The organism is Paenibacillus sp. HB172176 (genome assembly GCF_011947265.1).
Classification (GTDB): Bacteria; Bacillota; Bacilli; order Paenibacillales; family Paenibacillaceae; genus Pristimantibacillus.
The window spans coordinates 1-53,960 of record NZ_JAATHD010000014.1 but is presented as its reverse complement, the minus strand read 5'-3'; the positions used below and the strand labels follow the sequence as shown (position 1 = coordinate 53,960).

Here is a 53,960-nt window from a genome sequence, read left to right as displayed (position 1 = left end):
GAATGCGATCGAAGCGTTGTCGGCGCATCATATCTTCCTGCTGCCGAACAACGGCAATATTATTCTTGCGGCCGAGCAGGCAGCGGAGCTTAGCGAACGGAACGTAACCGTCATTCCTTCGCGAACCGTGCCGCAGGGGCTCGCCGCGCTGCTGGCCTTCAAGGAAGAGGATTCGGCGGAGCGGAACGCGGAGCAGATGCGCCTCGCAACCGAAGGGGTCGTCTCCGGTCAAGTGACCCGGGCGGTAAGGGATACCGCGATCGACGGCGTGGATATCCAGGAAGGCGATTATATCGGCATCAAGGAGAAGGCGATTGTCGTCTCGCAGAGCGAGCTTCTGCCAGCGTGTCAAGCATTGCTTGCCATTATGCTGGACGGCGGCGGAGATCTGCTTACGTTGCTGACTGGCGAAGAAGCAGATGCGGTCGTCACGGAGCAGTTGTCAGCCTGGATCGAAGAACAATATCCGGACCTTGAGCTTGAGGTGCATGACGGCGGGCAGCCGCTCTATCCGTATTTGTTCGCGGTGGAATAATGTTGATGGATTCAAATGGAGGGGATGACATGGGCAAGGTGCGCATTGTGACCGACAGCACATCGGATATTCCTGTCGAGGTTAGACGCCGGCTTGGCATTGAAATGATTCCTCTAAGGGTGCTGTTCGGAGAGGAAGCTTTCCTCGATGCCGTTACGATCGAGCCCGAGCAGCTGTTCGCGAAAATTCAGAGCTCGTCAACATTCCCAACAACCTCGCAGCCTTCTCCCGTGGAATTCGAGGAGGTCTATGAGCGATTGTTGTCCGAATCTCCTCATTCTCCCATTATCTCCATTCATCTGGCTTCCGTTCTCAGCGGCACTTATCAGTCTGCTCGCATTGCGAGCTCGGCTTTCGAGGAACGGGATATTACCGTGGTGAATTCCTGCTCGGCTTCCTACGGCATCGGCATGCTTGTCGTGAAGGCGGCGGAGATGGCGGAAGCCGGCAGCTCTCGAGATGAGATTTTGGCGGAAATCGATCGTTTGCGCAAGGATACCCAGGTTTTCTTCCTGGTGGATACATTGGAATTTTTGCAGAAGGGCGGCCGCATCGGCAAAGCGTCGGCGCTGATCGGTTCGATTCTGAATATTAAGCCGATCCTGTCTCTCGACAGCGACGGCACGGTATTCCCAACGGATAAGGTGCGGGGGAGCAAGAAGGCGATTGGCCGAATTACGGAGCTGCTGAAGCAGAGCTTCGGCGACGATCCCGTTCGAGTTATTCTGGCGTGGACGGACAGCCAGCCTCCGGCGATGGAGCTTGGGGAGAGGGTGAAGGCGGAGCTTAACGTGCAGGAGATCGGCTACACGACGGTGGGCTCTGTGATCGGACTTCACGCCGGGCCCGGAACCTCTGCCGTATTTGTGAATAGGGTGTGAAGCAAGGAATGTTGAAGCTGAATCAAATACCAATTAAACAGCTCAAAGGCGTGAGCGCTCAGAAGGAAGGCGAGCTTCACGCCTTTGGCGTGCATACCGTCGCGGATTTGCTCGACTACTTTCCGTACCGCTACGAGGATTACCGGGTGCGCGAGCTCTCCGAGGTGAAGAGCGGAGAGAAGGCGACGGTGCTTGGCGTCATTCGCGGCGCTCCGCTGTTGCAGCGTTACGGGAAGGGCAAATCGCGTCTGACCTGCAAGGTGGAGACGGGAGGTCTGCTCGTCACGGCCGTCTGGTTCAATCGGCATTATTTGCAGGAGCAGCTGCAGTTGAATCGCGAAATTACGCTGACCGGCAAATGGGAGCAAAGCCGTCTTCAGATTACGGTATCGCAGTCCGAGTTCCCGGATAGCGCGAAGAACGCGAAGTCGGATTCGCTACAGCCGGTCTACTCGGTCGGGGGCAGCATTACGCAAGTCTGGATCAAAAAGCAGATCTTGTCTGCCTTGACTCATTACGGCTCCATGATCGAGGAGGTTTTGCCCTTCGAGCTTCTGCAGGAGCATAAGCTTATGTCCCGTGCGGAAGCGGTCAGATGCATTCATCTGCCGGGGGACACGGGAAAGGGGCAGGAGGCTCGCCGCCGAATGGTGTATGAAGAGCTGTTTCTGTTCCAGTTGAAGCTGCAGGCTTACCGCGCGATGAATCGCAGCCGCCATGACGGCATTTCCATTCGCGTCGACAGCGAAACCATTCGCAGCTTCGCGGCGTCGCTTCCCTTCGAATTGACCGATGCGCAGAAGAAGGTCGTCAATGAAATTCTTCTCGACATGCGTCGAGACTACAGTATGAATCGCCTGCTTCAGGGCGATGTCGGCTCGGGGAAGACGGTGGTGGCCGCCATCGCGCTGTATGGAGCCGTCAAGGCGGGTTATCAGGGCGCGTTGATGGTGCCGACGGAAATACTGGCGGAGCAGCATGCGAAGTCGCTGCAGAAGCTCTTCGGCGAGTCGGGCCCGCAGGTGGGGCTGCTGACGGGGAGCTTGACGGACCGCAGGCGCAGGGATGTGCGGGCAGGACTGCAGATGGGGCTCATCGATGTGGCCGTCGGCACGCATGCGCTGATTCAAGACGATGTGCATTTCCGGGATCTCGGTCTTGTCGTGACGGACGAGCAGCATCGCTTCGGGGTGAATCAGAGGAGTATTCTAAGGCGCAAGGGACCAAGTCCCGACGTGCTCACGATGACGGCCACTCCGATTCCCCGCACGCTGGCGATTACGGCGTTCGGCGATATGGATGTGTCGACGATCAAGGAAATGCCCAAGGGACGCAAGCCGATCAAGACGTATTGGGTGAAGCACTCGGCCATGGAGCGGGTGTACGGCTTCATTCGCAGGGAGGCCGCGGAGGGGAGGCAAGCCTATGTCATTTGTCCGCTGATTGAAGAGTCGGAGAAGCTGGATGTGCAGAACGCAATCGATGTGTATGTTCAGATGCAGCAAGCCTTCCCCGATCTGGTCGTTGGTTTGCTGCACGGCAGACTGTCTGCGGGGGAGAAGGAGGAAGTGATGTCGGGGTTCGCTTCGGGCGAAGCCCAGGTGCTTGTGGCGACCACTGTCGTCGAAGTCGGCGTCGATGTGCCGAACGCCTCTCTCATCGTCATTATGGACGCGGAGCGCTTCGGCCTCTCCCAGCTTCATCAGCTTCGCGGCAGAGTGGGGCGCGGCGAGCAGCAATCCCACTGTATTCTCATTGCAGATCCGAAATCGGAGAACGGCAAGGAGCGGATGCAGGTCATGACGGAGACGAATGACGGCTTCGAGGTGGCAAGGCGGGATCTCGAACTTCGCGGTCCCGGCGATTTCTTCGGCACGAAGCAGAGCGGCGTTCCGGAATTCAAGCTGGCGGATATGGTGAGCGATTACGATGTGCTCGAGCTTGCCCGCGAGAATGCGGGGAGGCTGGTCGAACGCGAGGATTTCTGGAGCAATGAGGCTTATGCCAAATTATGCTCCATACTGCGCAAGGATCAAATTTTTCAGGGCGAGCAGCTGGATTAGGCAACTATTCACCTTCATCGGCATATAGTTTACTCATTAGACTGGATTGACGAATGGAGGTGTCTATTACGCCTGGCTATCAGAATTACGGCATTCGGCCGCAGCTTGTCGAGCGTGTGAAGCTCAAGCTGAAAAATCCTGTAGTGAAGGACCGGATACGACAACTGCTGGGGCATGTGACGAAATACGATTTGCAGGATCGGTCGAAGGTTCGCAAGCTTGTGAAGTCTGCCGCCGGCATAATGCAGGAGAATCTGACCGATGCGCAGGAGGAACAGATCGTCGCCTTCATCCTGGCGCAGAAGATCGACCCGAACAACACGTTTCATTTGCTCAAGCTGTGGGGCATGTTTCGTTAATCTTCCGTTGTGCGGCCACGTGGCTCGTGACGCCTGTATTAGCTGGTTTGCGCTTGGGTGGATTGTTCGTCTATGCAGCAGCTCACGCGCCCGTGGTCTCGTCCTGAGACGCATCGCCTGACTTGAATGCCGACCGCTTCGATGCGGTCGGCATTTTCAATGATTTGAGAAGATGAGATCGAAGCAATGCCGTCTAAAACGGTTAAACGGGAATTCCTCCCCTATATTTCGGGGGAATCGCCGATTTTAGCATTTATACTGGATTATCTCCTGCTTATTTTGCCGTTTCACGGCATAGGGGTCGATTGAGTGAGAATATGAGGGAGAAATTCCAGTATATAAGGACTTGTTGGTTGATAAGGCGTGGATATGCTGGAGAAATTCCATCATAATCGCTGGCCGGAACAGAAGGGGAAGAAGGCGGATGAGGGACGTGAGCCTCTGTTTGTGACGTATAGGAGCCATTTCCGCCGTCGGCTACCTCCGCCGTCGCTACCAAAGCCGCAATTGCTCATCTTCTGCCTGCGGCGCAATCAGCGAGGCGTCGTCATTCCTGACGTTGCCTACCGCCGCTTCCACCGGATAGGCTTCCAGCTCATGAGATGGATAGGGCGCTAACAGACGCTCCAGCCTCGCGGGATCCTGAACGCTGCGGTCGAGCCAGAGCGCTTCGTCCCGCTCATGGACAATAACCGGCATGCGATCGTGAATCGGCTTCATCAGCTCGTTGGGCGTTGTTGTCAGAATCGTGCAGCTGCTCAGCTTGTCGCCGCCGGGCGATTGCCAGGTTTCGTACAATCCGGCGAGGCTGAAGATAGAGCGGTCCTTTGCGACGACGCGCATCGGCTGCTTGCGCTTCTTGCCGTTCTGCTCTATCTCCTGCCACTCATAGAAGCCGTCCGCCGGAATAAGGCAGCGCTTGCGCTTCAGCGCGTCCTTGAAGGCCGGTTTCGCGGCGGCTGTCTCCGCACGAGCGTTAATCATGCCCGAGCCGATCTTCGGATCATCCGCCCAGGGCGGCACAAGCCCCCAGCTCAGCTCGCCCATTCTGTTCTTGCTGCCGTCGTGGACGATTGCAAGCACCATTTGGCGGGGGGCTATATTATATTTGGGCGAATAGGGAATGGTGGTTTCGTCAATGCCGTATCGCATGAGAAGCTCTTCGAGCGTAATCGTCAAGGTATATCGTCCGCACATCTTTCTTCAACCTCCCGCAGTTGCTTGAATAGGCTAATTATACCCCGAAGTATGCGGAAATGCGTAATCGTTGATAATGGTAGTAACAGTAACAAGAGAGGAGAGAAACAGGTGAAGGATTCGGGAGGCTGGCTGGGCCGGCTGCTGGCGATGCCGATTGCCGCATTCGGCTACGCGATCGGCAAATGGAAGGCAATGAGCGATTCGGAGAGGATGCTGGAGTCCGCCGAGCCGCTTGGGCTGCCGCAAGCTTCGGTGATGAAGCTTGCGCATGCCTGGTCAAAGCTTGGGGCGGAGGCGGGAGCCGCGGGAAGCTGGGATAAACCGGAGTTAAAGCCCGACGAGTCGATGCTGATTGAGCGGATTCGTCTGGAGACCGCCGAGCATAACCGCAATAATGTGACGCGGACGGAGGCCTATCGCACGCTCTATTTTCAATATCCGGAGCTGCACTGGGCGCTGCTCGCCCATATGGTCTCGCGCAACGGCGGCTGGAACATGACGGATCTGCGGGGAGAATGGCTGCCCAGGCTTTTGACCGAGAAGCAGCGCAAGGATGTGTTCCTTCTGCTGGAGCGCTCCAACGCGCTTATTTTCCAGGATGCCTACCCGCAGTTGCTGCTCTATCATTGGAGCCGGAGGCTGGACCGCAATCTCTTCCACCTGCTTCCCTCTTTTGGCGTATCCGTCTTCATGGGACCGGTCTGGCGCATGTTCTGGCATGAACGCAATTCGCCCCTTCTCACCGTTGCGCTTATCGTCAATGAACAGCATTATATCGAGCGACGCGTCGTGCGCAACGACTACTTCAAGGAGCGCGTGCTGAAGACGTTGTTCTTCGGCTTGCAATCGCTCATGCAATTGAACGGCGTGATCTTCCCTTACGGAAGCGGGAAGACGGAGGAGGAGAGGGAGCTCCGACTTTCCGGACTCATTCTTGAGAGCTTCGAGAACTTGTCCGAGCGCATTGCGTTCGGGAAGAGCCTGTATGCGATGCTTTTCGGCATTCCCCGCATCCTGGAGGGCGTTCGCAGCTTTGCGGCTGCGGTGAAGCATACCGGCTCGCGCTCCGATTATGCGCCCTTGCTGTTCCAGGCAATTCGTCATGAACCGCCCCGCCGCGTCTACAAGGAAAAGCTGCTTGGCGGCCATCTGAAGAAGGGAGCGGCGCCTATCTACAGTCCCCGGCTGCCGGACGCATGGAAGGATCATCCCGTCGATCCGCCCGAGCAGGGAGATTGGTTCACGGGCTCCGCCGAGGCTCTTTCCCATTTCCGCGAGCTTCCCCTTCCTTCTATCTTCGAGATTACGAATGAATACGGCCTCATGCTTAATAAGCTGGAGCTTGCCGTGCTTGCGGCTCAGCGCCAAGGAAAGCGGGGGCGTTGAACGCTTTCCCGACATCGCGCGATAGCCGCAGACTTGCGGCGTCGAAGCGAAGCGGATGTAATTTTTCCCATATGAAGATTTGTATAGATTACCTCTTGCGCGGGAACAATTGTTCGTATTAATATAGATTAAGAACAAACGTTCGCGGGAGTGAAGAGAGATGTCAATGGATAAATGGATTGGTCGGAAAGTCATGATCATTTACCTGGATCAGCAGCAGCATGTCAGTCAGCGCGTCATCCGTATCTTGAAGTTCGAGAATGGCATCTTGCACGCGTACGACGAATCGAAACGCTTGCCGCGCACCTTTCGAGGAGAGCGCGTGCTTGCGATGGAGCAAGTGAAGCAGCATGTGTCCTGAGCGGTCGATTCTGTTGGTCGACGGACAATCTTTCTACGCCTCGGTCGAGAAGGCGGCGCATCCGGAATTGAAGGATATGCCGGTAGCCGTGGCGGATCCGGAACGTCGAAGCGGCATTATATTGGCGGCATGCCCCCTCGCCAAAGCGCAAGGCGTGACAACGGCCAGTCGCGTGTCCGAAGCATTGGCCGCCTGCAAGGATCTTGTCATCATCAGGCCCCGAATGCAGCGTTATATCACGATATCGCTGTTAATGACTGAAATTTTCGAAGCGATTACGCCTCTCGTGGAGCCCTACAGCATTGACGAACAATTTCTGGACGTGACGGGGAGCCAATGCCTGTACGGTTCCGCCGAAGAGACGGCTCGCCACATTCAGCAACGCATTATGCTTTCGACGGGAGTTTGGAGCAGGGTCGGGATAGGCCCCACGAAGGTGCTGGCCAAAACCGCGACGGATAATTTCGCCAAACGCCATCCGGACGGCATTTACAGGCTCGACCACAGCAACATCGAGAAAGAGCTTTGGCCGATGCCCGTCCAGCAAATGTTTATGGTGGCCTCCAGGATGACGCGGCGTTTTGTCATGTGGGGTATTCACACCATTGGCGACATCGCTCGTATGGAATTGCCGGATTTCAAACGATTAATGCGGCGCATGATGGGCAAGCAGTCCGATATCCAGGCCGAATATTATTGGCAGACCGCCCGCGGCATCGATCCCAGTCCTGTTACGCCTTCCATACGAGGCGCTCTGAAATCGGTAAGCCACGGGAAGGCGCTCCGAGCGTCGCTCTATACGAAAAAAGAGGATATCGAGGTCGTGCTTCTCGAATTATGCGCGGAGGTATGCCGGCGCGCCCGCAATATCGGGATACAGGGGCGGGTCGTCGTACTCGGTTTGGGGGAGACAGACGGCTTGCACGCCCATTCCTTCGGCCGGCAATTGACGCTGCCCTATCCAACGAATCTGACTCGCGAGCTGCGAGCGGCCATTCTGCGCCTCTTTCACGAGTACTGGGGGGGCATGCCGGTCAGCTACATTACAGTTGCGCTCGCACAGCTGGCCAAGGATGATATTCAGTATCTTGATCTGTTCGAGGATCGCGCCAAAACGTATGATCTGGAACGAGCGATGGACGGGATAAAGGACCGCTTCGGCGATACGGCGATATTGCGGGCCTCGTCGCTGCTGGAAGCCGGAATTGCCCGCGAGCGAGCCGGGCAGATCGGGGGGCATTACAAATGAGCAAGCTCGACGGCAATAACCGGTGGGGAGGGAAGATGCTGATGACCGAGCATCAACAACAGTACGACAACCGGAGTCAGCCGAAGCTGACAGGACGACCGACCAGGGAAGAACTGGTGATGATTCGGGATTTCATTATTTATCCGCATGTCATTAGTATGATTCAGAGAAGTCAGGAGGACGTGAGCTCCGCGCAGCTTGCTTTAAAAGCGGTCATTATAAGATGCCTCGAGTATTTGATGCATCGGGCGTCCAATGATTATTATTCGCTGAAGCGGGAGCTCAAGTCCAGAAATATTAAAGTTATGGAAGAGGAGACGAATGACGGCATACTGTACTACCGTTACTTCTGCAGAGGGTACGACGATAAATTCGGAATTGTCAGGGAAACGCTTCGTACGGAGATTATTCAACAAATGACCCGTTATACCAATGAAATCGGACAAAAGCTAAGATAAAGCATGCAAAGGAGACGGGCATCTTGCCGGTTTGCGGAAGATGCTCTTATGCAGCGGCTAGCCATCCATGTCGGAGTAGAGCCTTAGCATCCCTATCCGCTCCTTCTGTCCGAGCGCCTTCGCGGATAAGACGGCAAGGCGTCTTATCCCCGCGTTTTCTTGAAATAGTTGTCGTTGTATACGATGCTTGGATGACTTGGATTAAAGCCTTTGGCCAGCTCGTGATGCTCAATCGCTTTGTCCCGGCGGCCGATCTTGTCGTAGCAGACGGTCAGCTGCAGATGGGGCAGCCAGGTCCATGAAGCGTTGTCCGTCGTGCCCATGTGATTGTTCGGACGCTCCAGCGTCGGGACGAGGGAGAACCAATAGATGGCCTCTTCATACCGTTTTTGATCAAGAAACGCTTTGCCCAGCTCGCAGCAGAATTCGGCGCGCGGTGTCGCATAGCTCAGCGTGCGGAGCAGAGAGAGGATCTGCTTATCCTTCTGCAGCATCCGTCCGTAGCAGTTCGCCTGCTTGATGCAGGCAGCAATCTCGTCTTCCACCCAGCCGCGGCCCGATTGGAGGAACTGCTCATATCTGTCCGCAGCCTCTTGCAGCCGGGCATGATCGCGAAGCTCGTTGGCGAAGTAATATTGATCGCGCGGCGAGAAAACTTCTCCCTTCTCCTGGCGCTTCAAATAAATATTGAGGTTGCGCGCCGTGTGCTGGCGCTCCTTGCGATGCGTTACGGAGACATCGCTGTGATGGATATTTCCGTAGACGGCCAAATATTCGTGAACGGGACCGATCCAGCGGAAGCCGCGGTCGCGGCGGACCAGGCGGTTCCGTCGCAGGCTGTACACGGGATTGCCTTCTTCGTCGAAGGAGAGATGATAGTTCATTGACACGCTGTCATAATCGAAGGGCGTGCGCGCTTTGAGCTCCCGCAGGAGAAGCTGGTCCTTCAACTCGAACACATCATCCGCGTCCAGCCACAGAATGTATTCCTTGGTCGCCTGGGCGAAGCTGTAATTGCGGGCCGCGCCGAAATCGTCAATCCATTCAAAATCATAAATCTTTGCGCCGTAAGAAGCGGCAATTTCCTTCGTCCGATCCTCGGAGCCTGTATCGACAATGATGATTTCATCCGCGATATCGGCGACGGATGAGAGGCAGCGGCCGAGGCTGTCCTCCTCGTTGCGGACAATCATGCATAAGCTGATGCTGATCATGGAACGCTCATCCCTTCATTCTTGAATCGCTCATCCCTACCATTCTATTAGGGAAACGCCTGTGGTGTGCGATGCATCTTTTGGCCTGAAGCTTTGAAGGAAGGGCGCCGGGTTCTGTACGAAGCATAAGCCGACGGCTTCTTGTCCTTGGACAAGAAGCCGTTTCGTTTGGCTCGAAAGCCGCATACACATATTCTATCGAATGTTCTTCGTCACTTCACAAGGAAGTTTGAGAGGATACAACACTATGAATATGCGAAGGAGCGAGGGTATGGCTGCTATGACGAGAGATCAGTTTTTTAACAGCATTTTGCCAATAGTCTTGACCGTAAGGAAGGAGGGATCACCGATGTTTCCTTCGGTCAGGCTCGCGCAGAGTTTGCTCGAAACAGGAGGGGAGCTGAATAGCTGGAACAATCTTGCGGGCATTAAGGTGGGCAGCGGTATTCCGAATGCCTATTGGTACGGCGATGCGATCGTAAAGGGGACATGGGAGTACGTGGGGGAGCAAAGCGTGCCGACAAGGGGGGCTTTCCGGGCGTATAAGAGTCTCTATCATTTCTACAAGGATCTGGATTTGCTGCTGAGCGCTCCGCGCTATGAACGGGTGCGCAAGGCGGGAACGCCGGAGACGCAGGCGCAGATGCTGCTTGCCTGCGGCTATGCGACCGACCCGGCTTACGCGACGAAGCTTATTGCGATCATCAATCAGTATAAGTTGAAAAAATACGATGTCATGACCAAGGCGTCGCCAGTCATTGGCAACTTCGACAAGGCGCTGCAGGTGCCGATCCTGTTCGACAGAGCGGTTATCGGAGAGGGGGATTTGGTGAATGGCACGACCTGGATTCCCGCGCGATCGATTGGCGAGAAGCTGGGGGCGCTCATTAACTGGACGGGGAGCAAGGCGACCGTCAACGGGAATGAGCTCGACACTATTCTCGTAGAATCAACGGGCTATGTAAAAGTAAGGGAATTGGCGGGCGTCTTGGGCCTTCAAGTCACGTGGGACGGCGATGCCAGGGCGGTCACCCTCGAGACTTAGCGCGAGGAGCCCGATGTCTCCCAATGCAAAAGCCCGCTCCCTTCGGCGAATGACGGAATAGAATAGAGTAAAGACATCAGGAAGGGAGTGAAGACGGTGATTGATTATGTAATCGATCATATTCCTCTGACAACCCCTCACAACCGCAGGCCCGGACATCCGCTTCACGCGACGACGCTGACGATTCATAATACGGCCAACCCCACGAGCACGGCGCGCAACGAGCGCAATTGGCTGACCAATCCATCCAATACGGCTACGGCCTCCTTCCATATTGTGATCGACGAGAAGGAAGCGATCGAATGCATTCCGCTCGGCGAGAACGCCTGGCATGCCGGCGACGGCAGCGGCGCGAGCAGCGGCAATATGACTTCGATCGGCATCGAAATTTGCGAAAGCGGCAATTACGACCGGACAGTCGAGCTTGCGGCCGAGCTTATTGCTTCCATGCTTACGGAGAGAGGCTGGGGAACCGATCGGCTTCGCAGACATTATGATTGGAGCGGCAAAAATTGTCCCCGTCTGATGAATGAAGACGGCCATTGGGACGGATGGAAGGCATTCGTCGAGAAGGTAGACGGTTATATGAAGGAGGAGGAGCCTATGCTATCGCCGGAGGATGCGAATCATATCATTTTGTTTCTGAGCGCCGCGTATATGGCAACCGAGGTTGGGGAAGCGCGCGCCGAATTCAACAGGCTGGCGAACGAGCTGCGCAAGGCGAGCGGGCAGCCGCCTCAGCCGTAAGGATAAGTGAAGCGAGGGGCATTGCCCGTTATTTTTTAACTTCTTTCAACTTCAAGGGTTGCGGGCTTTCTGGTTTCTGTACGATAATAGTGGCATAGAAGAAACTGGAAGGGGATGTGCTGCAATGGAAATCGATTGCCCTTGGTGCGGAGAACGAGTGAGGCTTCATGAAGAAATATGTCCGGCATGCAAGCTTGAGGTGCTTCCAGAGCATCTTGTGGAGATGGCGGAAGGGGAGGAAGGCCAAGCAGAGGCGGAGGCGCTGGGAGAGCTGGATAGGGAAGAAAACGAAACCAATCCGCTCTACCTCCTGGAGAAGGAATTCCAATGCGGCCAATGCGGGCATGACGAATGTCGGGTGAAGGAGGTTGCAATGACCGGCGCCGGACTTAGCAAGCTGCTCGACATTCAGCATAATCATTATTGGTTTGCAAGCTGTCTGAAATGCGGAGTCGTGAAGATCTATGATCCTGAGGTGCTGCGCAAGCGGGCGGCAGGCGGCTTCGGCACGGCGCTGGATATTTTGTTCTAGCACGCACTGACTGAATCGATGGAAGAAAGATTTCAATGATCAGCAAAGCCCCTTGTTTCCTGTGAAGTGGAAACAAGGGGCTTTGCCATGACAACCGCTTTGTCCTTGCGGCTAGAATATCGTGCGTTCATCCCGCTTCTCCTTCAAAATTTCCACGGCCTCCCGGAATCGGAGGGAGTGAATGATTTCGCGCTCGCGAAGATATTTCAGCCCATCCTGCAGATCGACGTCATCGGTCATGTCAATCAGCCATTGATAGGTGGCCCTTGCCTTCTCCTCCGCCGCAATATCCTCGTATAGATCCGCGATCGGATCGCCCTTCGCTTGAATATAGGAGGCGGTCCATGGCACGCCGGACGCATTCGAATAGAAGAGTGCGCTGTCGTGAGCGACATAGTGGGCTCCGAGACCGGCTGCCTTCATCTGCTCGGGAGTGGCGTCCTTCGTCAGCTTATAGACCATCGTGGCGATCATCTCGAGATGCGCGAACTCGTTGGTACATTATAGTTATAAATGATGAAATTTTCAATGTTATCAAGGCTTTGTGTGAACCTTCGGATAAAGAATAAGTTCGAATTTATCAATAGCGCCACTCCATCGTCCACCTTTTGGCTTCGTATACACGATTGAATCTATAATCGATCGAAGTAATGCATTCTTCTGTGCTGGATCATCTGTTTGGTGATATACAGATAAGACATGTTCGACCTGAGGGATGGTTTTTATTTTGGCTGTATTTCTCTTCTTCTCCAGTTCAATCGATTGATGCGCTTGATCGATAGATACCGTTAATTCGTTGAGTTGCTTGTTGATATGCTGAGAGCGTTGCATGAATACCTCAACAGTGTATACTTTCTGTTCGAGAAGATCATGCAGATTACTCTTCTGGGCCTCGTATTCCTTCTGTTTCTTCTCTAAAGCCTTGAGCGCTTCCTGGAGGGCTTTTAATCGTAGTTGATCCTGAGCCTTAATCTCCGGTTGATTCTCCTCCCATTCAGCCTTGTACGCGACGAGCCATTGCTTCAAGGAAGCAATAAGCTTATCTTCAACAGTCGTGAAGTAGGATCCGACATTCTTACAATCCTGGCGAGGACACATCAGACTATCTGGTGTCTTCTTATGCGGTCTTAATACAATGGCACCGCCGCACATGCCGCATCTTATAATACCGGCAAGCGGATTGGATATCTTTCCAACAGGAGCTGGGACATGGCTATTGGAAAGCAAAATATCTTGGGCTTTATTGAATACCTCTTCCGTAATAATTGCCGGGTGAAGTCCTTGAGCTTCAATCCATTGTTCTCGCGGCATTCTGGGACGGCTCTTGCTGTCTCTACGCTTCACTAGAGGGCGTGACTTCCAACGAACCTTTCCGATATAAACTGAATTTCGGAGAATGCCGTTAATTGTCGCAACTATCCATCTAGAGTTTTTCATAGTTGGGACTTTTAATTCTTCATTCAAGTATCTTGCAATCAATGCCGTTCCTTTACGCTGTTCGGGGTTTGGATCTGTATACATAGAAAAAATTAATTGGACGATAGGAGCTTGCACGGGATCCGGCTCCAGTGAGTACCCCTTGCCAGGCAACTTCACTCTCTTATATCCGTAGGGAGGGACGTTGCCCATATACTTGCCATCCTTGACCGCATCGGTGCGTCCGCCTTGCATTCTTCTTGTAATGGTCTTGAATTCTCTCCGACTCATAAATAGACCGAATTCGAAATATTCTTCATCATTCTGATCATTCGGGTTATACGTTCTCATGGGAGTTATGATGAGCGTATTGGAATACTTAAAGGCCTGAGCTACAATTCCTTGATCCATTGTGTCCCCACGTGCAAGCCGTTCAACTTCTACAACCAAAACTCCTGTCCACTGTTGGTCTTCTACATCACTTAAAATTTGAATCATTTCCGGACGTTCAGAGATACGCTCTCCCGAAACTGGCCGTTCTCTGTAGATCTTGGTAATGTTTATGTTCAATCGTTTCGCCAAATCGAACAGTATTCGTTCATGTCGAGCATAGGTTTCTTCTTCACCGCGGTCTTCAGCTTCGAGATCCGATCGTGATTTACGTAGGTATGCACAATATTCTCCATTAGGAAGCAGCATTTCTGAACTCCTTTCATTGAAAAACGCAGCTTGAAGATCAGTTAATAGTAGTAATTATGCCATAATTAGAGATATGCCAACAACATGAGGAGCTATGTACGATGAAACATTTACCTACGATACATACCGAATCCCAGGAGCCATTTTGGCTCCCAACGGACGAAATTCTGTATATTAATGTAAATGGAAGGATAATAGAATTCTTTACTTTTAACGGAACATATCGAAATCCGAGAACAATGACTGAGTTGCATTCATTGATTTGGTCCGAGGGATTCGAATTTGCAGACCGTAAATCGACCTTGACCAATCTTCAAAATGTTACAAATTTCGACAAAAAAACAAGAACGGCAAGTTTTGTTCATGAATCAGGAAAAACGATGAAGGTAGAGGTCTCGAGAAGATTATCAAAGATATTCAGATCAAAATAAGAGCCATTGATGATACATAAACGGTCACTTGCTGTTGTCAAATTTCGACAAAAGTAAGTCGAATGGTGTGATACCATAGGGTGGAATTCAATGGAAGATCAGGTCTAAAGGAGGGCATATTGTGATCGTGCTTGCTAAAGAAATAAATAATTCTAAAACGTTAATCGTTCACATAGGTTGCTCTCACCGCAATACGCTGGTATTGATTAAAGATGAAGCCATAGAAAATATTGACTATACTCCAAATGTGAATTCATTTTATCAGGCTGCCTCAATTATAATGGCAAAAATCGAATCTCGGAAGTCTTCACTTTTTTGAGAAGTTCATCAAGGAAGTGTGACCCGAACAAATACTTGGCTGGCTTCTCTGTCACAATACTCGGAAATTGTATCTTAACCGACGAGGTTCTGCTTCGCTCTGAGGCTCTTCATCGGGGCTTCTCCGATTTATTTACCAAATTTAGCTGTATTCTATCTGAACGTTCAATTAAATATTGAAGAAAGTCAAACGCTGTTTTTTGATCGGCGTCTTGCAACTGTTCGACTAGGCTATGTAGTTCGTCTTTACGAACACTATGTTGGCTATTCTCGACAATGATATCATTTTCTTGTGTATGAAATTGTTTTCTGTTTTTTTTATCATACAACGGAGTGAATGGTTTTTCTCTAGCCATATACTTTGATTTATGTATAATGATAGCATTTAATAACGCCTCAAAACCTGCTTCATCTAACATTTCAAATGCTGGTTTGAGACGCTCCATCTGACCAGCAATTATTAGTTTTTTGGCATCTCCGCCTGTAACATCGGTAATTGCTTTCGTTACATGTTCAGATGCTGGGGGAATATCACCTTTTAATAATTTACTTATATAGGCTTGCGAAACTGGGTTATCGTTCACAGCACATCTCCTTGAAATTTCTCGAAGAGATAAACCTGAGCTATCAATATCACTCTTTAATAGCTCTCTATAGTTGTTCATTAATTAACATCTCCTCTCTCAAAGAGCATACATCAATGAAAAAATATAATCAATAACTGATGATTATCAGATATCAAAAAGAGTAATCAGCATAAAAGAAACTCCTCAAATTGGTGAGGAGTTCATCTTGAGTTAATATTATTTTTTCTTTGAATCCGAATCTCGCTGATCTTTTCCCATTCGATAAGCACGGAGCGCAATTTTTAAAGCATTTAATTCATCTTCTTTAGGGGGATCCTCGTCAAACCCAAGCTCTTCGTATACACGTTTATATTTTTCATCCTCGGCATCAGAATAATTCCCCTCGATATCATCAGCGTCACTTTTAACAAAAGGATGGACTGTGAATGTATTATTTGTTTTATCCAGTGTGTAAGTGAAATACTGGCTTAAAATGATTTTATCGTCCATGCTGGCATTTTGAAATTGTTTCCTAATTTCGTCTCCATGCAATGGAGTAAAAGGAATTCCTTCAGCAAGACATTTTGTTTTATGTCTTTCATTCATCTCCTGAACGAAATGATCCCTGCTGACCATATATCCAATGATGGAATTCAAAAACTCCTCAAATCCCTCTTGTCCTAATTCCTCTAATACAGGTTTCAGTCGTTCCATTTGTCCCGCCACAATAAGTTTGTTAACATCTCCACCTGTAATTTCTGCAATGGCTTTAGTAATTTCTTCTGATGCAGGTGGTTTGTTTCCATTTTTTAATTTACTTATATAAGAACGGTCTACTTTAATATTTTTAGCGGCTAATTTTAAAGAGATTTCTCCGAGGCTTAATTTACTTTTCTCAATATACTTTGAAAGTAATAACGCATAAGTACTATTCATAGTCAGACATCTCTCCTTATTTTTATCATAGCCGATTGTTGACTTTTAAAACAACATAAAAAGAGTTCAATAAAAATAAAGTATTGACTATTTAGGCACTAGGTTGTACTATCTAATTTAAGTAATGACTTTTAAGGCACTAGTCTATGATAATAACGAAAAGAGGTGGATAAAATGAGGTATGCTGAGCTCCTTAATAATTTAATTACTAAAAATAATTTATCACTAACTGAATTGGCCAAGAGGTTAGAAATTATGGATGTAAAGATAGATACCGGTTATTTAAGCAAACTGAGATCAGGTAATAAAGCCCCAGCAAGCGATAGAATTAATGAAGCCTTAGCAAGAGTGTTGAATATTGATCCACTCGAATTAAAGATCGCCGCTTACAAAGAAAAAATTCCTAATGATGTTCTTAACAAGTTGGGAGGTGTTTAACATCGCGTATTCAACATTCTTGGCCAATGCTATTAAAAAAAGTGGATTGACGTTAGATGAAATTGCCCTTTATGTAGCTGAAGACACAGGAAGCTCCCCATCGAAGCAATACTTGAGTCGACTTCAAAATGGCCGTATCGCTCCAGCATCAGATAAGCTGAATAATGCTTTATCTAAAATATTAGATATTAATGCGATTGAACTATTAACAGCTGCTTACAAAGAAAGAATACCGCCAGAAGTTTTAGCAAGACTTTACGAAGAAGGCTTTAACTGCCCTCATCGAGTAATATCCAAAAATAAAGGAACTCATTCATTGAAGATTAGCGATATTGTTGAAAAATCTATCGATTCTTTTGATGTTAATTTGGAATTAAGAATTGCCATAGGGAATCGATTGAAGATTGCTAGAAAACTGAATAAACTATCTCAATCTGTTGCAGCACATCGTTCAGGAATACATCACAGTATTCTGAAAGAATACGAATTGGGAGAACGGGAAGCCGGTTATGTAAGTCTAGTAAAGCTGTCTCAACTCTATGGTATCTCTTTAGACTGGTTAGTTGGCCGTTGGCACGGTGATGAGGATCCGCAGGATAGTGATTTATAGAACTGAGACAAGCATCTTGAGAAAGCGGTGATTTGGAATGGTAGTCCCAGTGCTTCAGTCGCATACAATACCTCATAGGGGGGATGCGGACGTGACAACAGGAAAGAAAACAAAAAAATTACCGGATCCAAATATTGTTGAGACGTATCAATTGGGAAATACAACCGTACATATAGCGGACAATGCGTATCATGATAAATCTCCTGAAGCGATCAAGCAGGTATGGAAGGACTTCTATGCGGCTGGTTGGGTGATCTGGAATCAGGATGAAACCAAGCAACACGAAAATCAGCGTGAAGAGAATTCTAGCGATGACGAGTAACCAACTGATGTCCGGTGTGAAGGAAAGGGATAGGAAGCCTTGCAGATGTTGCTTACATGAGAAAAGACGACCGATTGCCGTCGATCATCTTTTCAGAGGGTAGTACAGATTAGAGCCTAGACACCTCTAATTCTACACTTCCCCCTCATTATTCCGCAATTATTTTTCCTAATTTTTTTCCTAGTTCTTAAGATACATTTCTTTCCTGAAGTGTCCAAACAACTTATTACGGAGGAATGACAAATGAATATTTCCCATTGGGTAGCCGATTTCGGCAATTCACTTGGCCAGCATATGATTGATGGCCACTATTTCGAGATGCCTTCTTCAATTAGCGAAGTGACTGAGAAAGAATTTAATGGCATGTTCGCTCATCAAGTGAAAGAACAGTTGGATGAACACCTGGTCATTAAATGGACAGAAGGCGAGACCAGCAGATATTTCATGGTTGGAAAGAAGGCCCAGGCTGAATTGCTTGGAAATGCCCACATTTATGCACTTCATGACAAAACAAGCTCCATGACCGTTTGGATTACTTGGCTTGCTGGTTTAGCTCTCTATCACGCATCCAAGTACCCCGAACTGGAGGAGGATCGCATAGAAGTGGAGTACTTCGGCACGTTGCTGCCCGTATGGCTCGTTAAGAAGGCATCAAGCTTTCGCGAAAAGTTGGCCGAGATGGCTTCACGCTTCCGGACAGAGCTGACCTTCGAATTGCTAACGCCTGGCGCTGCTCGCAAGCTGCATGTCCACGTGAAGCACACGGAGTGCCGTGTCGAAGGCGAGAATGCCCGTCATGCGCTCAAATATGATCTAGAGGGGAATTTGAGCGACGAAGCGCATCGATATAAAGAGGCGTATGTCGTGATGAACGACATTGGCGGTCAAAGTCAGGACTTGTGCAAGCTTCAGCCTAATTTGAATGGAGCACAGACAGCAGATGATTTCAGTAGTTCAACTGATCAGAGCTATCTAGCCGTACTGGAGAAGCTTAGAACGGACAAGCTGATGGATTACTTTCAGTCAGTGAGAGCGCTCGAGCAGTTTGTATTAACGCATATCCGCACGCGCAGCTATCTCTACACAAACCCCATTACGCATACTACGGTGGATTTGACGGAACTGATTGAACCTGTTTTGTATGATTTTTCCGAAGTGGCCATGCAAAAGGCGCTGCAGAGCTTCAGCTTCAAGCAAGGGGATCAAGTCTATTACGTCCATATTGGCGGCGTTAATCAATTGCTGATCCATTATACGAAGACCTATTTGGTGCAGCATTTAGGCAAGGAAGTTGCGGAGCAATACCATCTCTTTCCCGAGGATTCTCGCAAGCTCAATATATTCGCCTCAGCCATTGTCGCAAAGAATTATTTGAAGAGACAATCTGAACGGAAAGTACCGGCAACGGAATCGCGATGAGTAAACGGAGGCTGCAATTTAACATATCTGCTCTGAAATTCGAGGATGATGTGCATGACTATATTTTGAAATTGTCCGAATCGAAACGATTGGCAGCCTGGATAGCCAAGCATGCTGAAGCGGAAATAAGGCGTAATGGTACGTCGACGGGCGGCTCGGCATGCGGCGATCAGGTGGTGCTCGAGGAGCTGCGAGAGATTAAGCAATTGTTATTAGGTTGTTCGGTCCGGAAGAACGAATCGGCTGCTGAGGGGAAACAACCGGTCATTCAGCAAATCAGCAGTGAGTCAATGCTTTCGCAGTCGATTGCGGAAGATGATTTAGATTATGGCTTTTAAGGAGGAATGACCCATGCGAAGCAAGGAAGAGGCGATTATGGAGCTGCGTCAGATGGCACAGCGAGGCATTCCGCATGATCAGCTCGTGCTGAAGGATGTCATTGCCGAGGAGGGAGAGCTGGTATTAGTAAGAGATATGCAATTGACTGCCTTCTCGGGCAAATTGTATCCAGCAGTACATTATGAGCTGTGGAGAAGCAGAGTCCATTATGAATTAGGCGACTATGCGCCGGAGGACGGCACTATTCCCTATACCGGTTATGCGACGACCGACGAGCAGGGCGTCCTTCAACAATTTCAGGCTTTATGTAAGAAGCAAGTAGGCGGTGTGTGATGAACATCCTGCAGCATGAGAGGAAACATGTTGGAACGACGGGGCTATGTCTGCATCATACTGTGCTGCTTGAGACAGCAGCAGCGCCAGATATAGCTGTGGTTGCTGATGTGTGCGGTTATCATCCACTTGGCTACGACATGGTCGGGGAACGAATCGAGACCGTCGAGACTGGGAAGTATCGGATAACCTGGTTCTCTTCACCGCAATTGTTATGAGAGCGGCCATGGATGAGCGGAGTCTTCCATTGCAGATTGAACAGAAGCGCAAGCAATTGAATGCACTGGCAGAATCGTATGCGGATTTATTGCACCCGGATGTCATTAGGGCTAGCACAGAACTGGATGAATTGATTGTAAAGTATATGCAGGATAGGGAAGGAAGGCGATAAGCATGTCAATACAAGCGCAAATGGAAACGAAATGGGCAGAGATGGAAGAAATCAAGAAGCAACGATCAGCGCTGTTTGCGAATGAGCAGCGAAATCAGGAGCAAATCAAGGCGCTTTACTACGAAATCGAAATGATGAAATTGCAATATATGTTGTTAAAACGCCAGCAGTTGAAGGAATTGAAGGAGGGCACATCATTCCAAAAAGTGATTGAATCCGTTGAAGGAACGGAAAAGATTAATGAGGATTGTATTCGAATTCTTCGGAATAATCTCTTGGATAATGGATATCGTGATCGCTTGGAAGCCTTGGCATTGTTGGCAGAGGACTAAAACAATGGGACAGGAAAATGAAGCTCTCTACCAATCGGTTCAAGGTTATCCTTCCTTATCGACCTATCAACAATCGCTACTTAAGAGTATTCATGCAAGGCATATGCGGGCATTCGGAACGGAGAAACGTAAGTTGTATACCGTGGATCAGATCCGCAAAGTGATCGGGGATGAAGAAGCAGATTGCTTGAAGATTTATTTCAAAAACGGTGACTGGTGGCATTATTTGCAGGACGGGACATGGTTCTGATGCAGCGCCGCAAGCTGGAAAGGGGCAACAAAATGAAGATTTGCTACCGCGAAATTAACTTTAGGCGAGATAGCCTTGCCCTCATTCAGCAAGTAAATGGCATTATTCAAGAGTATCTGGCAAAGGGATACTCGCTATCCCTGCGTCAGGTCTATTATCAGCTCGTCGCACGGAATGTCATTGAAAACAAGGAACGCAGCTATAAGAACCTGGGCAATCTGATTTCGGATGGGCGTCTGGCCGGCCTGATTGATTGGGATGCTATCGAGGATCGGACGCGAAACATTCGAGGTAATAGCCACTGGAACTCACCTAGCCATATTATTCAATCGGCAGCCTATTCCTTCGCTTACGACAAGTGGGAAGATCAGGACTACCATGTGGAGGTTTGGGTCGAGAAGGATGCCTTGGTCGGTGTTGTGGGGCAAATTTGCGAGAAGCTCGATGTATCCTACTTCTCATGTCGGGGTTATGTGAGCCAATCGGAAATGTGGTCAGCTGCTCAGCGCATTATTCAGAAGAGTGGCGATGGGCAGAAAATGCCGGTCATCTTGCATCTGGGGGATCATGATCCAAGTGGCAAGGATATGAGTCGGGATATTGAGGAGCGATTGGAAATATTCGGCGTTACGCCGATCTTTAGGCGTATTGCGCTCAACATGGATCAGATCGAAGAATATCTGCCGCCGCCAAACCCGACCAAGGTTACCGATACACGCGCAGGAGCTTATATTGATGAATTCGGATATGAGTGCTGGGAACTCGATGCCCTACGGCCAGAAGTAATGGAGCAGCTCATCCGAAATCATGTCACTGAATTTTGTGATGAGACACGGTACAAGCAAGCATTGGATAACGAGAGACAGGCGAAAGAGATGCTGGAGACGGTTGCCGAGAATTGGACAGATATTGAAGCAGACTACGCCAATTAGCCGAAACGCCTTCGGGCGTCGCGAGGAGATCACCGTCCTCGCCTGATGATGGCAGGTGAAAAAACGGAAGGGAGGATATTTGTATGAAGACCTATGCGAATTGGAGAGGCGATCTGGACGATTATTTGCAGGTGGGAGACGAAGTGGATGAAGAGATGGTTGATTATTTCCTGAATATCTTGCCGCCCGCTTGTTGGACAAGCAATCTCGTGCAAACGGGAGAGCCTCATCATCATATCGGAGGAAGAGCTACGTATTCCACGTTCCGTAGAGAAGGAAGTCACTGGTACTATGCAGGACATTGCTATCGCGGCCAAGAAACGCCGCCAGGCTAAATCCAATGAGAGAGGAAGATAAGTATGCCGAATGAAAAAGGATGGTATACGAAGGACGAGATGTTACATACAGGGCTTCCTTATTATATTCCTCGATCATCTCGTTGGACGTCTGAGCCTTATTCTTGCTCCGTATTATTGTCACGGTCTCGTTGCCAAAAGCTTGGGATGCCGATATTGAGTAATGGCTTGGAGAAGCCGTCGGCATTCAGATATATGGCCGCAGCAGGGACGGGCAGCGATGATCTTCAGCATCGTTATGTACCTCTTTATGACCGCACAAGTGTTTTTTTATCCGGTGAATTGCCATTGTCCATATTATTCAAAGGGGAGTTGATGGGGGAATGGGAGAGGAATGGGTAATGCCGGAATGGATGGTGAAGTATGCGCAACGGTTTGTTCGCGATCAGGAGCAGTGTGAGTTTCTAATGAATGTGAAGACGAATGTGGTCGTGAATGCGCCTTTATCGCTAGAAGCATGCAGCATCCAAGGTCAGATCCGATTGCTTGAGCGGCTGCATAAAGCTGGAATGTTGAGGTGATCGAAATGAGTACTACGAGGATTTTACATTATCCGGGCAGCAAGTGGAGTATGGCCGACTGGATCATTTCTCACATGCCGGATCATCAGACGTACTGCGAGCCGTTCTTCGGCTCTGGCTCAGTTCTTTTTCGCAAGAAAGCCTCCCGAATCGAGACTGTCAATGATCTGGATGGCAATGTGGTGAATCTATTCAAAGTCATTAGAGATCGGCCTGAGGAGTTGGCTCATGCTATTCGATGGACACCTTATGCTCGCGAAGAATATTATGCTTCTTATGATGATGTGAAGGATGATATTGAGCGTGCAAGAAGGTTTCTTGTCCGGATGTGGCAAGCCATCGGGGCCAAGACGAGTGATCGGACAGGGTGGAGAAGCGATATCTCAGTGGATACATCCTATAAGCCCAAAGAGTGGGTGAAGCTCCCTGATAAAATTCTTTCTGTGACGGAGCGTCTGAAGGAAGTGCAGATTGAAAATCAGTACGCGGAGATGATCGTAGATCGCTACCGTCGTCCGGATGTATTACTTTATTGTGATCCACCGTACTTGCTTTCTACGAGATCCAAACGTCTCTATAAACACGAAATGATGTCTGAAGAAGAGCATATTCGGCTACTTGATCAATTAGAGGAGCATCCGGGCCCGGTTTTATTATCTGGATACGCGAATGAACTCTATGAAAATAGGTTGCGGCATTGGAACAAGCAGACGAAATGGGTTGCTGCAGAGTCTGGGAAATCTCGCATGGAAGTCCTTTGGATGAATCCGGCAGCTGCTAATCAAACGAGGCAATTAACCTTATTTTAATGCACTTCAAGACGAGAGGAGGGGGAACCGAGATGAATGAAAATCAAATAGATTCTGTTAAACACGCTTTGCATATTACAGGGTGACAGATAAAGGCAAAGCTGCTTTGGCCGATTCTACTGCTGGATGAGATTCGTTTAAGCAAGATAGCCAAGTCGGTTTGATATCAAATCTATATTGTGCAAAGGGATGGAATCTGATGGCTAAAGTTGTAACTTACAGGGGTTTCAAAATTGAATCGCTTATTGACGATGGTCATGAGATCTTCAGGATTTATACGGAAGAAGAGTGGGGTTACGGTGAGGGACTACGATCCTATGAGTGGGATGCTTGTACATATCAAGAAGCTAAGGACTTTATTGATTCTTACGATACAAGCAGATAAAAATTGATCAACGTCTTTTTGCTGTTGATTTTATTGTCGAAACAGAATAGTTGTACATACTCCAGTTGGTTCATAGTGTTCAGCAGAAAGGAAGAATCGAATGATTAGAGTAATTGGAATCGACAAAAGCGGGAAGTTGCGTGATTGGGGAATCGAAGAAGGAACAATTTAAAGTGTAACAGAGGTCCTGATGGAAATCGAATTCAAAATTATCTCTATCGAGGAGAAATAACGCATAGGAGTCATCATTTTGAGGCTTGGGTGAATGTTTACTGATTAACGCAACAAAAGGAGGTTGTTTGTTTGGCATACATAATCGAGTGGAATCCGCTCATGGATAACGATGAAGCAAAGCGTACGCTAGCGAAGCTACATCTCACCTTTTTGACCAATGGCTTTATGTCTATTTCACAGGTATTGAAAATAATTGTGACAACCACTGATGCGGCAGAGGTTTATGCAAAGAACGGACAGATATACCATTATCGAGGATCTGAAAGGCATACAGATCGGCTGGAGCAAGTGGGAGTAAAGAGCATGTAAGATTGGCTATTCTTTGTATAAGAATCCAAAAAGAAAGAATACAGGGGGATAAAAAGATGGCGATAGAGGAACGGTTTCGGGACATATTTCAGCAGCTATATGCTACATTGACGACTGCTCAAATTGAAAAGGCGTTGCGGGCGGCAGGGGCTACGCATCAGGATTGGCTGGACTATTGCGAAGAAATGAGCAGTGTCCCCAATAAGCAGTAACTCTAAACTGAAGATAAGTCGAAACGCTCCTCATGGAGCGTCTCGGAGAGATGGCCTACTCCGACTGATGATGACAGGCTAAAGTGAAAACGGCTAGGAGGGAGAGCGATGTCGTCAGAGCATGCAGACACTCACTTCGAGCAAATGACTCTATTTGAAGATTTGCCAACCGAGGTGGTGCCCAGCGCGGCGGAGAGGAGGAGAAGCCATATGCGACAATTTATGGTCACTGAGCGGAATATAGCGGAAATTCCCTGGGACTGGCTGAATCTGCGTTACGTCAAGCTGAAGCGCTGGATCCGTACCTCGCCGCAGCCGAAGCCGGAATGGCTGCTGGAATATGATCTCATCACCGATTATTTGCAGCAATGCGATCGCCTCCAGCACTGTCAGCCGGATACCGAGCAGTTGACTATGGACATTCAGCCTGTGTCTCGACAATCCTATGTCTGGCTTGTCGAGGAGAAGCTGCGCGAGCATCACCGGCTGAAGGTGGAGCATGCCTGGTTAACCAAAGCGTTGGCTGACCAAAGTGGACGCTATGAGACCGGCACAACCGCGAGATATGGCAATTTAGCGCCAGGGCGCAGCCTTGAAGCCCGATCACCGGTTGAGAATCGAGTATTGCTCCTGCTCTCCCGTGAGGAACGCTACCAGCAAGAGCTGGAGGAGCTTGAAGCAGATTTGCTGCCTTTGGAGCGTATTCTGATGTACAAGCTAACAGCGGATCAGCGGGAGCTTATTGAACGGAAGTATTTCTGTCGCGAGCAGCCGAAGGACGAGGAACTCATTCAGAAGTTTCATGTCGGCCGTCAGAAGTATTACACCATGAAGAAAAGAGCCATACATCGCATCGCCTACGAACTCAAGATTATTTAGTTAGTCTGGAAAGGAGACGATACATGCTACTCGCTACTACGCAATCGCAGCCCAAAACGACGCAGCGACCGATTAAGATGAGTTATCGTTTCCTTCAGGCATTATTTGCAATGGAACAAGACTATGAATCACGCACAACGTTTCGCGTCCGGAATAATGGCGCAGCTCGTTTGGCGCATCACTTGACCAAGGCTGACTTGCAACTGGCGCTTACGCTGCAGAAAGTTGTAGATAGGCATGGACAAATTGCGTATACCAACCGGCATCTCATTTATCAGCAGCTGGTGCAGTTATGTGAGCAGCCGATTTCGAAAGATCAGTTTTACTCGGCCTTTGAAAAGTTCCAATTCAATGGCCTGCTTGTCGTTGCTAAAGATTCGCCCAATACGATACAGGTGCAAGTAGCCGAATACCTGGAGCCGAGCGGCAAGCTGGGCCGCTTCGTGCTGCTGCCGGAGCTGGTTATGGGCAAAGCGTTTGCACAGCTGCCGCTCACGCATCAAAAGCTGTATCTGTATGCTTGCGGGCAGCAAGGGGATCAGCGCGGCAAGGTGCTGCAGCTTAATTTGGACAATGGGCTCTACGATATGCTGCACCGTCAGGAAACGGGCCTGATTCGTGCAGTGCTGCATGATCTGGCGACACAGTCAGTAGAGAATAGCGAACCATTGCTAACAATCGGCCGTATTGAGCGGAATATGTTCGGTCGACCAAAGGCGGTGTATCAGGTGAATAACAAGCTGCTGCCAACGCTTGTTGCTGGCCAGCATTACCGCGAAGCCATGCCGATGAAGAAGGGGATTCGCCGGTTATTTCGCCGCTTGGAGGGCTATTTCAAGGCTGCGGGCTGCGAGGGATTGTCTTGGTTTAATCAAACGTTTTTGTTCGAGCTGGCGGCAGCGCTGCGCGGTAAAAGCGAAGGTTATATCGCCTATGTAATGCAGCGTGTGACGCAACTCGGGCAAAGTGGCTTTCATCAAGCGGATGATTTGTTAAACCTGGTCAAGGCCGAGTTATGCAGCCGCGCTGCGGGTATTCGACTGGCTATGGCCGAACGAATCGGGATCCTTGGTTATTTGGAACGTGGCGCACATTCTAAATTCGGCGATGCATTCCGCGATTTGCCACTTGGTGCATTTCGCAAGCTATGCCAGAAGGTGTTGCCGAATCTTACGCGGGAATACAGCAGACCGGCTGCGTTTAGCGCTATCTCCTACCGTAAGCCAGGTCTCGCGACGGAAGAATTGGAGGCTGTGGCGGATATTGCGACATTCCGAATTATCGCTTTTCAGCGACAGCTCGATCCGGATGCCTTTATAGTGCTTATCCAGGATGTCTACTATTTATGGCAGTCGGGCCGATTGCCGCAAAGCGAGTTAAATGGTTGGCTGGCCGGCAAGCTCGACGATCTACCACTGTGGACGCCGGTGCCCGATTCGCCAGCAGACTTTGATCTTATCTCCTATATGCAAGCCGCCAAAGTGTAAGCCCTTCTGAAAAATCTTTCAGCACAGGGCTCTTCCTCGTTCCTCCTCATTTTCCTTCGATAACTAGCCGCTCTCACAGAACTGCTTGGCTCCACCAGATTTCCCAATCTCTCTCCTAATCGCTATCCACTCTTCCATCTCTATGCAAAAAAACGAAAAAAAACAGAAAGAAGCAAAACAGGGGCATAGGGAGGCTTAGCGAACTTGTCTGTTTCTAACCGACTTCTATTTTCCCTTTGTCTGTTTTTCTCGTATAGGGTCAACCTTTGTCCGTTTTTGTCATTTGAGAATAGGCGCCTGTCCGATAAGACTCGCATTCATCGAGCCTGTAAACGGTTTAGATTTTAATCGGTTTAGTTTCTAATCGATTGATATCATCACGATGCGCTTCGCGTTCAAATATCATACTTTTTTCATACGATCAATTAGCCATTTCAAAGTAACCTTATGGAGTAAGGCAAAACGATAGTTGCAAAGAAGTCGCCCTGTGCGGCTTTTTTGCGTTCATCCCTAAGGAAAGGAGGAAAACGATGCGCGTTCTATTATATGGCCTTCAGCAAGATGGGCTGCTTATGCCACAGCTTGAATGCATGGCTTGCGAGACATGGCCAGCGGTTGAGCAAGCGCTGCTGGTCATGCGGCCGCAGGTGCTTGTGTTACATGAAGATGTTGCCGCCGAAGCGCTAGAGTGGCTGAATGTGCAAGAGCCGGAGCTGCCGGTTGCTGTTGTTATTCGCCAGGACAGCGTACAACATCAGCGGCACTGGACGGCGGCGGGCGCAAGCTGGGTATGGAGCGAGCGAGAGTGGGCGTATCAATTGGGGCAGTCATTCGGCGCATCGCGTGAGAGCATGCAGGAGGTCGCAGAAGCGTTTGTATCGCCTCTGGCGACGGCAGCGGATGATACCGTACACATTGCGGTAGCTGGTGTTTACAGTGGCGTAGGCTGTACACATACAGCGCTCAGCCTGGCGTATTACTTGGCAAAGCGCGCACGCGTCGCCATTTGGGAGGCTGGACCAAGTCCGTGCTTTGATTTTTTGGAGTATAACTTGGGCGGGAGCATGAACCGAAAGCCGCGATTTGACATCGCTCGCAATCTGACTGCGTTTAAAGCGAGCGCCAGTCTGGACTGGGTAGACGCGGTAGCCAGTGATTACCGTTATATCATCTATGATCTTGGCGACATGTCGCAGCAGCCGCGAGGGCTGCATCCCGTCTTTCAAACCGCGCATGTGCCGGTTGTGGTGGCCTCGGCCAGTTTATGGCGTCAGCAAGAGCTGCTGCAATTTTGCAGGCGGCATCATCAGGTGCGGCAGGACCGCTGGCGAATTGCCTTCCCGCTGGCGTCGCCTTCGGCCGCAACCGATATGGCAGAGGCTTTGGTGGGCCGTCCGGCCTTCCGCTTGCCCCAGCTCTCCGATCTGGCCAGGCCAAGCGGGGAAGCGGTGCAGGCGCTTGCGGATTTGCTCGGGTTATCGCCTCAGCCTGGCAAACGCATGAATTGGTTTAGCGGCAAGTCCTAAGCTGCTCTAAGAAAGGAGGGGAACGTTATCGATTTCACGATGAGATTTCAACCGATTTGGGATATGAACGAGCCTACGATCCTCGGTTATGAAGCGACCGTCATTGGCGTGCATGGTGAACCGGCAGCGATGCTGTTTAAACGCCATGCGTCACACATCGCTGCCTTTGATCGTCTGTTGATTGCGATGGCGTACAGGGAAGGCAAGAAGCTGCTGCAGACGGGACAAAAATTGTTTATTAACATCCACCCGCGTACACTAAGCAGCGGCGTGTCGATCCCTCGCATGGAATCCGCGAACATCGTCTTTGAAATTACGGAGAAAACAAGCTTCTCCGGCGAGGTGAAGCAGGAGCTGCGCGAGCTGCAGCAACAGGGCTTTCAGCTTGCGGTGGATGATTACGGAAAACAATTCTCGAATCTGGATCGATTAATCAGTGATTGGTTCACTCCGCGCTATTTGAAGCTGGATCGCAGCTTTACCGCTGCACTACTGCGAGTTGAACGTGCGCAGCTGGTCATTCGGCATACACAGGAACTTTGTAACAAGCTTGGTATCCATCTCATCGCAGAAGGCGTAGAGACGGAACGGCAGCAGGAATTGTTGCAGCAGCTCGGCGTTCGTTTCATGCAAGGCTATTATCTCGGTTATCCTGCAGCAGCCGAGAGCTGGCTCAGGCGACCCGTGGCGGCGAACGATGAATAAAGCCGGTCATGTCTCCTTTGGAGTCGCGCTGGCCGCAGCGGGACTGTACATGTTGCCAGAAGTGCTTGTTGCTGGGGAGATTGCGGCGATGATCGGGTCAGCAGCCATCGCGAGTCTGTTGCCGGACCTTGATCATAAGACAAGCACAGCCAGCAATTGGATCCAGTTGCCGCATGCCTACCGGCAGTTGGCGAAGGGAGCGAGCCTGACTCTGCTGGCAGGAGCGCTGCTGGCTTGGTGGATGGGACAATTCCCTATCGCCTTGTCGCTAGCCGGTGTCGGTGCCCTTGCTTTCGGATTATCCAAGCTGCGCAACGTCGTGCTGCTCGTTTTGGGTATGATCCTGTTGCTTCTATTCGCACAGCTGCACACGCACTGGCTGCTGGCGCTGGCTGGGGTTGCGCTTGTGATCATGCCCTTTCTTCGTCATCGCGGCTTGATACATGCGCCGGAATTTGCGCTTTTTCTGAGTGTCGGTATGTACTACTTTGCACGGGAGCAAGGAGCTATGATACAGGCTGCTGCATGTGGATTTACCTTTGGCTGGTGGTCGCATCTGCTCGGTGATGCTCTTGGCAAGGAAGGGATATCACTTTGGCTATGGTCAAGAGCGAGACTCGCGCTGCGCATAGTGGAGAACGGCAGCCGCTCCGAGTGGATGGTCGCCAAGCTGTGCAATGGGGTTAGTGTAGCGCTTCTTGTCTTCTATGGTGTGAATAACGGTTAGTCCTACAATAATCCTACAAGAACTCGAGTCAAACAGGCCCGATTCAAGGATTTTAAGCGATTGTACTACAAAAATACTACAAGTTTATGAAGGAGTTGAAGAGATGAGTGTATTGAATTCTTTCTATATACAAGCCATCAATGTCTTGGCAGCAGCCACACCTACCCCGTTTCCATCAGGGACGGAAGGCGATTGGGATGCAAACCCGATTGGAAAGCTGCGAGAAAAGCTTGCCTTCCGTTGGTCGATTTTTGAAGGACTGGATTTTTTGTTTTTCCTGCTGGCTGTGCCCTATACGATCTTAACCGTAGGATTGCTGCTTTATAGCTTGTGGGGCGTCTTAAAGTTTCTGTGGGCGGCGTCCAAGGGGAATAAGTCCATTGGGGACAAGGCGTTCTGGATCCGCGTCGCCGTCATTGTTTTTGTCTGCTTTCTGCTCTTCAGCGGCATCTTCTGGGACATCCTGGAATCCATTTACACCTGGACGAGCAGTCAGGATGTGACGGGTTAACCATGGACGCGAGTTGGACGGATCAATTTGACATCTACGTCATCGATCTCTCTGTGCTGGAGGGCATGGATTGGGCGCTCGTGGTCGGCAGTATCGTCGGGACACTGCTTAGCGTGGCGGCTATGGTCTACTGGCTGTACAAGCTGCTTCTTGGTTTATGGCAGATGAGCGCGGGTCGTGCGAGCTTTAATGATCGCGCCTATTGGATCCGCATGCTCGTTGTGCTGCTTTTGATCATGGCAGCCATGAGCGGACTGTGGTTCATTATCATCGCGCAGCTGCTGGACAGCATCCAGCTATCACTGGCAAAGGGGGTGAGCACAACATGACATTTTTCACGACCCTGTGGCTGGCAACCGCGACACCAACTTCGACGCCGCCTCCGGAATCGGATACTTCGTCCGGAAGCAGTTGGACCTTGCCCGATTGGACCACCATCTTCGGTCCATTGCCGCAAATTCTGGCCGACTTCGGCAAGCAAATAGACACCATGAATACTACGTTCTCGGACATTATAAGCGGCCATTTTTTAAAAACGTCGATTGACAATCTCATTATCCAGTGGGCCGACGAATCCATCACGCCGCAGCTTGGTGTATTCCAGAAGATTTATTTGTTTACCCCGCGTATTGCGGAAATCGGGTTTGTGCGTACCTTGTGGTCGATCGTCACGCTGCTTTGCGTGATTGCCTTGTTTGTCGGCATTGGCGTGCTAACGAATCAGGTGCTGAAGGGGAAAGTCGAGATGAAGAGGCTGCTTATTGGGTTTGTCGTCAGTCTAAGCACTTCGATCATTAGCCTGACGGTGCTGAATCTGATTAATGTGGTGTTGAATTGGTTAACACAGATGATGCTGGAGGGCATTATCGGGACAACAGGCCTCGACTATACCTCGATTAGCGGCCAGGACATGCTCAAGGCGCTCACGATGGGCTCGACCATGTTGACCGATCCGGCCTATGCCGGGATGACGCTCGGCGAAGCCCTGACCGGGGTGGGCGGCCTATTCTCGATGATTGTGCATATTTATTTGGTCTTTCCGGTCATGTATCTGCTCGCCACAATCAAGATTCTTACTTTAATCGGCATGGTGATCGGTGTCGGCTTTTGGATCTCGTATGTCGCGTTCAGCGGCAGATTGGAGGTGCTAATCGGCTATCTCAATCTCTATGTCCGAACCTTGTTTGTTGGGGTGCTCATGACGCTGCACTGGGCCATCTTTGTGAAAGCCCAGACCGATTACAGCATGGGTGAAGGCGTCTGGGCCGAGATGGGCGTGCATCCAGCCATTGCTGCGCCGGTGAGTGTGATCGCCCTGCTCGTCCTGCTTTATTTTATCTGGCTCAAACCGCTTTGGCGCGGGATGCGTGATCCGATTACCTTAAACGGCGGCAAGGTTGTGGAACGAGCCGGGCAATGGTCGGAGAAAGCGTCGACCACGATGCAAGCCATCGGCAAACGCCTGGGATCGGAAGGGATACAAAAACGAGGGTTGAATGTCGCTTCCCTGGCAAGGAAAATGCAGGAAAGCGGTAAAAAAATGCAAGAATCTCGCAGCCAAATGGGCAAGCGCATGTTATCCACAGCTACAAGGGGCGTTTCGGAGGTCTTGCAAGGAGTGCGCTATGAAGGGCCGACAGAGTGGGCCGAGCAGACCGGGGATATTGTGACTGCGAAAGCAGCTCCCGTATCTTTTGTCGGTGCGCAAGTAATGGCGGAGTCGCATGAAATCTCGCATAAGCTGAAGGCTGGCGGTTTCGAAGCGAGCACGTTGATCAAGGTGCCACAGACGGAGCGTGGGGATCTGAGGAAGATGCTGGCCTTGCCGGACTTCAAGCAAAAGCATGGCGCGGCCATTACGTATAAAGAAGCGACCGGCGAGCTGGTTGCCAGCGGAAGCCAAGGGAAGGCTGCGCTGAATGAGCTGCGAGACGCGCAGTTTACCGTGTCGGATGCGGCGATTGGTCATGCGAAAGAGGGTGTATTTGTTGGCCATGACGGGAGCGTCAAGCGGGTTGCCAAAGGCAAGGGAACGGAGGAAGCTTTCAAGATGGTGCAAGAGCAATTACCGGCCTATACGAAGGCGAATCTGTCGCCGGAGGATGCAACTGCTGCGCATCGCCGATTGCTTGCCGATTCCAAACGTTACCCCTGGGCGGACAAACTCAAGCTGCGTAAGGATGGACTTTGGGTGCCGGAGGAACTTTCGAAAGAGGTCAAGCCGGTGCTTGAAGGGATGCAGAAGCATGGCGTGACTCGGGTGCAATTGGCACTGCCGAAGGGTTCACGGTTTCTTGCACGCATGTTGCAAGACTGGGAAGATAGCAATAAACATGAGGAATGGCTCTCTACTGTTGAGGCGGATGAGCAGAAGAACCGTGTGGTAGTGCCACAAGAGAAGCTAGCCGATTTCCAAGCTGCCTATGACGCTTATCGCAAAGAGCGGACGCCCTACTGGCGAACTACCTTCGGGAAGATCAAGGTTATCCTGGACGGTCAGCCGGTTGATTATGGCCAGCCGCCGCTAAAAGGACTGGATATGGGGTCGTTCGAAGACCTGCAGAAAGAAATGATGCGGAAGCAAGAAGCGCAGCGTTAGAAAGGAGGACGCGCTTGTGGGAAAGGAAGAACAGCTTCGACACGAAGAGGCGGAGAACGAGCTGCTCAGCATTTATCTCATGGGAGATATTCGCGAGGATGCACAGTTTCTGGGGCTGACGTTAAAGGATATCGGATGGATCATCGGCACAACGCTCATCATCGGGCTTGTGCCTTTTTTATTGCCGGTATCCTTCTGGACCAAGTTGATCTGGCTCGTACTGGTGAGCGGATTCAGCTTCATTGGCCGGATGGTAGGCTTACCCATGCATCGAAAACGCTATTACCTGGACAAACGTTATCAGCCAAAGCGTGGCAGCGGCAGTGACATGGGGGCTTTGCTGGGGATGCAAGAGGATGGCTGGTATTACGTTAACGCGAATAAGAACGGCAAGCCGGTTGTACAGATCCTCTATCAATTGCAGGCTCCTCCGTGGGAGACAGCGATTCTAAGCCAGAAGCGAAAGCGAATTGCGGCATTCGGTCAGTTTATTCGGGCCTGTGCAAAGGAAGGATTTGCGGCGGATATTCATGCCGAGCAGATTCCGGATTTTCGTCATGACATTTGGCAGCAGAAGGAGGCGTCTTCCTCCGACAGCGAGGGCATCCATAACCTGAAGATGATGCGCATTGGCATGTGGAGGGAGTTGGCTCGGAGTGGCGAGGCGCAGCGGAGCGCTTATGTGCTGCGATTGTCGATTGACCAGCACCGCATCGATGCCCGTCAACGCGATGACGAGCCGGAGGGGACGAAAGAAGAGCTGAAGCGCTTCCGCTTTAGTGCGGAACTGCGAGAGAGGCAATCGCGGGTGATGGCAGTGCTTGCTCAAAGCGGCCATGCCTATAGCTTGATCTCTGGCTATGTGACGCCGGAACTGCTTGGTCGTTGGTGGGATCGCAAAGCGTGGGAGCAATGGACAGATGCTCAGGAATCGTGGGAGGAGCCGGAGACAGAGGAGAAGTCAGAGCATTATTCCGAAACGGAAACTTCGAATCTTGCTCCGGAAGAGGCTACAGCCGACGTCGATGAAATCGAGCAACAAGTTGTCGATGAAATCGATCAACCAACTGGCGATGAACGAAAGCGTTCCTTCCTTAGGTTGCTGGCTTCGCATTGCACGGCGCTGTGGGCAATCTTGTCGAGGCTTCAAGCTATCCTTGTTCTTTGTTTTTGGAAACGAAAGGAACCAACGACACATGAATTGGAACCGGCAGTGGAGGATGAGTCAGTCCAGGATGAGAACGAGTCGCTTGTGCTGACGCCTGGCATTCGCTTCTTGACTTCTCCGGTGCCATCGGGCAAAACGTTTCTAAGTGTCAATCTTGGCGCGGCTTGGAGCTCGCATGTATCACCGGTGCATGTGATTGATCTCTCCCCTGATCAGGGCTGTAAGACCGCGCTGAATCCATTGCCGCTCACCTGTGACGAAGAAGGGTGGGAGGCATATATGTCCCGTCATACGCCTGGTCTCACACTATGGATTCCAAAGCCGGGTCAGCGCGATGCTCAGGCGGTGCAGAGGCTGCTGCGAAAGCTTGGCGAGGCTTATCCGGTATTGGTCGATGTGCCTTGGGGTTATCCAGGGCGTGAGGAACTGCTCGAGCATGGGAACGCGATAGCGGTCGTGGATAACGATTATCATCACTGGCTGCGCTGGGCGCAAGCTTCGCCGACATGGCAAGGCGAGGTTTGGATAAACAATGTGGATTCGAATATGGAACAGGCTGTGGAGACACTGGTGAAGGAACAATGGCAGTTAGCCATTAGCTATGTCTGTCCGGCGATTCCTGGCGCGCGGAATTGGCTGTATCAGGGGAGACCGCCTGCAACAGATGGGGCCGTTCGTGGACGACTGCGACAATCGGAAACATCTCAAGAAGAGGAGGGTTGCGCATGATTGGATCCGCACAACGATTGATCAAAACATGGAAGAAAGCGGCTAAGCATCTGGAGGTCAATGGAGTCTTGGACGGTAAGGATGCGAAGAATGGCCATTATGTGCGTGTTGTCACCATTAAAGGCTACCCGCCGATGCTGCTGACCGGTTATCTGGATACGCTGGATAGGATGGTCACAGAAGAAGGGGCGACGCTGCGAAAGACGATCCGCTATGCGAAAAGCAATGCCAAATGGGGCTGGAGCCTTAAAAACAAGCTAAAACGACTGGAACGGAGTATTGAGACGGCACAAGAAGCTGGCGATCCGGAGCGAAAAGCCGAATCGGCGGCGCGGGACACGATCCTGGCGCTGCGGGATGCGGCTTATCGGGATGAGCGAACCTTGGTCGATATTCATACCTTCCTGACGCTCTCCGCGCCAAAGAAGCATCAGCTCGATGCCGCGACGAAGAAGCTGCAAGCCTGGTTCGACGATATGACCGGCGAGCTTGACTTGCTGGAGCGTGAGCAAGTTGAGGCCATGAAGCAAACAAGCCCGGTCAACGATTCGTACACGAAGCCTGGTTCTTTTTTTGCGAAGCAGCATTATGGACGGGTGACGACAGACACGGTGGCCGCCAAGACGTATCCATTCACGCGAGGCAGCTTTTCCGACAACGAGGGACTTTACTTTGGCCGGCGCACGGAGGACGGCGGCTTTTGCTTCATCGATATCTGTAATCCGGATGATCCAAGGGCGCAGAATATGACGGTGTTTGGGAAGACCGGGCAAGGAAAATCATTCTTTATGAAAGCCCTTGTCGTATCTCTTGTGGAGGAAGGTATTCATGTCTTTGTGTTTGATTTGGACGGTGAGTGGCGTGACCTGTGCGATTATGTCGGCGGCGTATACGTCGATCACACAGCCGGAACGGGGCGCTATTATGAGCCGCTGACGATCATGCCCGCGCTGCCGGAGCTTGACGCGGATTGCGCCGAATACAACCGTTCCCGTTTTCAGAAGGCAATCGACGCAGGAATTCGAACGATATCCTTGTTAGCTAAGGGGTTAAACGAGGTGCAGACCTTCGAGGCCGGAGAAGCGATCAAACGCGTTTTCTCGGCGGCGGGTATTGATCCAGGACGAGAGGAGAGCTGGGCTTCGCCTTATACAGGGCCTAGACCGACGATTCATCTTGTGTTCGAGGATATTCAGCGCGAGGCGAAGCAAAATCCGGATGCGAAGAGCTTGCTGGATAAAATTAAAATTTACTTCATTGGCATCTATAACGGTTTATTTGCAGAGGAAGAGCCGCTTACCTTTCGACAGGCCAAGCTGGTTGTCTATAAGGTGGGCAGTGGCCAGATGAAGGACAGTGATCTTAACGACGAAAGGGCTCAGCAAGCGCAGCTCAAGATGAGTATGGCCATCGACGCCGTTAACGCCAATATTCAATATCTGAAATTCCAAGGCGCGTCCTTTTCAGCGGTTTTGGTCGATGAGGGGCAGCGTCAGACGCAAAACCCAGAGCTGCGGCGGGAGATTTTCAGTTGGTACACGTCGATTCGCAAATGGAACGGCATGATGATCCTGGGCTCCAATACGCCGATGATCATGCTCGATACGGCCGAAGGCGTCGGCATGTGGGAGAACACCAATACGCGTGTGTACTTCTACATGGAACATTCCGCTGTGCGTGAGTTGGCAAGGCATTCTGACATTCCGTTCGAGGTGCAGCAACGAATTAGCGAGAACGAGGATACGAATCGCTATGTGCTGGAGTATAACAAAAAATACGATGAGCTCATCATGCAAGTGCCGGAGCACGAAGCCAGGCTGTATAAAACACGCGGCCTGAAGCAAGCGGGGTAGGCGATGAGCGAAGGCGTAGTCGCGAAGTCGCTGGATGTTATCCAGAAGGTGCAGCGAGCAAGACGCCTGTACCGCCTGGCAGCGCTGCTTGGTTCGTCCACGGCGCTGATTGTGTTGTTGATCTGCTTTCTGGGCTTGCTTATTGTGGTGGCACTCATTCCCTATTTAATTTTCGGAAAGGAAGAAAATATGGCGTATCAAGCATCCGCTAGTAGTTGGGGATGGATGGAGCCTGCTTATATCGATACGGATGGCAGCGCCTATGCCTGGCCGCTGCCAACGATTACGCGAATCACCTCGACATTTGGTCAACGGGATATTGGCGAAGGAGCCGAGACGCACAAGGGGATCGATATTGCGAACGGTGCCGCGAATACCGAGCTGCAGCCGATTTATGCCACGGCCGCCGGTACTGTGGTAATCGCCGGTGCTGCCGAGGGGTATGGACAAGTTGTGCGCATTGAGCATGAAGGAGACCTTGTTTCCATTTATGGGCATTTGGACAGCCACATGGAGGTAAGTGTGGGCGATACCGTGCAGAAAGGCCAACGAATCGGGCGTGTTGGCGCAGGGAAGGTGGGGCGATCAACGGGACCACACTTGCATTTTGAGATCCGCAAGCGAGGCGTGGCGGTCAATCCGCTGGATTATGTGAAGCCGCCAAACGCGGAGCAGAATATGCCGCTGGAGCTATCGTATCGTCCGTTGCGAACGGAGGCGGTGATGCAATATCTTACGGCCAAAAAATCTGCGCTCGCCGATCCTGAGATTCTCGCGATGATCGACAAGGCGGGCAAATCGCAAAATGTGGATCCCCACTTTCTGATCGCGATCACAGGTCAAGAGCAATCTTTTGTTCCCAGCAATAAATTACATGCCGATTTAATCATTCGCAATCCGTGGAATGTGTTTGGTTGTTGGTGCAGCGGCAAGGGAGCGGAGCTGACAACGGAGGAGTCGGCCTTGATCGCGGCTAAAACGATTGTTAAATTATCGCAATCGCGGCCGGCTACAGTGGATCCGATCTATTGGCTGGTCAGCCGGGACAATCCCCATGGCTATTATGCCGAGCATATGGGTTGGTGGATTGGCGTAAAGGCGTTTTACAAAGCGCTGCTTGAATGAAGCGAAGGAGGAGTAACCGTGTGGAGTTTCGTACTCATTATTTTATTGGTGTTTTGGGTTCTGCCCAAGTTTTTCGTAAAGTTTGTTATTCCGGCATGGGCATGGAAAGCGCTTGGCGTGTTCCTGCTCATCATGATCATCTATAATGCGGATGCGGCGTTTAAGCTGGTCGTAGGCGAAGCGAAAGCCTGGTTTCCGGTTGTGCAGTCGGGTGTGACCTCCATCATGACCGGCATGCGCGAATTTATCGCGACGCTCGGAAGAAGCGATGCTGGATGAGCGAGCAGCAGAGGGATAAATCCGAGGAGAATCAATTGCCCAAGAACTACTGGCAGTTTGTGACGCGACTATGTTTGCTTGCGGCCGGGGTGTGCGTCATCTTCCTGGTCATGCCGGATTCGCCGCCACTGATGAAAGAGAAGGCGAGGCTATACCTGCCGCAAATTGTAGGGTCGTGGCTGCTGCTATCGGCGCTGCCCTGGTCGATCCTGCGGCTTTGGCAGCATCGCGCTGCCTTGCTGGTCAGATGGCGCAATTGGCGAGCGGTCCGTGATCATCCGAGACAAACGATGATCACACCGGTGAGCGGCGACACCAGCGATCGGGTAGAAGTGACGGCCCTGCAGCAGGCGAGCATGAGCGGTGAGCGCCACACGCTCACGCCCGAGGAGCAAGGTTATGATCAAGCGCTCACGCCGCCGCTCACTGAGTTGCCGGTCAATCCCAATCCAAGGCCACGCGCCGAGATGACCATGGAGACAGCAGGTGCGGCGATTTCGACGGCCCTGCAGCTGGCGGAATTTTCGGTGGAGGAAGAGGTACAGGTGCTGAAGGTGGAAGCCGGTCCTGTCCTGCAGATTGTTTCATTCCAACTGCCGCCGAAGGTACAGCTAAGCAAGCTCGCGGCCAAGAAGGAGGACATTGCCAATCACCTGGGACCGCAGCAAGGTTTTGATATTACCGCCGCCAAAGCCTTCAAGAGCGCGGCGTCCTTTGTCATTCCGCATGATCAGGCCGACCGGGCGTTTGTCTATTTGCGCGATATTGCGGCCCAGTTGCTCACCTTTGCGGAGAAAGCCACCTTGCCCATGATTTTCGGTAAGGATATGCGAGGCAACCCCATGCTCTATGATTTGGTGAAGATGCCGCATTTGCTGGTGTGTGGGGCGACCGGATCGGGGAAATCGGTTTTCGTCAATACGCTGCTCACATCCTTGCTTAGTGTTCGCTCACCGGCACAGATTCAATTGCTGCTCATTGATCCCAAACAGGTGGAATTTGGCATCTATAAGGGATTGCCGCATCTGATCGCGCCGCCGGTGACCGATATGAAACGAGCGGTGCAGATGATCGAGAAGGTCATAGTCGAGATGGAGCAGCGGTATGAACGATTTGCCGATACCGGGACGCGTAATCTCGCGAGCTATAATGCCAAGCATCCGGAGCAACCGTTGCCGAGTATTGTCATTGTCATTGATGAGTATGCGGATCTGATGTTGGTCGCCGGAGATGTGATCGAACACGCGGTGCAGCGGATTACCCAAATGGCGAGGGCAGCAGGGATTCATCTCATCTTGGGTACACAGCGCCCAAGCGTCAATGTGGTCACCGGCACGATCAAGAGCAATTTGCCGTCAAGGGTGACGTTTAAGCTGCCGAGCACCAAGGACTATATGACGGTGCTCGACCGTGGAGCGCCGAAGCTGCTTGGCTTTGGAGATGGCGTCTGCACGGTGCAAGGCGGGGATTTGCAGCGATTTCAGTCGGCGGCGATTAGCGTGATTGATGGGGAGGACACCGCGTTTATTGAGCAACTGATCGCCTATTGGTCAGCGCGTGATCAGACGCGCCAGGTTAATCCGGATCCGAGCTGGATGGAAGAGCAAGAGGAAGTTGCAGATATGACTGTGGGGGTTGCGCAAGCGAACGTTCAAGATGAGGTAGTGAATACAGAACTGCCTTCCAAAGTAGAGTGGGAGCCGGAAGAAGATTATGGAGCTTCTGCAGCAACAAAACAGTCTGATCCTTATCTGCAGGCACTGGAGCTTGTTAGAGAAGAGGGTGGCTTCAAAGTTTCTTCGATTCAGAGAGAACTTCGAATTGGGTTTGGTGCAGCTGCAGAATTAGCCGAGCGGATGATGGCCGAAGGTATCATAGGCGCGTATGATCCGGAGAGCAAGTGGAGGCCGCTGCTTCAGCAGAAACAGGAACGAACCGAAGAGGATCTGCTCACTGAACTTCGGTTATACATTTGTCAAAACAGAACCACACGCTCCGTTGACTTAAGAGAAGCGCTGGGGATTCAGCGTGAGACGGTTTTGGAACTCATGCGTTCCCTTGTACAAGAAGGTTTTCTACTACCTCCGACAAGTACAAAGGCCGGTTACAAAATAGCATGGGACGATGAGAAGATAGAGTCCTTTTTAGAACAATGCGAAAACGAAGATTTCTAGTACTGCGTTTCTAGTACTGAGCAAGGAGAATGGCTCTATCTTTGAGAAGCCGCATGATTACTAGTGTTTCTCATCAAACAGAGAGTACTAGAAAAGCGAGTACTAGAAAAAATATCATACTTTTTTCATACGATTCACTTGTCCAATTGTCTTACTCTTATACCATAGCCATTTTTGAGAAGGTCATCCAACTGCGGGTGGCCTTTTCTGATGGACATGAAGTGAAGAGAGGAGGAGAAAGCGATGGGTAAACCGCAATTGATTTACACCATTGGCAATTTTCGCTTTGAAAAACAGGAAGGCTCCAACATCATCAACATTTTCAATGCTCGTACTGGTGTAAATGTGGACTGTTTCACGCAGTATAATCTGTCCGATCAGTCGGAGTTTGAAAAGTCCTGTCGTGAGACTCACGCCGAATACGCCAAAGACTGGTCATGAGCAAGCTCAAACCAAGGGAGCTCGCGGCTGAGCTTGGAATGCCGGAGAGCTCCATGCGTCGTTGGTGCAAGGCGCTCGAAGATGCAGGCTATATCTTTGGCCGCGAGCAGAACCGAAGAGTCTTTGGACAAAGGGATGCTGTTGTATTGCAACTCGTAAAGGAGCAGATGGCAAGTCCAGGTACAGGCACGACGCTAGAGGAAGCCTGTAAGGCAGCCGTTCAGATTCAAGCTGATCAGGGGCAGATCGAACAGGGAACGGAAGATACGTTGTCTGCCGACAAACAGTTTGAAGAGCTGCTGGAAGGCTTGGCTGATCGTATCTATTGGTCAGGCGCGGAAGTGGCCGTTATGGAGCTGAGAACGGCCTACCAGCGATGGAAGGCTGTAAAGGAGGGAAAAGGGCATGAGCAAAATCAAGATTTTGAAGTACATGGAAGAAGAAGTTGAAGTGTGGATGAAAAAGAATGTGGGATCGGACAATCGGGATGATTGGTCGAACTATTTCCGGTGGTGCTGCCATTGCGGTAGCTATGTGCATGTAGATGATTATAGCGGAGACAGAGACATTTGCGATGGCTGCGATTCGGACTGATCACGTAATCGCTATCTGATCACGAATATAAAATGGCAAGCCGCCTGATCGGCGGCTTGCCAGAAGGAGAGAAGTGATGAACATTTGGAAGAAAATGAATCGCATTGTGCTGTATGCCGCCCTGATCATCGCGACGCTCGCAGCGCTGTATCTGCTCGACACGCGTTGGTCCACCGCATGGGATACAGCACAAGTGGTAACGGCGTCCAGACAAATCATGCCGCATGAGACCATTGAAGATGCCGATTTAGCGATTGTAGAAATGAAAAAAGAGCTGATCATTCCTGGCGCATTGTCGCCTGATCAGCTTCCGGCGCTCATAGGTCAGGAAGCGTTGCAACTGATCGAGACCGGTGATCAGTTCACCATGAATCGGGTGGACAAGCAATCGCTGCTGAAATCACCGGATATGCACATTGTCGAAATACCGGACAAATGGATACTGTCCGTGCCCGGCAGCTTGCGCCGTTTGGATGCAATCACGATCTATGCGGTGCAAACGGCGGAAGGAGCGAACGCGGCTGTGAATCCGGAAACAGGGACGGATACAGAACTGGATTCTGCGACTTTATCTCCTCCACCCATAAGCAAGGTGATGGAAGATGTGGTCATCGCGTATTACAAAGATGCTGGCGTTAATGAAGTGCGCAGCGCGATCACAGAGGGATCCAATCCCAACATCCGGGATACGGCAACGGTTCGTGGACGCCGGTTAGAACTGCAACTGAACGATGAGCAGCTGAAGGAGCTGTCATCACTGGTTGATCAGGGTTATCAATTTATGATCGGTTATGGAGGTTAGGAGGCGTAACAATGCATATCGGTTTTATTGGGCGTGACAATCAGCTTCGCGAGCATCTGCAATCGCTCATGGGGGTGAAGGCGGTCTATGCTTTGCGTGCTGATCAGAGGGATGAGCATGATCACTTGTTAAGCACATGCGAGCTGCTGATCATCTCAGATCGGGAGGTGCCGGCGCATGATGTCGAGGCATGGGTGCAGCCGTATGCCGGAAAGATGGAGTTGGTCTATCTGGCGAGTTATCAGGCAGACGCTGCGGCGTTTGCCGATGTGGAGTTGATCGGCAAGCGAGCAGGTATAGCGGTGCTGCCGCCCAAACGCACCGCTGAACAAATCGCCGTGGAGATCGGCAAGCGTTATTTGAAACAAGTACCTGTGGATGATGGCGGGAAAGTGATCACCATGCTCGGGACACTTGGACAAACCGGAGTAACGGCCACGGCGCTCGCGCTGGCGGAACAACTGGCTACCGCCAGTGATCAGACGAAAATTGGCGTCATTGGCTTCAACTGCTGCTCGCCTGGCGATGCGTTTATGCCCTACAAGGGCAGTTATTTGAACGAATTGCATACGCAAGTCGAGGTGCTAAGCGCGGATGAGCTGCTGCGGCATATGCATCGACAGGAGTCGGGGTTCTGGTATCTGGCGGGGAATGCGGATCTGACCAAAAAATATCGCTACCCGACAGAAGCTACCGCACATCTGCTCGCCTGTGCGAAGCAAGCTTTCGATGTGGTGATCGTGGATGCAGGTGCGTCTGTCGATAATAACCTGTGCCTGGAGGCGGTGATGATGGCGGATATGCGGATGGTGCTGACCACCTCTCAACCATCCGCGCTTGCGCAGTGGCAGCGGCAGCGAGAAGTGCTACAGTTGATTGCCCCGGATGTCTCGTATTTGTTGCTCCTTAATCGGGCGCATCATGCCGGTGAAGTGAAAGAGATTGCCGATCACATGAAGCTTGCGTCCATTGGCTGGCTGCCTCAAGTAGAGGGAGGATGGCAATGCGAGGTGGAGCGAAGGCTGCTGACACATGCGGGCTCCGAAAAATATGCTCGGCAACTGCAGTAACTGGCGAGGCTGCTTCAGCAACGATTCGGACTTGCGATGACGGAGCAGCAGCCGCCCAAATGGAAAAACTGGTTTCACAAGGCGGTGAGGGCATGAGTGCGGCAAAATGGCTGGATACAGACTTTCAAGTGACGACGCTCAAGCAACCTTCTTCGCATCTCGCAAAAACATCGGCGCAGCAGCCAGGATCAAAGAAAACGATCAAACGATTACTCTCGTTTCAAGATGCATGCCTCGCGATCAAGACTCACTTCCGCGAGTTGAATGAGAAACGGACAGAGGAGGAGATGCAGAAGTGGCAGCATTTGCAGCATGAGGCCGTGCTCGGATCGCCCGCAGCCGTCCAACTGTTCAAGGATGAGATTGAAACCTGTATACGCCGTCAACGGCTGGATGTGGAAGCGCCAGCTCCCTATGATTCGCTGGTGGAAGGATTGTTCCAAGAAACATTTGGACTTGGGGTTATCTCATGCTGGTGGAAGCATCCGAGGTTTGCCGAGTCGCAATCTGCGCGGATTATTGGCCGGCATGTGTTCTTCGACATTCCGGGCGAGCGGGCCTTACAGCCGTTTGGCTATAAGGATGCAAAGCATGTGGAGGAAATCATTATTGAGAAGCTGAAGCTGAAGGACGAATTCGCCAATATTAGCAAGTATAATCCGAAGCTGGAGATTGATATGGCTGACGGCTCGCGGGTCATGATCATGATTCCGCCACGCGTCCGCTTGCCGGTCATTGTGTTCCGGAATTATACGATGCCGCGCCCGACACTCGAACAATTAGCACGCAACGGCACGATGCCGGAGGAGATGGTGCCGATTGTCCATGGCTTGTCTAAGGCCATGACGAACATCGCGGTATTGGGCAAAGTGCGCAGCGGCAAATCCACACTGCTCAAAGCATTATTCGGGATCCGCTATCGTGAAGATCAGGTAGCCGTTAATGTTGAGCGCATGCATGCGGAGCTGCGTCTGCAGGAGTTGATCCCTGAAGGGCAAATCATTGAAATGATTGCCCGTACGGATGCTGATTATGAGGAAATCTTCGATCAGGTGTTGCGGTCGGACTATCATTTCTGCGTAGTCTCCGAGCTGCGAAGTCTTGAAGCGGAGATCTATCTGCTCGCCTCCGAGCGCGGTGAGGGTGGATCGATGACGACGTATCATACGGACCAGGCTCGCAATATGCCAGGGCAGATTGCTCGTTTGATTCTCCAGCGCTACCCCTCTCGAAGCTATGAGGAGGAGCTCATTCGAGTGGCTGAGAATCTGGATATCGTCTATGTGATGCGAGAGCTGCCTGGCGGAGCCAAGCGTTTGGATAAAATCTGCGAGATTCGATTGGATCCCATTTCGTTAGAGGTTAGCGTACATGATTTGGCTCGATGGGAACCGGCTGCCGGAGCATGGCGTTACCAGGCATCGCTGAGCGAGCGAACGCTAGAGAAGCTGCGGCGTACGGCTCCGGATTACGCAGATGTCGTGATGAAGTCGCTGGAGAAGCTGGCGGCAGCAAAGCCGATGACAGGGCCCCATGTGGAAGTCGCCTTATCCCACATGGGTGCTTCACGGGGATAGGAGGAGAAGGATGGTTACCTTTCACATCTCGCCGGATATGGCGGTGAAAATGGTGCTCATTTTGCTGTACGCATTTGCAGTCTATCAATTGATTGGCCTGGTGTTCGCCCCGCTCTTGAGACGCTGGCGATCACGTGGATATCTTCCTGCAGGAGCGACCAAGGATAACGTGGATGAATACGAGAGCCATTTCACGCACCTGGAGCTGCTGCTTCGCTCCACGAGCCATCCGGCCAAGTTTACACGGACAAGCGTTGCTCAGTTTCTCACGCTCAGCGGCAGCTTGTTTATAATGGCCTATTTTATCCTGCTTGTAGGCGGTCTAGGTCAACTTCCGCAGGGGCAGATGTCTAACTGGTGGAGTTCTAATGCGCTTCTGATGGCTGTTGCCGCAGCGGCCATCCCCTATGCGATCAAGCGGATTCAACTGCAACTGATCCGCAACGCCAACAGTTACGCGCTCATCGATGCAACGGAGTTGCTCTTAATGAAATACCGCACACCTGGTTATGTAGCCAACTTGTATCATGTGTTGTCGGAGCTTTCGATAGAGATCGAGGGACCGATGAAGCGCACATTCTACGGCATGGTAACGTTGCTGCAGGTGGAAGGGCGAACGGCCATGCCGGAGGCGGTGGAGCTGTTCGTCTATCAAATCCAGAATACCTGGTCTCGGCAGCTCGGCATTCTGCTTATGAAAGCGGCGCTGCAGAACAGGAATATTGAACGAGCCTTGGTTAAGCTGCATGAGGATATGACGGAAGGCAAGCAAATCGTGGAGGGCGAGAAAACGGAGTATATGGAATCGATCATTATGGGTTTCTTCCCTTTAATTATCGTTCCTGGAATTATATTTTTCATGAATAACCTGTTTGACGGTGCGGTACTGAAGATGCTGTGGAACGATTCATCGGTCTTTCAGGGATTAGTGCTCTGTATTGCGTGTGTATTCGCAGGTCTCGCTACTTCACTGGTGTTGTCGAAACCTAAAATTGAAGTGTAAGGAGGGAAGTGCGTGGTTGTTCTGTTTTTCAAAATGATGCTATTCGGAGCTGGAGCTGCAGCCGTTCTGCTACTGGCTCGTGAGCTATTTTATGTCCGGCGTCGCAGTCCTCCGCCTATCCTGCGCCAAGCGGAAGCTTGGGCGCGAAACTCGCGACCGGCTATCGAGCAATGGTACAAGGATCCGATGTGGGAGCAGGTAACACGTGAGGCCGGTCTAAGCAGTTTGAGCGCCTGGTCATTCAAGCTTATACGAGACGTGACGTTTCTCTTAGCGGTGCTTGTTGTTCATCTCTCCTTCTTAGTGAGCAAGCAGTACCCGCTGTCGGCGATGTTCCTGATCGCGTCGATGTACGGGCTATTGCTGACTGGCAAGTCCTACATGCCCATGCGTCTGTTGCTAGCGGCAGCGGGCAAAGAACGCTTGCAGCAGAAGAACGACGAAGTCGTGCTGTTGTTCATGCTCTTCAGCACCGACTGTTACACAGAAACAGCAGATCATTATCAAAGCGTCCTGGCGAAGCTGCGGGAGTACAGGCGATACTTGAAGGCGCTTAGATCGGATATCGATCAGCTTATATTTGACCTGCCGCTGGACGGGCCTTCAGCCTTTACCGCGTTTGGGGAGCGGATTGGTTCGAAGGAAGCGAAAATGCTGGCCATCATCATGGCCAAGATTAACGAGAGTAGTCCAGAAACTGCCGCCGATCTACTTGAGCAGCACTATGAAACGTTCCTGGATTTCCGCCGTCAGCGGCGCAAGCGGAAGCTGAGGTCGAATGGGTACATTGGCTTCACCGTTGTATTTCTGGCGATTATCGCCGTTTTATTTTTAATCAGCTCCATCGCCGGAGCCTATCAAGATACATTGTTAGATGTTTTGTAAAGTATGCGTTCGAAAAAATTGGCGAAGCCCCATGAGGGGGAAAAGGAGACAAGAAAGATGGGAAAAGCAATTGCAACTGTACTATTGATCGCAGCCATGTTGGTATTAATCAAATTGACGATTTTCTCCGAGGACGGTACGTTCGGAGATGCGAAAACACAGCGGGATCGCGCGAGTCAGTACTCCGAAACGATTACGGTTCCAAGCGCGTTGCCTTAAGGCGTGCCTTCGACAGGAAGCATAGAGCAGCGAGGGTTTTAACCTTCCTGCTCTTTTCAATCGAACTATACAGGCATAAGAAAAACAAAAAGGAGATTATGAATATGGAGAAGCAAGAAAAAGAAAAACAAGCCGTGTATTACACCGACGGCATCGATGAATTTATAGCCCTTCGCGGCTTTGAAGAAGCAGTGCGTATCGTCGCCAAGACATTGGCTATTACGTCGGAGCAAGCGCGTGAACGTGTCACCCATGCACAAAGGCAACGGAAAAACGAAATCTAAAAGCCTCGCCAACGGAGGGAGTAAAGCGAAGGAGGATTGAGCGTTGAAAAGTGTAATCGCATTACTCATTTTGTCGCCAATCTTACTCTATGTATGGTTCCAGCCGAGCATCAACCGCACGGTGCAGTATAGAGATCAGGTGCTGCAGAAGCAAGCCTATGAAATGTCTTATCTTGTGGCACTTGAGGGCAGGCTCACGCCGGAAATACGAGAGACGGTATTAGCCAAATTGGAAGGGATGTACTTCGACCGTCAGAAAGTGACGTTAACCGGGCCGGCAACGGCGGTCGAACGCGGGGAACAACTGAAGGTCACGTTACGCTACCCGCAAGGGCGAACCGAGCTCTTTGATTTGTTCGGTCATGCCGAAAGCCGCGATTATTTCTACAGCATGACGATCATGTCAGAGTATGTGGATGGACAATTATGAAGTGGGTCATCACCCTCATTCTGCTGATGCCGATGTGGCTTTATCTCGATGCGTCGAGCCACGATGAATATCTGCAGACGAAACTGAAGGCCGAACTGAAGGATGGGCTCAAGGCGGCCACGCACGATGCCGCCCTGCAGGTTGATTTGGCTGAGTTGGAGAAAGGTCATGTCGTGTTCCTTCCGGATATCGCGGAGCATGCCTTCCTGGGCTCCGTCCAGCGCACCTATAGACTGGATACGCTGTTGCAGCCATTGCCAGGCAGCATCTGGAAGTCACCTTTCAAGCTTGTCTACTTCGAGCGAGTAGAGGATGGAGAGTTTCCAATGGCTTACAATAGCGGTCCGCCATACTATTATGCGGATGTCTTAAACGGCCCATCGATTATTGCGATTGTTCAGGTCAAGCATCCACGTTTTTATGGGATATCTCGAGATTTCAATTATACGGTTGGCAGCAGCCATGAGTATATACCATAAGGCATGAGATTTGGTATACTGTTGGAAAAGGGAGGCGAAGGTGGATGGAACAACACAGGGATGAAGTCGTGGAACAAGTGGAACGGCTCTTGCAGAAGCTGAAACCTGAAGAACGACGGCGTATTCTTCTCCAATTACTGCAACACCAAGGCTTGGATCCGGATGCCTTTGCCGTCGGCAGCAACTATGATTTTTGGTTCAACGGAGAGGACGATGTGTATGACCGGTTATAAGCAGGGAGATGTGCTGCTGGGAAATGAAATGGTAGTGGATATAGACGTTCTGATCGCGCCTGTGACGAGCAGCGGGGGCAGAACGTCTTTTGATGTTGAGATTCAGTACTGGGAAGAGGCAGGGCTAGCAAAACCCTCGATTGCCAGAACAAGTAAGCTCCATACGATCCCAACAGCTAGTATTATTCGCCCTCTTGGCAGGTTACGAGAAACGGATCTGCACGCGGTCCTGGCTAAATGCAAAGAGCTGTTCTAAATCATGACAAATTTCAATTGGACATGCTATACTCATTGGAGCACATTGGAAGGCTTTGAGAGGGCGGTCGGCTAATCTCCCGGAAGGGAGGTGATGCCATGGCGGTTAATGATGCGATTATGATAATGATCAGCTTTGGAGCGTTAATTGTTGCGCTACTGACGCTGGTTGTAGCCATCGTCGCCGTTATTATCCAACAGAAATAGGCCGCCTTCGCAAAAGGTAACGGCCTATTTCACAGAGCTAAACCTTTAAAGCCAACCGCCCTTAAAAGCGGCTGGTGTGCTAAAACTGGAGTCGTGTTAGCGCACGGCTCCTTTTCTATTATTATTATAGCGAGAAGTATATATACATGTAAACCTTTTAGTTTACAAATTGATTGTAATTTCGCACAAAAAAGAACGTTTATTCGGAATGTATGCTCTACTATTGGTGTGAAAGGAAAAGCCGACGGAAGTGTAGCCGTCGACTTGAAAGTTAAGTTACTATAGTTTTTTGTATGTATTTAATTCACATCGTACTCCATAATCTCGAACGTTACAATTTTATCGAATATAAGGTGATCTTTCCGACTAGTGAATGGCCCGATGTTGTTGTTTTTTTCTATTACGTATCTTTCAGACCCAATACCTTGAACTCGTGAATCATACCATTGAATAAATTCGTTTACTTCTACCATTGAAAGATCATATTCTTTTTCATCATCGTTTGATAACGATATAACCAACAAAGCTCTACCATTTGGCGGTTCAGGCGTTGGCTCCGGTGTCGGTTCTAATGTCGGTTCAGGTGTTGCAGTTGGTGTTGCAGTTGGTGTTGCAGTTGGTGTTGCAGTTGGTGTTGCAGTTGGTGTTGCAGTTGGTGTTGCAGTTGGTGTTGCAGTTGGTGGTACTGGAACAATGTTGGTCGTTGTGAAATTGGTCGCCGTATTGGTAGGAGTACCTGACGCTGCCCAGCGAAACATCGATGGCATTTCACTCATGTAGACTCGTACATACCTAACATCGTTTATCACAGTGCTCGTGGAATTATAACTATTTACTGTATTGCATGTAGATTTGGCAACCGCATACAGGTTATCGCCTGTACTGCTGTAAAGTACAATCGCCCCTTGTTGATCTACTTCACACACTGATTTGTACGAGGCGATGTTTTGATTGCTTCCCAAGTCCAAATAATAGTATGCATTAGAGCTGGCATTTGCGGTTAAATTCAGTGTCATGGACGTTACAGCAGTAATGACAATACAAAGAGTTAATAAGACTTTCCACTTTAAAACTTTACTCTTAAAATATTCTACCATTTTTTCAGTTCCACCTTTTTCTAATATTATGATGCATCAGTGAATTATATCGTAATGAAAAGGAAGTTGTCTACAAATTTTTGAATAATTATGTATTAAGGTGAAACGTGCGTGAATTCATAAAACGTTCTAACTGAATTATAGATATTCTTTCCATGTGGTTCAGATGTCTTTAATGATATGGTCCCTTGAGAAAGAATACATAGGCAGAAAAGTAAACCTTAAATAGAGAGATGAATTATTTTAAATGATTAAATATTTACTTAAGTTCAAAATAAATATATACTGATATTACCAATCGAGAGAAGGTGGGTTCATGAAGGAGCAGCAAATACAAATTACGATTCCGCTACAGGTACGGGAAGAGCTCAATGTGCAGCCTGGAGATAAGGTTATTTTCACTTTGCGATATGAAGCGTCTCATTTAAAATACTATGAGATTGCGAGAGCGCCAATCTCACTGTTTCAATTTGAGAAGAAGGAGTATTATCGCGTTTCACAACGGGGCCAGGTCACAATTCCTAAGCAAGTAATCGAGGATTTGGAGCTTGATTATAAGGATGAAGTCGATATGGAATACGCAGATCGCAAGTTAATATTGCGTAAGGGCTACCTGTATCAATTCAGGGGCTTGATCGTGTCGCTTCGCCCTACATTCTTCGATGGTTCGGCGCTGGAACTGCTAACGATTTTGACGAGCGACCATCCAGATGAAGGAGAAGGGCGAACATTGCGTGTGAATGAGCAGATCTTCACTCAGCTACAGCAGCTCTATGGCAAGTTAAAAGAAAAATACGAGCCAGAAAGCCGGTTCCCTTGGGTCGGCATTATGGAGCCATCGGAAAACGAGGTTCGTGAGAGGGGGATCTCCATCACCTTTGATCAATCGACAATGCCTAATACCTTAACCCTACAAAAAATTGGCGCGGAATACTTGTCGAATCCATTGATTGCTAATCTCTGGCAGCAGCGAGTACCGTTCATTCTGAAGGATAAAACCATTACGTATAAAGATGAGACAGGTGTTCAGACCAAAAAAATAGATCGTATGCATTGGAGAAGTACAATGCTTGAATTTCAACGCTATGCCAAGTCGTTCAAGCAGTATTGCAATGTAGACGGCCATGAGGTGGATGTGGTAGAGCTGTACACAGGTAAGAGGGATTCAGAGGATGGCGATCTCATTATGATATATCGGCTGGATAATATTATTCATTATTTGCCGAAGCAATAGCAAAGTGTGATTGGGAGACTCGGGAAAAATATCATACTTTTCTCATACGTCCGCCTTGCGGAATTCAGCTAAAGTTAATAGTGTACAGCCGATGTACAGTGGTTGAGAAATGTGGATAGGAGAGTAAAAGAGAATGAAGAAGATGATTATGCTATGTCTGGCACTGGCGTTGCTCGTATCCTTGTCGAGCCTTCCTTTCAAGGTGGAGGCTGCTGGCAAGGCGTCCTTCACGGATACGGCCAACCATTGGGCGAAAGAGCAGATTGAGACGGCCGCCCAGAAGGGGTATGTCAATGGGTTTCCGGACGGCACCTTTCAGCCAGACGATCCGGTAACAAGAGCAGAGTTTATTGCCATGCTAGTGCGTGCGCTGGGTCTGTCTCATGATGAAGAAGGAAGCATCTGGTATACCACTTATGTGCGAGCGGCTCAGGAAGAGCGAATCTACCAAGGGGATGAGGATTTCCCTGCATGGAATATGCAGAAGGAGATTAGCCGGGAGCATATGGCTTGGCTTGCTGTAAGGGCTGCGGATGACAGCCTCTTGGAGGTGGAGTCATCGGGGATTACGCGCGAAGCTGTCATTGATCGTTGGCCCATGACCGCAGAAGATAATAAAATTATACGTTCGGATGAAGATATGAGAACGTACTATGAAGGCTTCCTTGTAAGTGAAGCGTTCAAACGCGGTATTCTGACTGGCTTTGGCGGCAGTGATATCGGATTGGATAAAACGACAACCAGGGCGCAAGCGGTGACCGTGATCGAGCGTATCCTGACCTTGCGTGACGGCGGTGAACTGCCAGCGGCGGACAAGTACGCAATTGGCGAATCGGAGCTGGCGTGGTTAAAGACGAATGCGTTTATCGTGGCTCCGCAGATTTTCGATGATCCGGATGCTGATAGTATGAAGCCGAACTATAAAGTGGAGAACCTGGTGTTTCAAAACTCTACCATCTATACAGTAGTAAACCGAATTATCTTAATTGATCTCGATGATCCGAAGGATCCGTACCGCAAGCTATTGCCAGCAATAGAAAAGCTCGGTTTCCGGGGCGAGAATATTGGAAAGTTGCCGAATGATGTGTATGCAATGTATATCGAATATGAGACTCTGTACGATAAAAATCCAAACTTGTATTGGGGAAACTTATCCTTTACAACGCAAAGCTACGACACCCCATCACCTTATCCATTTGATCGTTTAGTTGAACCTCATAAACTCAATACACTAGAGAAGGAATATGATCAAATTAATATGTTGAGACCATCGGATATCGGAGTTGGTAAAGGTGTGACGGTGTGGGCTATTCCTAATTCGGGTTATACTCTTAATCCGAATATTGGTTCTAGAGTTGGGTTAGAAGATAGGGGTTTGTCCTTCACTCTATATGTCCAACCGGTTCGCGGCATGGATGGTGGTATTAGTAATACCATCTTTTATGGAACAACAACACATTATGATAAGTAAGTACTTGGAGGTGAGTTAATGAAGAAATGGTTTGTCATGCTGTTCATATTGCTTATAGGGATTATTGGGATTCAGCACAATGCGAATGCAGAGGATGCTACTCAAATCATAGATGTGAATTATTCAAGTGATGGTCATAGCAAGCTTAATGAATCAGATCAGTTTGAATATAGTGATCAGTCCTCCAGAGAGGCTACATTTAATATTCCAGCAAAAACGGGATTCATCATTAAAAATGTACGATGGGAATACTTAGATGGTGAGCTAGCACGTAATGCAGCAGGTGACTGGACAGGGAAGAAGAGCTTTGTCGGAACAGATACGATTACTGGAACGCCAATTCTAGTTGGAACAACGAGAAGTAAATCATATGGTGGCATATTTTATTGGAATCGCTCGGGCGGAAGCAACATATGGAAAGCAACGATGTCGAATGGAGTCCAGGTAACGAGCTCGGGATGTTCTTCAGCTCCTAAAGATTCTTTCGACCTGAGAGCCTATCCCAACTGTAACTCGCTTTCCTTCGGTGAAGATGCTCTTTCTCTCGTCTTGAAAAAAGATGGGGGATATTATATTGATTCGATTGATGGTGGAATCCAAGTAGATGATGAAGTTGTCGATATTAATACAATTAAACCCGGGGTTATTGAAGCAGATTACAAAACCCCTATAGATAGTGAAATTTATGATCGTTCCGGATATGCAGATCACTCAACAACGTACATTAACAAATATGATGTACTCAGCAAAACGAGCATTCGTGCTTATTTCAGTCAGGATCATGATTGTGTCCTCGATCCAGTAACAAAAGAACCTAATTGTCAATATGAAAACTTTGCTAACCCGGGCGCTCGGCAGATGTGGTGGTACTCTGCAATGAAATTCACGCTTCAAGCGACCACCTACCGCTACTTGGACAAGCATCTTGTTGTCGAGTGGATGCCGGAAGAGAACGAAATTACTGAAATCAAAGTGCGGCATATGGTGCGCTTGGGCTCAACCGGAACGTATGCGCAAGCCGCACAGACCTCAACAACCTTAGCGGACCCGCTGCCCTTATCGCGCACGATAACGGCAGACGCCAGTTACGGAACGGTCAAGGGACGAAATGTCAATTACTCAAGCTTCAGCAACTCCATATTGAACGGCACCCAAGTCACGGTGAATCTGAGCAGCACTCAGAAAACAGCCTATGTGACTTTTTTTTATGAGAAGCCGGAGCCACAGTTTACAGGGGATTTCGATATCGTGCCAAGCGTCATCGAATACCGCGACTCCTTCAGTTTTGTGCCGAAAGACTTCGTCATGAATGGCTGCGCCTACCAGTCG

The 53,960-nt window shown here is 50.2% G+C and carries 68 protein-coding genes, 1 other RNA gene and 1 pseudogene (1 of these 70 running past the window's edge); 63 read left to right on the top strand and 7 right to left on the bottom strand.

Features of this window, described 5'->3' with window-relative positions; translation table 11 throughout:
• The 4 genes in view from HFP08_RS17700 to HFP08_RS17685 are tightly spaced (at most 53 nt apart) and all read left to right on the top strand, a layout consistent with a single transcriptional unit that may run on beyond the window.
• Positions 1-535: the end of a DAK2 domain-containing protein gene (locus tag HFP08_RS17700; protein WP_240941541.1), read on the top strand. Its footprint begins 1,238 nt before the window's first position; 535 of the gene's 1,773 nt are visible here — the last part of the coding sequence; its start codon lies beyond the left edge, outside the window; its stop codon occupies positions 533-535.
• Between the two features lie 5 nt (positions 536-540).
• Complete coding sequence (locus HFP08_RS17695; RefSeq protein ID WP_346768746.1) at positions 541-1,416, top strand: DegV family protein; 876 nt, start codon at positions 541-543, stop codon at positions 1,414-1,416.
• Between the two features lie 8 nt (positions 1,417-1,424).
• Complete coding sequence (recG, locus tag HFP08_RS17690; protein WP_168121939.1) at positions 1,425-3,479, top strand: ATP-dependent DNA helicase RecG; 2,055 nt, start codon at positions 1,425-1,427, stop codon at positions 3,477-3,479.
• A 53-nt stretch (positions 3,480-3,532) separates the two neighbouring features.
• Positions 3,533-3,838 carry a stage VI sporulation protein F gene (locus HFP08_RS17685; RefSeq protein WP_168121938.1) on the top strand — a complete coding sequence of 102 codons (306 nt, stop codon included), beginning with the start codon at positions 3,533-3,535 and terminating at the stop codon, positions 3,836-3,838.
• Between the two features lie 492 nt (positions 3,839-4,330).
• On the opposite strand, the gene HFP08_RS17680 is transcribed toward HFP08_RS17685, so the two are convergent.
• On the bottom strand, positions 4,331-5,035 hold the full coding sequence (locus tag HFP08_RS17680; RefSeq protein ID WP_168121937.1) for an SOS response-associated peptidase: 705 nt from the start codon (positions 5,033-5,035) through the stop codon (positions 4,331-4,333).
• A 111-nt stretch (positions 5,036-5,146) separates the two neighbouring features.
• On the opposite strand from HFP08_RS17680, the gene HFP08_RS17675 reads away from it, so the two are divergent.
• The 4 genes from HFP08_RS17675 to HFP08_RS17660 all read left to right on the top strand — a co-directional run bounded on the left by HFP08_RS17675 (position 5,147) and on the right by HFP08_RS17660 (position 8,492).
• A complete protein-coding gene (locus HFP08_RS17675) occupies positions 5,147-6,424 on the top strand; it encodes a DUF2515 domain-containing protein (RefSeq protein WP_240941540.1) in 1,278 nt (425 codons plus the stop codon).
• A 160-nt stretch (positions 6,425-6,584) separates the two neighbouring features.
• On the top strand, positions 6,585-6,785 hold the full coding sequence (locus HFP08_RS17670; protein WP_168121936.1) for a WYL domain-containing protein: 201 nt from the start codon (positions 6,585-6,587) through the stop codon (positions 6,783-6,785).
• Positions 6,775-8,034, top strand: coding sequence for a DNA polymerase IV (locus tag HFP08_RS17665; protein WP_168121935.1), 1,260 nt, complete (start codon positions 6,775-6,777; stop codon positions 8,032-8,034). The genes HFP08_RS17670 and HFP08_RS17665 overlap by 11 nt, the downstream gene beginning before the upstream one ends.
• Positions 8,031-8,492: a YhjD family protein gene (locus tag HFP08_RS17660; RefSeq protein WP_168121934.1), complete on the top strand. Its 462-nt coding sequence runs from the start codon at positions 8,031-8,033 to the stop codon at positions 8,490-8,492. Before HFP08_RS17665 ends, HFP08_RS17660 begins: the two co-directional genes overlap by 4 nt.
• Before the next feature lie 143 nt (positions 8,493-8,635).
• Here HFP08_RS17660 and HFP08_RS17655 read toward each other — a convergent pair whose 3' ends face one another.
• Entirely contained in the window at positions 8,636-9,706 is a 1,071-nt protein-coding gene (locus tag HFP08_RS17655) for a glycosyltransferase family 2 protein (protein ID WP_168121933.1), read from the bottom strand.
• A 349-nt stretch (positions 9,707-10,055) separates the two neighbouring features.
• Here HFP08_RS17655 and HFP08_RS17650 point away from each other — a divergent pair, with 349 nt between their 5' ends.
• The 3 genes from HFP08_RS17650 (at position 10,056) to HFP08_RS17640 (ending at position 12,030) form a co-directional block, all read left to right on the top strand.
• Complete coding sequence (locus HFP08_RS17650) at positions 10,056-10,751, top strand: glucosaminidase domain-containing protein (RefSeq protein ID WP_240941538.1); 696 nt, start codon at positions 10,056-10,058, stop codon at positions 10,749-10,751.
• A gap of 96 nt (positions 10,752-10,847) precedes the next feature.
• Positions 10,848-11,498: a peptidoglycan recognition protein family protein gene (locus HFP08_RS17645; RefSeq protein WP_168121931.1), complete on the top strand. Its 651-nt coding sequence runs from the start codon at positions 10,848-10,850 to the stop codon at positions 11,496-11,498.
• Between the two features lie 124 nt (positions 11,499-11,622).
• Entirely contained in the window at positions 11,623-12,030 is a 408-nt protein-coding gene (locus tag HFP08_RS17640) for a zinc ribbon domain-containing protein (protein WP_168121930.1), read from the top strand.
• A 111-nt stretch (positions 12,031-12,141) separates the two neighbouring features.
• Here the strand turns inward: HFP08_RS17640 and HFP08_RS17635 are convergent.
• Both HFP08_RS17635 and HFP08_RS17630 read right to left on the bottom strand, forming a co-directional pair.
• Positions 12,142-12,528 (bottom strand): annotated as a pseudogene (locus tag HFP08_RS17635) (manganese catalase family protein); the annotation flags it as partial.
• A 36-nt stretch (positions 12,529-12,564) separates the two neighbouring features.
• A complete protein-coding gene (locus tag HFP08_RS17630; protein ID WP_168121929.1) occupies positions 12,565-14,145 on the bottom strand; it encodes a recombinase family protein in 1,581 nt (526 codons plus the stop codon).
• A gap of 101 nt (positions 14,146-14,246) precedes the next feature.
• On the opposite strand from HFP08_RS17630, the gene HFP08_RS29755 reads away from it, so the two are divergent.
• Positions 14,247-14,576 carry a LytTR family DNA-binding domain-containing protein gene (locus tag HFP08_RS29755; protein WP_168121928.1) on the top strand — a complete coding sequence of 110 codons (330 nt, stop codon included), beginning with the start codon at positions 14,247-14,249 and terminating at the stop codon, positions 14,574-14,576.
• Positions 14,577-14,697: 121 nt separating this feature from the next.
• The gene (locus HFP08_RS17620; RefSeq protein ID WP_168121927.1) at positions 14,698-14,895 is read left to right on the top strand and encodes a hypothetical protein; all 198 of its coding nucleotides are present in this window, start codon (positions 14,698-14,700) and stop codon (positions 14,893-14,895) included.
• A gap of 109 nt (positions 14,896-15,004) precedes the next feature.
• On the opposite strand, the gene HFP08_RS17615 is transcribed toward HFP08_RS17620, so the two are convergent.
• Both HFP08_RS17615 and HFP08_RS17610 read right to left on the bottom strand, forming a co-directional pair.
• Entirely contained in the window at positions 15,005-15,559 is a 555-nt protein-coding gene (locus HFP08_RS17615; protein ID WP_168121926.1) for a hypothetical protein, read from the bottom strand.
• A 138-nt stretch (positions 15,560-15,697) separates the two neighbouring features.
• Positions 15,698-16,396 (bottom strand): helix-turn-helix transcriptional regulator, encoded by a 699-nt coding sequence (locus HFP08_RS17610; RefSeq protein WP_168121925.1) that lies wholly within the window; start codon positions 16,394-16,396, stop codon positions 15,698-15,700.
• Between the two features lie 174 nt (positions 16,397-16,570).
• Between HFP08_RS17610 and HFP08_RS17605 the strand changes: the two genes are divergently transcribed.
• The 47 genes from HFP08_RS17605 to HFP08_RS17375 all read left to right on the top strand — a co-directional run bounded on the left by HFP08_RS17605 (position 16,571) and on the right by HFP08_RS17375 (position 48,829).
• On the top strand, positions 16,571-16,834 hold the full coding sequence (locus HFP08_RS17605; protein ID WP_168121924.1) for a helix-turn-helix domain-containing protein: 264 nt from the start codon (positions 16,571-16,573) through the stop codon (positions 16,832-16,834).
• Entirely contained in the window at positions 16,803-17,444 is a 642-nt protein-coding gene (locus HFP08_RS17600) for a helix-turn-helix domain-containing protein (protein ID WP_168121923.1), read from the top strand. The genes HFP08_RS17605 and HFP08_RS17600 overlap by 32 nt, the downstream gene beginning before the upstream one ends.
• Before the next feature lie 91 nt (positions 17,445-17,535).
• Entirely contained in the window at positions 17,536-17,766 is a 231-nt protein-coding gene (locus HFP08_RS17595) for a hypothetical protein (protein WP_168121922.1), read from the top strand.
• 243 nt (positions 17,767-18,009) lie between these two features.
• A complete protein-coding gene (locus HFP08_RS17590) occupies positions 18,010-19,185 on the top strand; it encodes an Alp7A family actin-like protein (protein WP_168121921.1) in 1,176 nt (391 codons plus the stop codon).
• On the top strand, positions 19,182-19,523 hold the full coding sequence (locus HFP08_RS17585) for a hypothetical protein (RefSeq protein WP_168121920.1): 342 nt from the start codon (positions 19,182-19,184) through the stop codon (positions 19,521-19,523). Before HFP08_RS17590 ends, HFP08_RS17585 begins: the two co-directional genes overlap by 4 nt.
• A 13-nt stretch (positions 19,524-19,536) precedes the next feature.
• The gene (locus tag HFP08_RS17580) at positions 19,537-19,857 is read left to right on the top strand and encodes a hypothetical protein (RefSeq protein ID WP_168121919.1); all 321 of its coding nucleotides are present in this window, start codon (positions 19,537-19,539) and stop codon (positions 19,855-19,857) included.
• A complete protein-coding gene (locus HFP08_RS17575) occupies positions 19,857-20,075 on the top strand; it encodes a hypothetical protein (RefSeq protein ID WP_168121918.1) in 219 nt (72 codons plus the stop codon). Before HFP08_RS17580 ends, HFP08_RS17575 begins: the two co-directional genes overlap by 1 nt.
• Complete coding sequence (locus tag HFP08_RS29750) at positions 20,072-20,248, top strand: aspartyl-phosphate phosphatase Spo0E family protein (RefSeq protein WP_481856582.1); 177 nt, start codon at positions 20,072-20,074, stop codon at positions 20,246-20,248. The genes HFP08_RS17575 and HFP08_RS29750 overlap by 4 nt, the downstream gene beginning before the upstream one ends.
• Positions 20,249-20,289: 41 nt before the next feature.
• Positions 20,290-20,580, top strand: coding sequence for a hypothetical protein (locus HFP08_RS17565; RefSeq protein WP_168121916.1), 291 nt, complete (start codon positions 20,290-20,292; stop codon positions 20,578-20,580).
• Between the two features lie 4 nt (positions 20,581-20,584).
• A complete protein-coding gene (locus tag HFP08_RS17560) occupies positions 20,585-20,830 on the top strand; it encodes a hypothetical protein (protein ID WP_168121915.1) in 246 nt (81 codons plus the stop codon).
• Positions 20,821-21,762: a hypothetical protein gene (locus HFP08_RS17555; RefSeq protein ID WP_240941536.1), complete on the top strand. Its 942-nt coding sequence runs from the start codon at positions 20,821-20,823 to the stop codon at positions 21,760-21,762. The genes HFP08_RS17560 and HFP08_RS17555 overlap by 10 nt, the downstream gene beginning before the upstream one ends.
• Before the next feature lie 83 nt (positions 21,763-21,845).
• On the top strand, positions 21,846-22,097 hold the full coding sequence (locus HFP08_RS17550; RefSeq protein WP_168121914.1) for a hypothetical protein: 252 nt from the start codon (positions 21,846-21,848) through the stop codon (positions 22,095-22,097).
• Positions 22,098-22,274: 177 nt separating this feature from the next.
• A complete protein-coding gene (locus tag HFP08_RS17545; protein WP_168121913.1) occupies positions 22,275-22,460 on the top strand; it encodes a hypothetical protein in 186 nt (61 codons plus the stop codon).
• On the top strand, positions 22,442-22,639 hold the full coding sequence (locus tag HFP08_RS17540) for a hypothetical protein (protein WP_168121912.1): 198 nt from the start codon (positions 22,442-22,444) through the stop codon (positions 22,637-22,639). The genes HFP08_RS17545 and HFP08_RS17540 overlap by 19 nt, the downstream gene beginning before the upstream one ends.
• Positions 22,640-22,644: 5 nt before the next feature.
• Positions 22,645-23,448 carry a DNA adenine methylase gene (locus HFP08_RS17535; protein ID WP_168121911.1) on the top strand — a complete coding sequence of 268 codons (804 nt, stop codon included), beginning with the start codon at positions 22,645-22,647 and terminating at the stop codon, positions 23,446-23,448.
• A 199-nt stretch (positions 23,449-23,647) separates the two neighbouring features.
• Complete coding sequence (locus HFP08_RS17530; RefSeq protein ID WP_168121910.1) at positions 23,648-23,833, top strand: hypothetical protein; 186 nt, start codon at positions 23,648-23,650, stop codon at positions 23,831-23,833.
• A 303-nt stretch (positions 23,834-24,136) separates the two neighbouring features.
• A complete protein-coding gene (locus tag HFP08_RS17525; RefSeq protein ID WP_168121909.1) occupies positions 24,137-24,376 on the top strand; it encodes a hypothetical protein in 240 nt (79 codons plus the stop codon).
• A 56-nt stretch (positions 24,377-24,432) separates the two neighbouring features.
• Positions 24,433-24,588 carry a hypothetical protein gene (locus tag HFP08_RS17520; RefSeq protein ID WP_168121908.1) on the top strand — a complete coding sequence of 52 codons (156 nt, stop codon included), beginning with the start codon at positions 24,433-24,435 and terminating at the stop codon, positions 24,586-24,588.
• Between the two features lie 16 nt (positions 24,589-24,604).
• An RNA gene (locus HFP08_RS17515) (hammerhead ribozyme type II) lies at positions 24,605-24,671 on the top strand.
• A 25-nt stretch (positions 24,672-24,696) separates the two neighbouring features.
• Positions 24,697-25,467, top strand: coding sequence for an ArpU family phage packaging/lysis transcriptional regulator (locus HFP08_RS17510; protein ID WP_168121907.1), 771 nt, complete (start codon positions 24,697-24,699; stop codon positions 25,465-25,467).
• A 23-nt stretch (positions 25,468-25,490) separates the two neighbouring features.
• A complete protein-coding gene (locus tag HFP08_RS17505) occupies positions 25,491-26,954 on the top strand; it encodes a hypothetical protein (RefSeq protein ID WP_168121906.1) in 1,464 nt (487 codons plus the stop codon).
• A 530-nt stretch (positions 26,955-27,484) separates the two neighbouring features.
• A complete protein-coding gene (locus HFP08_RS17500; protein WP_168121905.1) occupies positions 27,485-28,480 on the top strand; it encodes a hypothetical protein in 996 nt (331 codons plus the stop codon).
• 39 nt (positions 28,481-28,519) lie between these two features.
• Entirely contained in the window at positions 28,520-29,185 is a 666-nt protein-coding gene (locus tag HFP08_RS17495) for an EAL domain-containing protein (RefSeq protein ID WP_168121904.1), read from the top strand.
• Positions 29,178-29,912, top strand: a complete 735-nt coding sequence (locus tag HFP08_RS17490) for a metal-dependent hydrolase (protein WP_168121903.1) — start codon at positions 29,178-29,180, stop codon at positions 29,910-29,912. The genes HFP08_RS17495 and HFP08_RS17490 overlap by 8 nt, the downstream gene beginning before the upstream one ends.
• Positions 29,913-30,015: 103 nt before the next feature.
• Positions 30,016-30,423, top strand: coding sequence for a hypothetical protein (locus tag HFP08_RS17485; protein WP_168121902.1), 408 nt, complete (start codon positions 30,016-30,018; stop codon positions 30,421-30,423).
• Positions 30,424-30,425: 2 nt separating this feature from the next.
• Complete coding sequence (locus HFP08_RS17480; RefSeq protein WP_168121901.1) at positions 30,426-30,752, top strand: hypothetical protein; 327 nt, start codon at positions 30,426-30,428, stop codon at positions 30,750-30,752.
• On the top strand, positions 30,749-33,022 hold the full coding sequence (locus HFP08_RS17475; RefSeq protein ID WP_168121900.1) for a hypothetical protein: 2,274 nt from the start codon (positions 30,749-30,751) through the stop codon (positions 33,020-33,022). The genes HFP08_RS17480 and HFP08_RS17475 overlap by 4 nt, the downstream gene beginning before the upstream one ends.
• Before the next feature lie 16 nt (positions 33,023-33,038).
• On the top strand, positions 33,039-34,919 hold the full coding sequence (locus HFP08_RS17470; RefSeq protein WP_168121899.1) for a hypothetical protein: 1,881 nt from the start codon (positions 33,039-33,041) through the stop codon (positions 34,917-34,919).
• Entirely contained in the window at positions 34,916-36,772 is a 1,857-nt protein-coding gene (locus HFP08_RS17465) for a VirB4 family type IV secretion system protein (protein WP_168121898.1), read from the top strand. Before HFP08_RS17470 ends, HFP08_RS17465 begins: the two co-directional genes overlap by 4 nt.
• Positions 36,773-36,775: 3 nt before the next feature.
• Positions 36,776-37,897 carry a M23 family metallopeptidase gene (locus HFP08_RS17460; protein WP_168121897.1) on the top strand — a complete coding sequence of 374 codons (1,122 nt, stop codon included), beginning with the start codon at positions 36,776-36,778 and terminating at the stop codon, positions 37,895-37,897.
• Positions 37,898-37,915: 18 nt separating this feature from the next.
• Complete coding sequence (locus HFP08_RS17455; RefSeq protein ID WP_168121896.1) at positions 37,916-38,176, top strand: hypothetical protein; 261 nt, start codon at positions 37,916-37,918, stop codon at positions 38,174-38,176.
• The gene (locus HFP08_RS17450) at positions 38,173-40,350 is read left to right on the top strand and encodes an FtsK/SpoIIIE domain-containing protein (RefSeq protein WP_168121895.1); all 2,178 of its coding nucleotides are present in this window, start codon (positions 38,173-38,175) and stop codon (positions 40,348-40,350) included. Before HFP08_RS17455 ends, HFP08_RS17450 begins: the two co-directional genes overlap by 4 nt.
• Before the next feature lie 243 nt (positions 40,351-40,593).
• Positions 40,594-40,791, top strand: a complete 198-nt coding sequence (locus tag HFP08_RS17445) for a hypothetical protein (protein WP_168121894.1) — start codon at positions 40,594-40,596, stop codon at positions 40,789-40,791.
• Positions 40,788-41,240, top strand: coding sequence for a helix-turn-helix domain-containing protein (locus tag HFP08_RS17440; RefSeq protein ID WP_168121893.1), 453 nt, complete (start codon positions 40,788-40,790; stop codon positions 41,238-41,240). Before HFP08_RS17445 ends, HFP08_RS17440 begins: the two co-directional genes overlap by 4 nt.
• Positions 41,197-41,385: a hypothetical protein gene (locus HFP08_RS17435; RefSeq protein ID WP_168121892.1), complete on the top strand. Its 189-nt coding sequence runs from the start codon at positions 41,197-41,199 to the stop codon at positions 41,383-41,385. The genes HFP08_RS17440 and HFP08_RS17435 overlap by 44 nt, the downstream gene beginning before the upstream one ends.
• A 76-nt stretch (positions 41,386-41,461) precedes the next feature.
• The gene (locus HFP08_RS17430) at positions 41,462-42,187 is read left to right on the top strand and encodes an SAF domain-containing protein (RefSeq protein WP_168121891.1); all 726 of its coding nucleotides are present in this window, start codon (positions 41,462-41,464) and stop codon (positions 42,185-42,187) included.
• 11 nt (positions 42,188-42,198) lie between these two features.
• On the top strand, positions 42,199-43,257 hold the full coding sequence (locus tag HFP08_RS17425) for a CpaE/TadZ family protein (RefSeq protein ID WP_168121890.1): 1,059 nt from the start codon (positions 42,199-42,201) through the stop codon (positions 43,255-43,257).
• Between the two features lie 92 nt (positions 43,258-43,349).
• Positions 43,350-44,834 (top strand): ATPase, T2SS/T4P/T4SS family, encoded by a 1,485-nt coding sequence (locus HFP08_RS17420; RefSeq protein WP_168121889.1) that lies wholly within the window; start codon positions 43,350-43,352, stop codon positions 44,832-44,834.
• A gap of 10 nt (positions 44,835-44,844) precedes the next feature.
• Positions 44,845-45,837: a hypothetical protein gene (locus tag HFP08_RS17415; protein ID WP_168121888.1), complete on the top strand. Its 993-nt coding sequence runs from the start codon at positions 44,845-44,847 to the stop codon at positions 45,835-45,837.
• A gap of 12 nt (positions 45,838-45,849) precedes the next feature.
• Positions 45,850-46,722: a hypothetical protein gene (locus HFP08_RS17410; protein ID WP_168121887.1), complete on the top strand. Its 873-nt coding sequence runs from the start codon at positions 45,850-45,852 to the stop codon at positions 46,720-46,722.
• Positions 46,723-46,779: 57 nt separating this feature from the next.
• Positions 46,780-46,941 carry a hypothetical protein gene (locus HFP08_RS17405; protein WP_168121886.1) on the top strand — a complete coding sequence of 54 codons (162 nt, stop codon included), beginning with the start codon at positions 46,780-46,782 and terminating at the stop codon, positions 46,939-46,941.
• A 104-nt stretch (positions 46,942-47,045) separates the two neighbouring features.
• Positions 47,046-47,225 (top strand): hypothetical protein, encoded by a 180-nt coding sequence (locus HFP08_RS17400; RefSeq protein WP_168121885.1) that lies wholly within the window; start codon positions 47,046-47,048, stop codon positions 47,223-47,225.
• Between the two features lie 43 nt (positions 47,226-47,268).
• The gene (locus HFP08_RS17395) at positions 47,269-47,655 is read left to right on the top strand and encodes a hypothetical protein (protein WP_168121884.1); all 387 of its coding nucleotides are present in this window, start codon (positions 47,269-47,271) and stop codon (positions 47,653-47,655) included.
• Complete coding sequence (locus tag HFP08_RS17390) at positions 47,652-48,134, top strand: hypothetical protein (protein WP_168121883.1); 483 nt, start codon at positions 47,652-47,654, stop codon at positions 48,132-48,134. The genes HFP08_RS17395 and HFP08_RS17390 overlap by 4 nt, the downstream gene beginning before the upstream one ends.
• Positions 48,135-48,178: 44 nt before the next feature.
• Complete coding sequence (locus HFP08_RS17385; RefSeq protein WP_168121882.1) at positions 48,179-48,367, top strand: hypothetical protein; 189 nt, start codon at positions 48,179-48,181, stop codon at positions 48,365-48,367.
• On the top strand, positions 48,354-48,623 hold the full coding sequence (locus tag HFP08_RS17380) for a type II toxin-antitoxin system PemK/MazF family toxin (RefSeq protein WP_168121881.1): 270 nt from the start codon (positions 48,354-48,356) through the stop codon (positions 48,621-48,623). Before HFP08_RS17385 ends, HFP08_RS17380 begins: the two co-directional genes overlap by 14 nt.
• 98 nt (positions 48,624-48,721) lie before the next feature.
• Positions 48,722-48,829 carry a putative holin-like toxin gene (locus tag HFP08_RS17375; protein WP_206109277.1) on the top strand — a complete coding sequence of 36 codons (108 nt, stop codon included), beginning with the start codon at positions 48,722-48,724 and terminating at the stop codon, positions 48,827-48,829.
• A 299-nt stretch (positions 48,830-49,128) separates the two neighbouring features.
• Here the strand turns inward: HFP08_RS17375 and HFP08_RS29035 are convergent, their stop codons facing one another.
• Positions 49,129-49,926, bottom strand: coding sequence for a hypothetical protein (locus tag HFP08_RS29035; RefSeq protein ID WP_206109276.1), 798 nt, complete (start codon positions 49,924-49,926; stop codon positions 49,129-49,131).
• Between the two features lie 316 nt (positions 49,927-50,242).
• On the opposite strand from HFP08_RS29035, the gene HFP08_RS17365 reads away from it, so the two are divergent.
• The 3 genes from HFP08_RS17365 to HFP08_RS17355 form a co-directional block, all read left to right on the top strand.
• Positions 50,243-51,160 carry an AbrB/MazE/SpoVT family DNA-binding domain-containing protein gene (locus HFP08_RS17365; protein WP_168121880.1) on the top strand — a complete coding sequence of 306 codons (918 nt, stop codon included), beginning with the start codon at positions 50,243-50,245 and terminating at the stop codon, positions 51,158-51,160.
• 133 nt (positions 51,161-51,293) lie between these two features.
• On the top strand, positions 51,294-52,631 hold the full coding sequence (locus HFP08_RS17360; protein WP_168121879.1) for an S-layer homology domain-containing protein: 1,338 nt from the start codon (positions 51,294-51,296) through the stop codon (positions 52,629-52,631).
• Between the two features lie 18 nt (positions 52,632-52,649).
• The coding region (locus HFP08_RS17355) for a hypothetical protein (RefSeq protein ID WP_168121878.1) at positions 52,650-53,960 on the top strand (1,311 nt) is incomplete at its 3' end.

What these genes read in the sequence shown, in the direction of transcription:
- HFP08_RS17600 (WP_168121923.1), top strand. Translation starts at nt 16,803, where the DNA reads ATGATGTTCTTAACAAGTTGGGAGGTGTTTAACATCGCGTATTCAACA.
- HFP08_RS17440 (WP_168121893.1), top strand. Translation starts at nt 40,788, where the DNA reads ATGAGCAAGCTCAAACCAAGGGAGCTCGCGGCTGAGCTTGGAATGCCG.
- HFP08_RS17365 (WP_168121880.1), top strand. Translation starts at nt 50,243, where the DNA reads ATGAAGGAGCAGCAAATACAAATTACGATTCCGCTACAGGTACGGGAA.
- HFP08_RS17390 (WP_168121883.1), top strand. Translation starts at nt 47,652, where the DNA reads ATGAAGTGGGTCATCACCCTCATTCTGCTGATGCCGATGTGGCTTTAT.
- HFP08_RS17630 (WP_168121929.1), bottom strand. Translation starts at nt 14,145, where the DNA reads ATGCTGCTTCCTAATGGAGAATATTGTGCATACCTACGTAAATCACGA.
- HFP08_RS17520 (WP_168121908.1), top strand. Translation starts at nt 24,433, where the DNA reads ATGGCGATAGAGGAACGGTTTCGGGACATATTTCAGCAGCTATATGCT.
- HFP08_RS17580 (WP_168121919.1), top strand. Translation starts at nt 19,537, where the DNA reads ATGCGAAGCAAGGAAGAGGCGATTATGGAGCTGCGTCAGATGGCACAG.
- HFP08_RS17415 (WP_168121888.1), top strand. Translation starts at nt 44,845, where the DNA reads ATGGTTACCTTTCACATCTCGCCGGATATGGCGGTGAAAATGGTGCTC.
- HFP08_RS17555 (WP_240941536.1), top strand. Translation starts at nt 20,821, where the DNA reads ATGGTTCTGATGCAGCGCCGCAAGCTGGAAAGGGGCAACAAAATGAAG.
- HFP08_RS17505 (WP_168121906.1), top strand. Translation starts at nt 25,491, where the DNA reads ATGCTACTCGCTACTACGCAATCGCAGCCCAAAACGACGCAGCGACCG.
- HFP08_RS17405 (WP_168121886.1), top strand. Translation starts at nt 46,780, where the DNA reads ATGGGAAAAGCAATTGCAACTGTACTATTGATCGCAGCCATGTTGGTA.
- HFP08_RS17385 (WP_168121882.1), top strand. Translation starts at nt 48,179, where the DNA reads ATGGAACAACACAGGGATGAAGTCGTGGAACAAGTGGAACGGCTCTTG.
- HFP08_RS17430 (WP_168121891.1), top strand. Translation starts at nt 41,462, where the DNA reads ATGAACATTTGGAAGAAAATGAATCGCATTGTGCTGTATGCCGCCCTG.
- HFP08_RS17680 (WP_168121937.1), bottom strand. Translation starts at nt 5,035, where the DNA reads ATGTGCGGACGATATACCTTGACGATTACGCTCGAAGAGCTTCTCATG.
- HFP08_RS17460 (WP_168121897.1), top strand. Translation starts at nt 36,776, where the DNA reads ATGAGCGAAGGCGTAGTCGCGAAGTCGCTGGATGTTATCCAGAAGGTG.
- HFP08_RS17560 (WP_168121915.1), top strand. Translation starts at nt 20,585, where the DNA reads ATGGGACAGGAAAATGAAGCTCTCTACCAATCGGTTCAAGGTTATCCT.
- HFP08_RS17585 (WP_168121920.1), top strand. Translation starts at nt 19,182, where the DNA reads ATGAGTAAACGGAGGCTGCAATTTAACATATCTGCTCTGAAATTCGAG.
- HFP08_RS17610 (WP_168121925.1), bottom strand. Translation starts at nt 16,396, where the DNA reads ATGAATAGTACTTATGCGTTATTACTTTCAAAGTATATTGAGAAAAGT.
- HFP08_RS17425 (WP_168121890.1), top strand. Translation starts at nt 42,199, where the DNA reads ATGCATATCGGTTTTATTGGGCGTGACAATCAGCTTCGCGAGCATCTG.
- HFP08_RS17605 (WP_168121924.1), top strand. Translation starts at nt 16,571, where the DNA reads ATGAGGTATGCTGAGCTCCTTAATAATTTAATTACTAAAAATAATTTA.
- HFP08_RS17480 (WP_168121901.1), top strand. Translation starts at nt 30,426, where the DNA reads ATGGACGCGAGTTGGACGGATCAATTTGACATCTACGTCATCGATCTC.
- HFP08_RS17655 (WP_168121933.1), bottom strand. Translation starts at nt 9,706, where the DNA reads ATGATCAGCATCAGCTTATGCATGATTGTCCGCAACGAGGAGGACAGC.
- HFP08_RS17485 (WP_168121902.1), top strand. Translation starts at nt 30,016, where the DNA reads ATGAGTGTATTGAATTCTTTCTATATACAAGCCATCAATGTCTTGGCA.
- HFP08_RS17360 (WP_168121879.1), top strand. Translation starts at nt 51,294, where the DNA reads ATGAAGAAGATGATTATGCTATGTCTGGCACTGGCGTTGCTCGTATCC.
- HFP08_RS17375 (WP_206109277.1), top strand. Translation starts at nt 48,722, where the DNA reads ATGGCGGTTAATGATGCGATTATGATAATGATCAGCTTTGGAGCGTTA.
- HFP08_RS17660 (WP_168121934.1), top strand. Translation starts at nt 8,031, where the DNA reads ATGAGCAAGCTCGACGGCAATAACCGGTGGGGAGGGAAGATGCTGATG.
- HFP08_RS17380 (WP_168121881.1), top strand. Translation starts at nt 48,354, where the DNA reads ATGACCGGTTATAAGCAGGGAGATGTGCTGCTGGGAAATGAAATGGTA.
- HFP08_RS17500 (WP_168121905.1), top strand. Translation starts at nt 27,485, where the DNA reads ATGCGCGTTCTATTATATGGCCTTCAGCAAGATGGGCTGCTTATGCCA.
- HFP08_RS29755 (WP_168121928.1), top strand. Translation starts at nt 14,247, where the DNA reads ATGAAACATTTACCTACGATACATACCGAATCCCAGGAGCCATTTTGG.
- HFP08_RS17535 (WP_168121911.1), top strand. Translation starts at nt 22,645, where the DNA reads ATGAGTACTACGAGGATTTTACATTATCCGGGCAGCAAGTGGAGTATG.
- HFP08_RS17550 (WP_168121914.1), top strand. Translation starts at nt 21,846, where the DNA reads ATGAAGACCTATGCGAATTGGAGAGGCGATCTGGACGATTATTTGCAG.
- HFP08_RS17420 (WP_168121889.1), top strand. Translation starts at nt 43,350, where the DNA reads ATGAGTGCGGCAAAATGGCTGGATACAGACTTTCAAGTGACGACGCTC.
- HFP08_RS17665 (WP_168121935.1), top strand. Translation starts at nt 6,775, where the DNA reads ATGTGTCCTGAGCGGTCGATTCTGTTGGTCGACGGACAATCTTTCTAC.
- HFP08_RS29035 (WP_206109276.1), bottom strand. Translation starts at nt 49,926, where the DNA reads ATGGTAGAATATTTTAAGAGTAAAGTTTTAAAGTGGAAAGTCTTATTA.
- HFP08_RS17475 (WP_168121900.1), top strand. Translation starts at nt 30,749, where the DNA reads ATGACATTTTTCACGACCCTGTGGCTGGCAACCGCGACACCAACTTCG.
- HFP08_RS17510 (WP_168121907.1), top strand. Translation starts at nt 24,697, where the DNA reads ATGTCGTCAGAGCATGCAGACACTCACTTCGAGCAAATGACTCTATTT.
- HFP08_RS17590 (WP_168121921.1), top strand. Translation starts at nt 18,010, where the DNA reads ATGAATATTTCCCATTGGGTAGCCGATTTCGGCAATTCACTTGGCCAG.
- HFP08_RS17530 (WP_168121910.1), top strand. Translation starts at nt 23,648, where the DNA reads ATGGCTAAAGTTGTAACTTACAGGGGTTTCAAAATTGAATCGCTTATT.
- HFP08_RS17445 (WP_168121894.1), top strand. Translation starts at nt 40,594, where the DNA reads ATGGGTAAACCGCAATTGATTTACACCATTGGCAATTTTCGCTTTGAA.
- HFP08_RS17400 (WP_168121885.1), top strand. Translation starts at nt 47,046, where the DNA reads ATGGAGAAGCAAGAAAAAGAAAAACAAGCCGTGTATTACACCGACGGC.
- HFP08_RS17540 (WP_168121912.1), top strand. Translation starts at nt 22,442, where the DNA reads ATGGGAGAGGAATGGGTAATGCCGGAATGGATGGTGAAGTATGCGCAA.
- HFP08_RS17435 (WP_168121892.1), top strand. Translation starts at nt 41,197, where the DNA reads ATGAGCAAAATCAAGATTTTGAAGTACATGGAAGAAGAAGTTGAAGTG.
- HFP08_RS17565 (WP_168121916.1), top strand. Translation starts at nt 20,290, where the DNA reads ATGGAAGAAATCAAGAAGCAACGATCAGCGCTGTTTGCGAATGAGCAG.
- HFP08_RS29750 (WP_481856582.1), top strand. Translation starts at nt 20,072, where the DNA reads ATGAGAGCGGCCATGGATGAGCGGAGTCTTCCATTGCAGATTGAACAG.
- HFP08_RS17450 (WP_168121895.1), top strand. Translation starts at nt 38,173, where the DNA reads ATGAGCGAGCAGCAGAGGGATAAATCCGAGGAGAATCAATTGCCCAAG.
- HFP08_RS17685 (WP_168121938.1), top strand. Translation starts at nt 3,533, where the DNA reads ATGGAGGTGTCTATTACGCCTGGCTATCAGAATTACGGCATTCGGCCG.
- HFP08_RS17640 (WP_168121930.1), top strand. Translation starts at nt 11,623, where the DNA reads ATGGAAATCGATTGCCCTTGGTGCGGAGAACGAGTGAGGCTTCATGAA.
- HFP08_RS17615 (WP_168121926.1), bottom strand. Translation starts at nt 15,559, where the DNA reads ATGAACAACTATAGAGAGCTATTAAAGAGTGATATTGATAGCTCAGGT.
- HFP08_RS17670 (WP_168121936.1), top strand. Translation starts at nt 6,585, where the DNA reads ATGTCAATGGATAAATGGATTGGTCGGAAAGTCATGATCATTTACCTG.
- HFP08_RS17465 (WP_168121898.1), top strand. Translation starts at nt 34,916, where the DNA reads ATGATTGGATCCGCACAACGATTGATCAAAACATGGAAGAAAGCGGCT.
- HFP08_RS17575 (WP_168121918.1), top strand. Translation starts at nt 19,857, where the DNA reads ATGAACATCCTGCAGCATGAGAGGAAACATGTTGGAACGACGGGGCTA.
- HFP08_RS17650 (WP_240941538.1), top strand. Translation starts at nt 10,056, where the DNA reads ATGTTTCCTTCGGTCAGGCTCGCGCAGAGTTTGCTCGAAACAGGAGGG.
- HFP08_RS17495 (WP_168121904.1), top strand. Translation starts at nt 28,520, where the DNA reads ATGAGATTTCAACCGATTTGGGATATGAACGAGCCTACGATCCTCGGT.
- HFP08_RS17695 (WP_346768746.1), top strand. Translation starts at nt 541, where the DNA reads ATGGATTCAAATGGAGGGGATGACATGGGCAAGGTGCGCATTGTGACC.
- HFP08_RS17490 (WP_168121903.1), top strand. Translation starts at nt 29,178, where the DNA reads ATGAATAAAGCCGGTCATGTCTCCTTTGGAGTCGCGCTGGCCGCAGCG.
- recG (WP_168121939.1), top strand. Translation starts at nt 1,425, where the DNA reads ATGTTGAAGCTGAATCAAATACCAATTAAACAGCTCAAAGGCGTGAGC.